General features: G+C 43.0%; 47 protein-coding genes (1 of these 47 running past the window's edge). 22 read left to right on the forward strand and 25 right to left on the reverse strand.

The window, feature by feature from the left end; genetic code table 11:
- A partial coding sequence (locus tag HGG78_RS12235; RefSeq protein WP_172533033.1) for a retention module-containing protein occupies positions 1–2,198 on the reverse strand: 2,198 nt, incomplete at its 3' end.
- 381 nt (positions 2,199–2,579) lie between these two features.
- Between HGG78_RS12235 and HGG78_RS12240 the strand changes: the two genes are divergently transcribed.
- On the forward strand, positions 2,580–4,175 hold the full coding sequence (locus HGG78_RS12240; protein ID WP_254068210.1) for an EAL domain-containing protein: 1,596 nt from the start codon (positions 2,580–2,582) through the stop codon (positions 4,173–4,175).
- A gap of 99 nt (positions 4,176–4,274) precedes the next feature.
- Here the strand turns inward: HGG78_RS12240 and HGG78_RS12245 are convergent, their stop codons facing one another.
- Positions 4,275–5,183, reverse strand: coding sequence for an aldo/keto reductase (locus HGG78_RS12245; protein ID WP_172533034.1), 909 nt, complete (start codon positions 5,181–5,183; stop codon positions 4,275–4,277).
- Between the two features lie 97 nt (positions 5,184–5,280).
- Between HGG78_RS12245 and HGG78_RS12250 the strand changes: the two genes are divergently transcribed.
- Positions 5,281–5,694 carry an XRE family transcriptional regulator gene (locus HGG78_RS12250; protein ID WP_172533035.1) on the forward strand — a complete coding sequence of 138 codons (414 nt, stop codon included), beginning with the start codon at positions 5,281–5,283 and terminating at the stop codon, positions 5,692–5,694.
- Here the strand turns inward: HGG78_RS12250 and HGG78_RS12255 are convergent.
- Positions 5,669–6,211 carry a hypothetical protein gene (locus tag HGG78_RS12255; protein WP_172533036.1) on the reverse strand — a complete coding sequence of 181 codons (543 nt, stop codon included), beginning with the start codon at positions 6,209–6,211 and terminating at the stop codon, positions 5,669–5,671. The genes HGG78_RS12250 and HGG78_RS12255 overlap by 26 nt on opposite strands.
- Positions 6,212–6,455: 244 nt before the next feature.
- Between HGG78_RS12255 and HGG78_RS12260 the strand changes: the two genes are divergently transcribed.
- The 3 genes from HGG78_RS12260 (at position 6,456) to HGG78_RS12270 (ending at position 12,503) form a co-directional block, all read left to right on the forward strand.
- A complete protein-coding gene (locus HGG78_RS12260) occupies positions 6,456–8,507 on the forward strand; it encodes an alpha-amylase (protein ID WP_172533037.1) in 2,052 nt (683 codons plus the stop codon).
- Positions 8,508–8,862: 355 nt separating this feature from the next.
- Positions 8,863–10,104, forward strand: a complete 1,242-nt coding sequence (locus HGG78_RS12265; RefSeq protein ID WP_053311723.1) for an outer membrane protein transport protein — start codon at positions 8,863–8,865, stop codon at positions 10,102–10,104.
- A 14-nt stretch (positions 10,105–10,118) separates the two neighbouring features.
- Positions 10,119–12,503: a VolA/Pla-1 family phospholipase gene (locus HGG78_RS12270; RefSeq protein WP_172533038.1), complete on the forward strand. Its 2,385-nt coding sequence runs from the start codon at positions 10,119–10,121 to the stop codon at positions 12,501–12,503.
- A gap of 115 nt (positions 12,504–12,618) precedes the next feature.
- On the opposite strand, the gene HGG78_RS12275 is transcribed toward HGG78_RS12270, so the two are convergent.
- Positions 12,619–13,518 (reverse strand): DMT family transporter, encoded by a 900-nt coding sequence (locus tag HGG78_RS12275; protein WP_172533039.1) that lies wholly within the window; start codon positions 13,516–13,518, stop codon positions 12,619–12,621.
- A gap of 97 nt (positions 13,519–13,615) precedes the next feature.
- Between HGG78_RS12275 and HGG78_RS12280 the strand changes: the two genes are divergently transcribed.
- Positions 13,616–15,031, forward strand: coding sequence for an aminotransferase-like domain-containing protein (locus HGG78_RS12280; RefSeq protein ID WP_172533040.1), 1,416 nt, complete (start codon positions 13,616–13,618; stop codon positions 15,029–15,031).
- Here the strand turns inward: HGG78_RS12280 and HGG78_RS12285 are convergent.
- A complete protein-coding gene (locus tag HGG78_RS12285; protein WP_172533041.1) occupies positions 15,028–15,168 on the reverse strand; it encodes a hypothetical protein in 141 nt (46 codons plus the stop codon). The genes HGG78_RS12280 and HGG78_RS12285 overlap by 4 nt on opposite strands.
- Before the next feature lie 185 nt (positions 15,169–15,353).
- Here HGG78_RS12285 and HGG78_RS12290 point away from each other — a divergent pair, with 185 nt between their 5' ends.
- The 3 genes from HGG78_RS12290 (at position 15,354) to HGG78_RS12300 (ending at position 18,340) form a co-directional block, all read left to right on the forward strand.
- Positions 15,354–17,390: a methyl-accepting chemotaxis protein gene (locus HGG78_RS12290; protein ID WP_172533042.1), complete on the forward strand. Its 2,037-nt coding sequence runs from the start codon at positions 15,354–15,356 to the stop codon at positions 17,388–17,390.
- 167 nt (positions 17,391–17,557) lie between these two features.
- Positions 17,558–18,079, forward strand: coding sequence for a spermidine N1-acetyltransferase (speG, locus tag HGG78_RS12295; RefSeq protein WP_172533043.1), 522 nt, complete (start codon positions 17,558–17,560; stop codon positions 18,077–18,079).
- A gap of 15 nt (positions 18,080–18,094) precedes the next feature.
- Positions 18,095–18,340, forward strand: coding sequence for a Rho-binding antiterminator (locus HGG78_RS12300; protein ID WP_172533044.1), 246 nt, complete (start codon positions 18,095–18,097; stop codon positions 18,338–18,340).
- 74 nt (positions 18,341–18,414) lie between these two features.
- Here HGG78_RS12300 and HGG78_RS12305 read toward each other — a convergent pair whose 3' ends face one another.
- On the reverse strand, positions 18,415–19,023 hold the full coding sequence (locus HGG78_RS12305; protein WP_053311742.1) for a 2OG-Fe(II) oxygenase: 609 nt from the start codon (positions 19,021–19,023) through the stop codon (positions 18,415–18,417).
- A gap of 231 nt (positions 19,024–19,254) precedes the next feature.
- On the opposite strand from HGG78_RS12305, the gene HGG78_RS12310 reads away from it, so the two are divergent.
- Positions 19,255–21,255: an alkyl/aryl-sulfatase gene (locus HGG78_RS12310; protein WP_172533045.1), complete on the forward strand. Its 2,001-nt coding sequence runs from the start codon at positions 19,255–19,257 to the stop codon at positions 21,253–21,255.
- Positions 21,256–21,304: 49 nt separating this feature from the next.
- Here the strand turns inward: HGG78_RS12310 and HGG78_RS12315 are convergent, their stop codons facing one another.
- Positions 21,305–22,210, reverse strand: a complete 906-nt coding sequence (locus HGG78_RS12315) for a LysR family transcriptional regulator (protein ID WP_171981533.1) — start codon at positions 22,208–22,210, stop codon at positions 21,305–21,307.
- A 116-nt stretch (positions 22,211–22,326) separates the two neighbouring features.
- Between HGG78_RS12315 and HGG78_RS12320 the strand changes: the two genes are divergently transcribed.
- Positions 22,327–22,647: a heavy metal-binding domain-containing protein gene (locus tag HGG78_RS12320; protein ID WP_168524459.1), complete on the forward strand. Its 321-nt coding sequence runs from the start codon at positions 22,327–22,329 to the stop codon at positions 22,645–22,647.
- Positions 22,648–22,727: 80 nt separating this feature from the next.
- Here HGG78_RS12320 and HGG78_RS12325 read toward each other — a convergent pair whose 3' ends face one another.
- Positions 22,728–24,563, reverse strand: coding sequence for a M4 family metallopeptidase (locus HGG78_RS12325; RefSeq protein WP_172533046.1), 1,836 nt, complete (start codon positions 24,561–24,563; stop codon positions 22,728–22,730).
- Between the two features lie 543 nt (positions 24,564–25,106).
- On the opposite strand from HGG78_RS12325, the gene HGG78_RS12330 reads away from it, so the two are divergent.
- The 5 genes from HGG78_RS12330 to HGG78_RS12350 all read left to right on the forward strand — a co-directional run bounded on the left by HGG78_RS12330 (position 25,107) and on the right by HGG78_RS12350 (position 31,579).
- The gene (locus tag HGG78_RS12330) at positions 25,107–25,454 is read left to right on the forward strand and encodes a DUF3316 domain-containing protein (protein ID WP_053311715.1); all 348 of its coding nucleotides are present in this window, start codon (positions 25,107–25,109) and stop codon (positions 25,452–25,454) included.
- Between the two features lie 467 nt (positions 25,455–25,921).
- On the forward strand, positions 25,922–26,818 hold the full coding sequence (locus HGG78_RS12335) for a PKD domain-containing protein (protein ID WP_172533047.1): 897 nt from the start codon (positions 25,922–25,924) through the stop codon (positions 26,816–26,818).
- Positions 26,819–27,362: 544 nt separating this feature from the next.
- Positions 27,363–28,736: a glycerol-3-phosphate transporter gene (glpT, locus tag HGG78_RS12340; protein WP_172533048.1), complete on the forward strand. Its 1,374-nt coding sequence runs from the start codon at positions 27,363–27,365 to the stop codon at positions 28,734–28,736.
- 106 nt (positions 28,737–28,842) lie between these two features.
- Entirely contained in the window at positions 28,843–29,901 is a 1,059-nt protein-coding gene (glpQ, locus tag HGG78_RS12345) for a glycerophosphodiester phosphodiesterase (protein WP_172533049.1), read from the forward strand.
- Positions 29,902–30,115: 214 nt separating this feature from the next.
- Positions 30,116–31,579, forward strand: coding sequence for a T3SS effector OspC family protein (locus tag HGG78_RS12350; RefSeq protein ID WP_216835568.1), 1,464 nt, complete (start codon positions 30,116–30,118; stop codon positions 31,577–31,579).
- Positions 31,580–31,634: 55 nt separating this feature from the next.
- Here the strand turns inward: HGG78_RS12350 and HGG78_RS12355 are convergent, their stop codons facing one another.
- Positions 31,635–32,534, reverse strand: coding sequence for a LysR family transcriptional regulator (locus tag HGG78_RS12355; RefSeq protein WP_172533050.1), 900 nt, complete (start codon positions 32,532–32,534; stop codon positions 31,635–31,637).
- A 211-nt stretch (positions 32,535–32,745) separates the two neighbouring features.
- On the opposite strand from HGG78_RS12355, the gene HGG78_RS12360 reads away from it, so the two are divergent.
- From HGG78_RS12360 to HGG78_RS12370, 3 genes are all read left to right on the forward strand, one after another.
- On the forward strand, positions 32,746–34,440 hold the full coding sequence (locus HGG78_RS12360; RefSeq protein ID WP_053311709.1) for an L-lactate permease: 1,695 nt from the start codon (positions 32,746–32,748) through the stop codon (positions 34,438–34,440).
- A gap of 74 nt (positions 34,441–34,514) precedes the next feature.
- Entirely contained in the window at positions 34,515–35,651 is a 1,137-nt protein-coding gene (gene lldD / locus HGG78_RS12365; RefSeq protein ID WP_172533051.1) for an FMN-dependent L-lactate dehydrogenase LldD, read from the forward strand.
- A gap of 36 nt (positions 35,652–35,687) precedes the next feature.
- Entirely contained in the window at positions 35,688–38,519 is a 2,832-nt protein-coding gene (locus HGG78_RS12370; RefSeq protein WP_172533052.1) for an FAD-binding and (Fe-S)-binding domain-containing protein, read from the forward strand.
- Positions 38,520–38,608: 89 nt separating this feature from the next.
- Here HGG78_RS12370 and HGG78_RS12375 read toward each other — a convergent pair whose 3' ends face one another.
- From HGG78_RS12375 to HGG78_RS12390, 4 genes are all read right to left on the reverse strand, one after another.
- Positions 38,609–39,178, reverse strand: a complete 570-nt coding sequence (locus HGG78_RS12375; protein ID WP_172533053.1) for a hypothetical protein — start codon at positions 39,176–39,178, stop codon at positions 38,609–38,611.
- Positions 39,179–39,471: 293 nt separating this feature from the next.
- Positions 39,472–39,762: an amino acid kinase family protein gene (locus HGG78_RS12380; protein WP_176244804.1), complete on the reverse strand. Its 291-nt coding sequence runs from the start codon at positions 39,760–39,762 to the stop codon at positions 39,472–39,474.
- A gap of 213 nt (positions 39,763–39,975) precedes the next feature.
- The gene (locus HGG78_RS12385) at positions 39,976–40,833 is read right to left on the reverse strand and encodes a hypothetical protein (protein WP_172533054.1); all 858 of its coding nucleotides are present in this window, start codon (positions 40,831–40,833) and stop codon (positions 39,976–39,978) included.
- A 186-nt stretch (positions 40,834–41,019) separates the two neighbouring features.
- Entirely contained in the window at positions 41,020–41,283 is a 264-nt protein-coding gene (locus HGG78_RS12390; protein ID WP_176244805.1) for a type 2 periplasmic-binding domain-containing protein, read from the reverse strand.
- A gap of 306 nt (positions 41,284–41,589) precedes the next feature.
- Between HGG78_RS12390 and HGG78_RS12395 the strand changes: the two genes are divergently transcribed.
- Positions 41,590–42,483 carry a hypothetical protein gene (locus HGG78_RS12395; protein ID WP_172533055.1) on the forward strand — a complete coding sequence of 298 codons (894 nt, stop codon included), beginning with the start codon at positions 41,590–41,592 and terminating at the stop codon, positions 42,481–42,483.
- Between the two features lie 89 nt (positions 42,484–42,572).
- Here HGG78_RS12395 and HGG78_RS12400 read toward each other — a convergent pair whose 3' ends face one another.
- Positions 42,573–43,094, reverse strand: a complete 522-nt coding sequence (locus HGG78_RS12400; RefSeq protein ID WP_053311701.1) for a DUF2058 domain-containing protein — start codon at positions 43,092–43,094, stop codon at positions 42,573–42,575.
- A 71-nt stretch (positions 43,095–43,165) separates the two neighbouring features.
- Positions 43,166–44,296, reverse strand: a complete 1,131-nt coding sequence (locus HGG78_RS12405) for a multidrug effflux MFS transporter (RefSeq protein WP_172533056.1) — start codon at positions 44,294–44,296, stop codon at positions 43,166–43,168.
- Positions 44,297–44,394: 98 nt separating this feature from the next.
- On the opposite strand from HGG78_RS12405, the gene HGG78_RS12410 reads away from it, so the two are divergent.
- The gene (locus HGG78_RS12410; protein WP_172533057.1) at positions 44,395–45,177 is read left to right on the forward strand and encodes an AraC family transcriptional regulator; all 783 of its coding nucleotides are present in this window, start codon (positions 44,395–44,397) and stop codon (positions 45,175–45,177) included.
- A 33-nt stretch (positions 45,178–45,210) separates the two neighbouring features.
- Here HGG78_RS12410 and HGG78_RS12415 read toward each other — a convergent pair whose 3' ends face one another.
- Together HGG78_RS12415 and HGG78_RS12420 are read right to left on the reverse strand one after the other, a co-directional pair.
- Positions 45,211–46,182, reverse strand: a complete 972-nt coding sequence (locus HGG78_RS12415; protein ID WP_053311698.1) for a hypothetical protein — start codon at positions 46,180–46,182, stop codon at positions 45,211–45,213.
- Positions 46,183–47,517 (reverse strand): sphingomyelin phosphodiesterase, encoded by a 1,335-nt coding sequence (locus HGG78_RS12420; protein ID WP_172533058.1) that lies wholly within the window; start codon positions 47,515–47,517, stop codon positions 46,183–46,185.
- 352 nt (positions 47,518–47,869) lie between these two features.
- Between HGG78_RS12420 and HGG78_RS12425 the strand changes: the two genes are divergently transcribed.
- Positions 47,870–48,382 (forward strand): RNA methyltransferase, encoded by a 513-nt coding sequence (locus tag HGG78_RS12425; protein WP_338326138.1) that lies wholly within the window; start codon positions 47,870–47,872, stop codon positions 48,380–48,382.
- On the opposite strand, the gene HGG78_RS12430 is transcribed toward HGG78_RS12425, so the two are convergent.
- The 8 genes from HGG78_RS12430 to HGG78_RS12465 all read right to left on the reverse strand — a co-directional run.
- The gene (locus tag HGG78_RS12430) at positions 48,379–48,930 is read right to left on the reverse strand and encodes a hypothetical protein (protein WP_053311696.1); all 552 of its coding nucleotides are present in this window, start codon (positions 48,928–48,930) and stop codon (positions 48,379–48,381) included. The two genes, HGG78_RS12425 and HGG78_RS12430, sit on opposite strands and share 4 nt — an antisense overlap.
- Before the next feature lie 37 nt (positions 48,931–48,967).
- On the reverse strand, positions 48,968–50,044 hold the full coding sequence (locus HGG78_RS12435) for a threonine aldolase family protein (protein ID WP_168786370.1): 1,077 nt from the start codon (positions 50,042–50,044) through the stop codon (positions 48,968–48,970).
- A 119-nt stretch (positions 50,045–50,163) separates the two neighbouring features.
- A complete protein-coding gene (locus HGG78_RS12440; protein WP_172533070.1) occupies positions 50,164–51,180 on the reverse strand; it encodes a substrate-binding domain-containing protein in 1,017 nt (338 codons plus the stop codon).
- A 56-nt stretch (positions 51,181–51,236) separates the two neighbouring features.
- Entirely contained in the window at positions 51,237–53,822 is a 2,586-nt protein-coding gene (locus tag HGG78_RS12445; RefSeq protein ID WP_216835572.1) for a glycoside hydrolase family 3 protein, read from the reverse strand.
- Between the two features lie 14 nt (positions 53,823–53,836).
- Positions 53,837–54,931 carry an ABC transporter ATP-binding protein gene (locus tag HGG78_RS12450; protein WP_053311692.1) on the reverse strand — a complete coding sequence of 365 codons (1,095 nt, stop codon included), beginning with the start codon at positions 54,929–54,931 and terminating at the stop codon, positions 53,837–53,839.
- Between the two features lie 78 nt (positions 54,932–55,009).
- The gene (locus HGG78_RS12455) at positions 55,010–55,876 is read right to left on the reverse strand and encodes a carbohydrate ABC transporter permease (RefSeq protein WP_053311691.1); all 867 of its coding nucleotides are present in this window, start codon (positions 55,874–55,876) and stop codon (positions 55,010–55,012) included.
- Between the two features lie 4 nt (positions 55,877–55,880).
- Complete coding sequence (locus HGG78_RS12460; protein ID WP_172533060.1) at positions 55,881–56,867, reverse strand: carbohydrate ABC transporter permease; 987 nt, start codon at positions 56,865–56,867, stop codon at positions 55,881–55,883.
- A 101-nt stretch (positions 56,868–56,968) separates the two neighbouring features.
- Positions 56,969–57,671: the 3' portion of an ABC transporter substrate-binding protein gene (locus HGG78_RS12465; protein WP_053311689.1), read on the reverse strand. Its footprint extends 542 nt past the window's final position; 703 of the gene's 1,245 nt are visible here — the last part of the coding sequence; its start codon lies off the right edge, out of view — the gene reads right to left on this strand; it ends in the stop codon at positions 56,969–56,971.

The raw sequence follows: 57,671 nt of genomic DNA on the forward strand, positions 1-57,671 counted from the left end.
GAGCCATTGAGCGTGATCCTAAAGACCGCCTCATTGCTGCCTTGGATCTGCGCTTCATATACTGTGATGCCATTGAGGTTAGACACTTCAACCATCACTAAATTCTGGCCGCCAGATTGCAAACCGGCTACTGGCGTCACTAAGTCGGTCAATTGATAGCTAACAATGCCATCCGCCCCATCCACAACGTCAAAATTACCACTCAGCGTCGTACTGCCTGAGCCATCCGAGCCCATACCCGACAAATCATCTTCATCAACGGTTTGTTGGCTACCCGTGCGAATACCTTGAATGCTCGGCTTGTCATCATAGATGGTCACTGGCAAGGCAATGCTTGAACTATCACCATCGAAGTCGGTCGCCACCACGCTAAACTTCATCAATAACTCATCGGCACTGGCCGCATGGTCAATCGGTCCTTCGAGGGTAAAGCTGTAGCTGCCGTTGGCATTGAGCACTAAGGTAAATACCGCCGCGCCACTGCTCGTGGTCGCTTGATAAGTGTACGCGCCATTGGATAATGTTGGCGTGCCTAGGCTCACCGATTCCCCTTGCGAGGTTAAGCCCGCAATCGGGTTAGTCGAGGTATCCAACTGATAACTCACCACTCGGTCCGCCCCTTCAATGGTGGTGAAGGTGCCGCTGGCCGTCAGTGGCTCTTTGCTGCTGTCAGAGCCGGTGACCAGATCGTCTTCATGAATATCGAGTGGAACCGAATCAACAATCACAGGTTTATCATCGACGATGTTGATCGGTAAAAGTGCAACCTGAGAAGTATCACCATCATAATCAGTGGCAAAAATAGGTAACTCAAGCAATAGCTCATCGCTATCGACTGGATGATCGATTACCCCTTGCAAAGTAAACTGATAATTGCCATCAGGGTTCAGTATCAATTCAAAAATTGGAGTCCCATTCGCCGAAGCTTGATAAGTGTATACACCATTAATAATGCTTGGATCCGCAAACTCGACGGCAACACCTTGCGAGGTTAAACCAGACAATGGATTTACACTTAAGTCGACTTGGTAAGTTTCGACAACATCAGAGCCTAATTGAGTATCAAACAGCCCGGAGATCGTAACGTTAAGTGACCCACTGGAATCAGAACCAACATTGGCTAAATTATCTTCAAAAACCGACCCTATTGGCTCGTCAACCATGACTGGATTATCACCATCACCAATAACTACTGACACTGAAATTGGTGACTGGATGGGGTTTCCTCCAGAATCTACACCTGTCATTTCAAACTGAATGGAAATTTGGTCATTAGCGAACGAGACTACCCCACCACCGACTTCAGGAGTGTGGTCTATTGGCAATGTGATGGTTGTAATGACCTCTAAATTGACATCTTTACCGACCGATGTAGCGATCATATTAATAGTGAGCACTTCATTACCATTCTGCTCACCGATAATGCTATTTGTTGTTGCATCATAACGGAAATCAACAGGTCGACCTGAAGAGGTAATGTCTGCGGCTAATTCGCTGAGAAGAGCATTCAGTGAAAGTGGTGTAGGAACAAAAGACGCGCTATCCAATGGCAGATCTCCAGCGGCAATAAGTACGCTTGAAGTTACTGACTGTGGATAAGAACCTTGAGAGAGTGAGCCTTCAACCAAAGCTTCTGAAAGTAAATTACCACCAGCACTGAAACGCAATTGACCCAGTTCGTCATCGGTAGATTGTTCTTCAACAGTAGAGCCTTGAGTTTCAAAAAATGTACGCGCCAAGACTTCCGTAAAATTGTAATCAATACTAATAAAGCCAGCATTCGCCGAGCCCTGACCACCAGCACCAGCAGCCGTTGCTTCTAAGATTTGGGTTGGATCTTGCCCGTCTAAAATAGCTTGCTGAATCGCGGCAATATTGTCAGCATCAAAGTTAGTATTTTCAATTAATGAAAGATCAGCATTGATCGCACCTTCAATCGGAAATGAAGTTAATGCAGATGAAGGGTCAGCGCCTTGCGGTGGTTCTCCAAGACAGGCGACACAGTTTTGATCGATCACTTTAAGTTCGCCGAAAACCATAACAGCCACGGAGGAGTGGTTAATCGTAATTAAAATTTCGCCTTTGTTTAAATAATCTCCGTCATTTAACAGACGAGCATTACCTTTACTATCGACAGCGATAACCTCACCAACAACTTCCGTCACCGACACAGGTTGATTAATCACTTGAAAATCCATAAAAACCCCCAGATACATCTCATCAAGCATGCGCAAACTGCACAATAAACCATCAATTGTTACTTTTATTTTAGTTGTTCTTCGTGTTTTAGGCTTAATTTGTCTCTAGAACTTTTGTAGTAAAAAATAACGATAGCCATCACAAACACAACGCAAAATACCTCAATTAGCAACATGTCGCCATAGCGGTATAGAGTATAGTATACGTCCGTAATACAGCGTTAGTTAAGGCTGGTAAGTGATTGTGCTTATTTTGGAGTACATAAATGCATGATCTTCCCACCAGATTTCTTAAAAATAAGACAAAGTAATAGGTTACGTTGATAGATTAATTACTTATAGTGCACAACAGAACAATCATCCGTTAATTGGCGAAATTTTATGAGTACTGTCTTTGTGTCTAGTTATGACAGTCCAATGAATTGCATTCGAGCTATCAAAGCAAAACTTTCTGCGCGCATAAACACCTTTATCCCGATCTTGTTGATTTTTTTGTTGGTGTTTATTTTTGCTGTTATTCAAAACTTCTACGACACAAACCATCAAGCGGCATATTTTGGAGAGCAAGCTATACAGCGGCTCGAAAATTATATCAATCAGACATCGAGTGAACTGAATCAGCTCGGAACTTCAGTTTCACCCCATTGCCATCGAGAAGACGTACTCGCCTTACGAAGTTATACGTTTCGTTCAAAATTGATAAAAGAAGTGGGCATGTACAGTGCACAAGGCACTATTTTTTGTACAAGCCAAGAAGGGCCTTCAACCATACATTTCTATAAAAACATTACAGACAGGCTCAAAGAGTCACCGAGTAATACTACGATTTCTTTGGCTCAGTCGCGTAATAAAGAGCTCACTTTTTTCGTTTATGCCTCTCAACCAGATATGAGCGGTATCAATGCGCTAATGCCTCCCGAACAGTTTATGGACTTAGTGGCCCCCGATTTGGCAGCGCAGCATTACGGCTATCAAGTTGAAGTGTTAAGCCAAAGTATACATAGCGAGCAAGGTTCGATGAATTCGGCTCTACGCATTTTCCTGTTTCAATCAGAATACTATCCTCTTTCCATTCAAATTCATCTTAACACTGGTTCATACTTATACCATTTCACCCAGCGTTTATGGCTTGTTTTACTCGTCTCGAGTGTGCTCTCTTTACTTTATCTTGGTTGGTACAATTATTACCTCAGTAGAAATACCTTGGCAGTCTCTCTGAAAGAGGCTATATCCAACCATCAATTAGAGCTGTACCTGCAACCTATCGTAGATATATCTGAAAATAAAATTGTTGGCTGCGAGGCTTTAATGCGTTGGAATGAACCTTCACAAGGCTATATTTCACCAACCATTTTTATTCCTTTAGCTGAGCGTATCGGGGTCATCCATCAAATTACCTACCGTGTACTAGACTTGGTCACTGAGTTTGTTGAACAGCACTCAAGCTATCTTCATGCACAATATATTAGTATCAATATCAGTCGACTATTGATAGTGGATATAGACTTCATTGAACACATGGTTGGATACGCAGAGAAACACGCAAATATTGTTCCTCAACTTTTGCTTGAGATAACAGAAGATAATAATTTCAGCGCAGAAGAATTAGAACAAGCGATCGATAATTTGGCCCTATTAAAACAACTTGGTTTTAAAATCGCTGTTGATGACTTTGGTACTGGTTATTCTGGCTTAAACTTTATCCATCAACATGCTTTCGACACCATCAAAATTGATCAAGTTTTTATTAAAAGCCTGCACCAGAATTCAGCGATTACTCCCGTACTGGTGTCGATGATTAAGCTAGCAAAACATCTCAATATGCGCCTTATCGCAGAGGGCGTCGAAAATCAAAAGCAAGCGCTCGCACTCGAACAACTCGGTGTCCGTTATATCCAAGGCTTTCACTACTCAGAGCCTATTCCTGCGCAGTCCTTTGCCAAATTTCAACTTGCCCCTGCGATGATCCATGGCTAGGCCTTGCAAACACAGACATCAATAAAAAAAGAGCCAGTTTTCATGCTGGCTCTTCCATTTAGATATTTCTCTTTTTAGCAATAGAGACTAGCCGCCACTCTATGGCACACCATGACCTTTTGAGGCTACCCAGACTCGATACCATTGCTCACGAGTTAATTCAAACTCCAGTGCTGCAATCGCCGCTTGTACGCGTTCTATTTTGCCTGAACCGATAATTGGTAACGGCTTTGAAGGTAAACGACGCACCCAAGCAAAAATCACTTGGTCGATACTTTGAGCGCCAATTTCTAGTCGAATCGCTTCTAATTCTTCGCGTACACGTTTTGCTTGTTCAGTATCACCACTGAATATGCTACCACCGCCAAGACATGACCACGCCATTGGTCGAGTGCGGTTCATTTGCAGTTGATCCAAAGTGCCATCATGCGCCACTTCAAAATTCAATGGGTTAATTTCCACTTGGTTGGTCACCAGTGGTTTACCTAGGCGAGACTGAAGCAATTCAAACTGGCGAGGACTAAAGTTTGAGACACCAAAGTGTTTCACTTTACCCACTTTGTGCAGTTCAGAAAATGCTTCGGCGACTTCATCAGCCTCCATCAAAACATCAGGACGATGAATCAGTAGCACGTCAATTTCACTGACACCTAAACGCTCAAGCGAGTTATTCACTGACTGATAGATATGCGCAGAGCTAGTATCGTAATGATTGATCTTACGTTGTGGAGTTCTGTCTCCACATAAGTTGATGTCACACTTGGTGACGATCTGCATCTGTTCACGCAATGAAGGCTCAAGAGCCAAGGCTTCACCAAACAATGTTTCACATTGGTAGCTACCATAAATATCCGCGTGGTCAACGGTGGTAATCCCTAGCTCTAAATGCTGTTTTAAGAACGTCAAACGCTGCTGTGGCGTCATGCCCCATTCACCTAAACGCCAATACCCTTGAACGAGCTCGGAAAAATCTGGCCCTTGAGGCGCAATTGTTACTTTAGCAACCATTGGTTGTCTCCTTTTCTCTCAACTGACATCATCCTAAGCTTGTTTGTTGTATGGCTCAACGGATAGACTACAGAAGTTCGAACTGGAGTACGAAGTTGTGAGTTTTTCTACACGTTTACAAGAATTAATTGGCGAAGAAAGCATCAGTGGCTTTGCTCGCCGCGTTGAATTATCAGAAGGGTTAATTCGAAAATACCTTAAAGGCAGTGAACCAAGCTTATCCAAAGCGAATCAAATTGCGATGCGAGCCAACTGCTCACTTGAATGGCTCGCCACTGGCTGCGGGTATTTATATCGTCAAGCTGAAGTCGTAGATATGGACGCCTTTATCCTAGCGTATCAAACCATTACAGGACATCAATTAAGCCAAGAAGAGCAAGAAAGACAGCGTAAAATCATCTCGGGTTATCAATATTTACGTAGCCACAAAAAGGCAGATGGCTTTTTAGATCACGCCGCTATGGTGACATTTTTAAACCGCCAGCCTAAAGAGTTGACTCCGAATGAGTAAAAACAAGGCTGATGGCTTGCCCATCTGTCACCAATTGTGCAATGTTGTTTCCCTTCTGCCACTGCTGCTGTTGAGGAAAAATCGTCGGCGTTTGATTCAAAAATAAAACTAACGCTTTATCAACCTCTGGCACTGAATGTTTTGTTAACTGTTCTTGCACTGAAAAATATTGATCACCGATCATAACTTGCGTCAGTTGAAAACCATCGCGTCTTAAGTTCAGTTGTAAATCACTGTAGGCCATACGGCTAAAATCAATATGCATCCGCACCGAGCTAACTTCGCTGTTAGTGATCTCAAGCTCTGCCCACGCGGAAGTTTTGTAGTACTCAACTACATCACTGCAATAAATTGGCGCTCTATGCTCATCACCACATTCAACCATATCATTGCGCTGAGTCAGCTCTGACTGGGTCAATGGATGTGTATTTTGCTCAACAAAGGGGAGGATAAAATCAGGTACATTAGCCGATACCCAACATGACCAGATCACGCACAGCAGCACGATAACGCGCATGTAAACTCTCCTTATCTTATTGATAGTCATCAGTTTCACTTGAGTTTAAAGCAAAAGCAACAACCGAACGTCTACGCCCCCAATCAGTGAATTGTGATCGATAGCAAACTCTTGGGGCTTAGGCTGAAGAATGATGTCATCGCCATATCCAGGCTTTATCCTCAAGGTCGAGTAACCTCGCCCTACAGCGATTCAAAAAATAAAAACAACTGAACATCAACGAGTACAAGACCAAGGATAGAGCATGAAACTCACCACTTTAGCCCTAGCGTTATGCGCAGCTGCGCCTGCCGTTTTTGCCTCACCCAATCTGACCATATCTACCACCACCAACAGCCGTGATTTTCCACTCGACGCCCAACAGCCATTAGTTATTCCACTGACCAAAGACAGTTACACACTCAAAATAACCGGCCTTGAGGGTAATTGCGTTGCGCCGAATGATCAAAAGATCAAATTCAATACTCCCGTTGCCTTAAATTGTGGCTCCCCCACTGAATTACCGCTAAAAATTCGCTTCACGGGGGATTACGCCTTTAACTACGACCAAGCACAACATACGCTGACTTTTGTTCGCCAAGCGAAAAAATCGACCAAAAAAGAGTTTAAAAGACCCATTCCGGCGGTAACTTGCGAGCAATACCAAGGTGGTGAAGTCACGCTAGAACTCGGAAAAACCTTCGCCGATGGTACTGAATTAAAAGAGAGCTTCACTAACCAAAAAGTTGTGGTTAAAGATGGCAAGGTGACACTTTTACCTTCACAAAACAGTGGTGGCTTGGTGCTACTAGAGCCAATCAATCGCTCTGATGAAGCGCAGCCGTTCACCTATCGCAACGCAAATATTTATTTCGTTATGGTAGATAGGTTCAACAATGCCGATACCAGCAACGACAATAGTTATGGGCGAAAAAAAGACGGTAACGATGAAGTAGGAACCTTTCACGGTGGCGATTTAAAAGGTGTCATTGAAAAACTCGACTACATAAAAAGCTTAGGAACCGATGCCATTTGGCTTTCGCCTATCGTCGAGCAAGTACACGGTTTTGTCGGTGGGGGCGATAGTGGCTCCTTTCCATTTTATGCCTACCACGGTTACTGGACTCGTGATTTCACCAAAATTGATCAGAACTTCGGCCAAGATGAAGATCTAAAAACACTCGTCACCGAAGCACATAAACGCGGCATAAAAATCTTAATCGATGCCGTCATCAACCATTCTGGTTACGCTACACTCGCCGACCTGCAATTCGATAGCATTGATGTCGTTAATAGCCAAGATTTACCAAAAAAATGGGCAGATTGGGCACCTCAATCTGGTCAAAACTGGCACAGTTATAATCAGTCTATCGACTATCAAAGCCAAAACTGGTCACAATGGTGGGGAGCGGACTGGGTCCGTGCCGGCTTGCCTGGTTATTCAAAACCAGGCTCTAGTGATATTACTATGACGTTAGCTGGTTTACCTGATTTCAAAACCGAATCAACTACCGCAGTCACACCGCCCCAATGGTTGCTGCGTAACCCAGGAACGCGAGTTGTCGCACGCGATAACTACAGCGTGGCAGATTATTTAATTGAGTGGCAAACCGACTGGGTTAAGCGTTTTGGTATTGATGGCTACCGGGTGGATACGGTAAAGCACGTTGAAGGAGAGGTCTGGCAACGCTTAAAGAAAGAAGCATCGCGTAGCCTAGAGCAATGGCGAGAGGCTAATGGGAAATCAGGGCAACCTTTCTGGATGATGGGTGAAGTATGGGGGCATTCAGCCTACCGTAGCCCTTACTTTGACGATGGATTTGATGCACTGATCAACTTCGATATGCAGAAAAAGCTGGATAAAGGGGCTGCATGCTTTAGTCAAATGGAGATGGTATACCGCGACTACGCAAAAACACTGACTCTGCATCCGGACTTTAACCCCGTCAGTTACATGTCTTCCCATGATACTGAGCTGTTTTTTGGTCGCTTCAAATCATTTGAAATGCAACGTAATGCTGCTAACGCATTACTACTTTCACCCGGTGCAGTACAAATTTATTATGGTGATGAAGTCGCAAGACAAGTGGGCCCTTACGCTGATGACTTTCATCAAGGAACACGTTCCGACATGATGTGGCAGTTGGATACTCAGCGACAATCGTTGTTAAACCATTGGCAAACAGTGGGCCAATTCCGCCAAGCCCACCCTGCTATTGGTGCCGGTTTGCATAAAGAAATTAAACAACCAGGCGCCTACGTGTTTTCAAGAACGTTAAATAACGACAAAGTCGTTGTTGCTTTTGTTGGTCGATAATCACTCAGTTAAGGTAGCCTGGGCAAGCTTCAGGCTACCTCCATTCCCGCTCTTTGCCTAACTCACTAAATCAAAACCTCAACATCACCAACTTCAATAATTTCAATCAATTACTGACAGAATATTTATATTAGCCTCATCTAATCCCCTTGTTCAACCTACCCAACAAAACCATACTGGTCATACCATGAATGGTTAAATTTACCTTGAATTACAATTAGTTAGAAACTAACATTCGATCCTTTTGGCATTTAAATCACTATTTTCTTTGACATTTATATAACACAAATTTAACATCGAATTGTGCAATATAAATACAACGAAATAATTATAAAAAGGCCTTAGGAGGTCGAGAATGATCATCAAACCCCGCTCTCTACTCGCGCTGTCAATCTTGACGGCGTTTAATGTACATTCGGCTGGATTTCAAGTTGCGGAACACTCAGCATCTGGCCTTGGCAGAGCTTTTTCTGGTGAAGCCGCTGTCGCTGACAATGCATCTGTCATTGCGCGAAACCCTTCTGCTATGACCCTTTTTGATCGTGCGCAATTTTCAGGAGCAGTGACCCTTGTAGATCCAAACGTTGATGTCTGGGATACCACTAATGGTGAACAAGCCACTGACGTAGCACCGATGCAAGTTGTACCTGCGGCTTATTATCTCAGCCCGATCAACGATAAGTGGTCATGGGGAATTGGTATGTTTACAACGTATGGCGTCGCGACCGATTATCCAGATGATATTCAAGCTGGTGACTTAGCCGGGGATACCTCATTAGTGACAGTCAACTTGAACCCTGCGGTGGCATATCGCATTAACGATCAGTTTAGTATTGGGGCGGGGTTGAACTTGGTCTATGCACAAGCGGAACTGACTCGTCATAAAGGTGCATTGGCTCCATTTTTAGGTGGGAGCATTACAGACAAATTAATTTCGTTAGAAGGCGATACCTTTGGTTTTGGTTGGAATATCGGCGCGATGTATGAAATAAATCAAGACCATCGATTTGGTTTTGGTTATCGCTCAAAAGTTGATCTCGATTTCGACGATGGTGAATTTAAAAGTTACGACAGTGGAATAACCAGCAGCTCTATGGTCACTGGGCGTCTTGAAATCAGTTTACCTGCCATTTGGGAATTATCTGGTTTCCACCAAATCACCGAAGCCTTTGCATTACACTACAGCTACCAACGCACCGACTGGAGCACATTCTCCGAACTAAAAGCGACTTCTCCCGATTGCAACGACGGAGTAGTAAACCAATGTTTTTATAAACAAGAACACTATGAAGACAATGGACGTTGGTCAATCGGCGGTACTTATCAGTTCTCTACCAGTTTAATTGGTCGCGTTGGTTTTGCTTACGACGAGCAGGCAGGTAAAGCGACACTGAGTATTCCAGATAGTGACCGTAACTGGTACTCCCTCGGTCTAACCTATCTCTTTAATCCCGACCTTTCTCTTGATGCTGGCTTTGCCTACGTACAAAGTAAAGATGGCTCCTTTGAAGAAACTAATGCTCTGAGCGAAACCTTGAAGTTCAATTCGCAAGGTAACGCCTACATTAGTTCTGTCCAAATTAACTACACCTTCTAAGCGCGGAGCACATTATGAAACACGGAATCGCTTTATCTGTCCTTTGCAGCGCCCTGCTACTTGCTGGCTGTGGTGATGATTCATCGAGCACAACCCATGAAACCCAATACGAGTCATACATTCAAGACGCATTAGCGCGTGATACCAAAATAAAATTTACCTTACAGGGCTCAAACGCCAGCGTACCAGTGCCTTCCTTTGCGTTAATGAACGCCAGTGACGGTACGCTTGAAATCCCAACTGGTGGTAATGATGCCTTAACCAACCCTATCGCTGCGATGGGTACTATGGATGGATGGTCAACATCAATGCCACTGATTATGAATTTTGAGGGAACCGGTTTGACCGATGGTATTGTCACGTCTGGAGTCTATCTCATTGAGCTATCCGACAGCATGACTGGCTCTCCAACACCAAAAACCATTTTGACTAATGGAACTCATTTTACGGTCTATTCGAGCGCTCAAACAGATACGTTGAGCATTGTGATGAAGAGTGACTTAAACCCAAGCTCGGAATACATTCTCGCGATTACGGAAGCGGTCAGCGATGAAAATGGAGACCCAGTCGGTACCTCAAGCAGTTATGCAGCGCTGAAATCATCGAAAAAAATCTATACCGAAGGCAGCTTAGCAACGGTTCAAAAAGTCACACAAGGGGTTGAAGCCTTGTTCCAAGCTACCGGAGTCGACAGCACTAAAATTATCTATTCGACCTGGTTTACCACTCAATCAGTCGGGGACACCTTATTTGCGGTAAAAGGGGCAACAGCTTCTGCTTTACCTGCTGCAATAGCTAATCAGAACCTTGATATTGGGCAAGTATGGAAAGGCAGTGCCAACCCAAATAATATTGACCTGTCATCAGCTTATACTATGGTCATGAATAGCCCAAGCACCTACACCGATGCTTTGAACGCCGACACCAATTTCACCACTTATTTTGATTCTAGTGGCGTAATCAAAACACTACTAAATAGCAAATTCGGCGCGAGTGGAGTCTATGTTAGTAAAGGGACAGTACAGTTGCCTTATTATTTAGAAAAAGGGACTACCTGGAACAGTCAACCCTTTGAATCGGCAATGCCAAGCTTAGCTTTGATTTCACAAGCCCTGTCTGATGATACCGAAAAAACAACCATTGCCTCGCAATTAATTGCAGCTGGAATTGACACCAGTGTTTTAGCATCAAGCACAACAGAGCAATTGAAACTAGTAGGAATGGATCTTACTAAGTCTGATGGTTCGGCATTAGATCCAAATCGATACATCACGCGTTACAATCCAATACCGAAAATTAAGTCGTTAGAATCGGTTAATCTCCTGCTATTTACCCCATCAAATGCGGCAGCTGATTGGCCAGTGGTTATTTACCAACATGGCATTACGTCAGCCAAAGAAAATGCCTATTTCTTTGCGGCCAATTTAGCAGCCAATGGCATCGCTGTTCTTGCGATTGATTTGCCTTTGCACGGTTCACGCAGCCTAGACAGCACGCGCTCTGCCAATGCAGATGTCACCGCCTATCTCAACTTAAGTAACCTAGCCGTTGCGCGCGATAATGTTCGTCAAAGTGAACTCGACATTATGAGCCTGACTTTTGCGCTGAATTATTCGCGTGAAATTAAGGAATCATTAAAAAATAGCATGCTAGAAAGTACAGATGCCATAGCTAATCCACCACGTTTTCTTGGTCATTCTTTGGGTGGTGTTGTTGGTGTACCAGCAGTCGCTGCCGCTAATAGGACGCTTGATGGTGGTATGGCCGATGCCGTTTACGCGTATTCTTCATTGAGCACGGCCAATTCTGGTGGTCAAATCGCCAACTTATTGCTGGGCTCAGAGGCGTTTGGTCCGTTGATCAAGCACAACATTGCCAGCTCTGCGAGCCTTGATTACCGTAATTTTGCTGCACTTCAATGCGCCTCTCTTTCTGATGAACAGTGCTATAACTTGTTTGACTCACTCGCGACCGCCGACCAAAAAGTCACTGTCAATGCTGGTTTCAGTCAATTTGCCTACGCAGCACAAACGCTGTTAGATACTGTCGATCCATTCACTAACGCAAGTTTTATTAACTCGAGTTTGCCTACCTACGCTTTGCAAGTGAATGGTGATTCAACCGTTCCAAACATGGTCGCAAATGCACCGTTTGCAGGCAGTGAACCGCTGGCAACCAAGCTAGGTTTAACAACGATTAACAGTTCAAACTCTGGCAGCATCACGAATACAAAAGATTTCATCAACTTTTCATCGGTTGGGGTACATAGCACCTTTATTTTCCCGCAAGATACTGGAGGTTCAGATACCGCAATTCATACTGAGATGATAAGTGATATTGTGGACTTTATGGCTGACAATAGTTTAGCGGGCATTAGTAACACGGCTGTACTTGAGTAAACTGAAAATAGACCTTATGTAGGCTATACAAACTAAGCTCCCGCGAGGGAGCTTTTTCGTTTTCACTACACATCCATCTGAATCATCACTTAACTCCAAATATGACGATGTTCAATTAAGGTTCCAATGCGGTTTTAAAACGTTTGATAGCTATATTAGGCTTTTTAACCACTAAATATATAGCAATAGCCGCGAGGCAAAAACCAGCCACACCCAGCCAATCAAATGACTCTCCAAAAGCAAGCCACGCCTGAATGGCAGTTGTTGGCGGCACAAGATAAAAAACCGATGCCACGCTAGAAGCAGCACCGTGCTCAACCATATACAGCAATAATAAAATCGAGATACACGACAACACAACCACAAGCCAGGCAAGGGTCATGATGAAGGTTGAAGTCCATTGAACTTGCATAGTTTCAAAGCTCAATGCCCAAGGAAGAAACAGGAACAGAGCTGCCAAGTATTGCACCGTAGCACTGCCAACCATATCAATGCCCTGGCAAAACTTTTTCTGGTACAAAGTGCCAAGTGTAATACCCAACAATGACAACAAACATAAACTAATCGCGAACCATTTATAGTGTTCTGACTGCCATTCTATATTACCCATCAAGACTAAACTGATACCTGTAAAACCCAAAGCCAACCCTAGCCACTGAGCAATATTAAAACGCTCGGAGCTCATCACCACTAGTAATAAAGCAGTTAAAATTGGCTGTATTCCCACCAATAGCGAGCTTAAACCGGCAGGCATTCCCCAAAAAATAGCCTGATAAGTTCCACCGAGATAACAGCCATGAATCAACACGCCACTCACACACGAATGCCAGAAATGGCGACCTTGTGGAATACGACGCTTGAGCAGCACAACTAACCCCCAAAATAGCGCAACGTTTGCAACCATTCGCAGAGTAAGTAACGTGGCAGGCTCGGCATAAGCGAGACCAAATCGAGCCCCCACAAATCCAGATGCCCATAACACAACGAATAGAAACGGGATTAACCTTATTAACATGACAAATCTCCTAGCCATAAGCGACTCAATACTGCTACTTTATTTAGGTACAGGATGACAAGAAAGGCACAGACTTTGATGTTTTTATGGGTACAGAATGAAAGTTGAATACAAATACGATGGCGTAGAGCGATATCTCAGACAAGTCATTGAAGATGGGCTATTTCAAGCGCACGATAAATTACCGTCCATTCGGCAACTTTCGCAACAATTATCGGTCAGCAAAAATACGGTGATTCGAGCCTATCAAGCATTAGAGGCCATTGGTTTACTCTATTCACAGCCTCGTTCTGGATATCGTGTACAGCAAACTAGCACCACTGTTGAAAGCAATCTATCGCAACCTAATAGTGTGGATTTGTTATCCATGTCAAAGTCAATTTTGGTACAACCAACGGTTAAACATAGAATGCCCGCAGGGTCCGCGCACCCTAATACCCAAGGAACAGCAATTCGCAGTCTGTATGCAGAAATTGGTCGCCATAGTCGCATGCAAACTCATATTCCTAGCCATTACCAACTCCCACCAGGTAACAGTGAGCTAATAAAACAACTGCTAAAGATCTCGCAAGATTTAGGCATTAATGTCAAATCACAAGAAATTGCGGTTACTCATGGAGGACAGCAAGCGATCAGTCTTGCGTTTCGCGCTTTGACTCAATCTGGTGACATTGTCGCGGTAGAATCACCTTGCTACTTTGGCACCTTGCTATTACTCGAGTCTTTAGGATTAAAGGTGATTGAAATTCCGAGCCATAATGCACTAGGTATAGATATCGATGCCCTTGAGCTGGCTTTATCTCAATGGCCAATAAAAGCAATTCTAGTCACCCCGAATTTTAATAATCCAACGGGTTCTTTAATGCCTATCGAAGCTCGTAAACAGCTGCTAGCAGTGAGTGACGGCGTACCGATAATTGAAGATGATGTCTTTGGTAGCCTGTACTTTGGCGTCCCCCTGCCCAGCCTAAAAATGCTTGATGATCAAGATCGCGTTATTTATATCAACTCACTCTCAAAAACATTAGATTCTCGGCTAAGAATCGGTTGGATTATTGCGGGGAAATATCAGGTTCAAATAGAAAAATCACTGCTGAGCGAAAACATGGGCAGCTTGAACTTGATGCAATCGGCAGTTGCGGAGTTTCTGTCTAGTGGCAAATACCGTCAACACTTGAACAAAATGCGCAGAACTTATCAGCAAAACCAACAACGCTTTGCGAAATTACTGACAAACGAGTTAAATAAATATCCTTCTCTACAAGATCAGTTTCATTTAAGTCGCCCTGAAGGCTCATTTTTATGCTGGCTCACACTACCCCACTCTATCGACAGCTTTCAGCTTTATCAGCAGTGTATTAAACAAAAAATCAGCCTCCTGCCAGGCAATCTATTTGCAACACAGGGACAATATCAACACTGCGTACGCTTCAGTACCGCCAATTTTGAAGACACTGTAGAATGGCGGGAAAGTATAATAAAACTGGCTCAGCTCATCATAAAGTTACATTAGTTCAACGTTAAACCGAGGATGACTTTACTCACCAACTCCGCTTGATTACACGTTGCTGTTTTTCCCAAACAGGCTTTGAACGCCGATGGTGGTTTAAGTGATATTGGTGGCAGTGCCAGCATGACAATATCTGACACTGAACTTTCCTTCTCCGGCTCAAGTCAACCCCCATACATCTCATTCACCCCGCCAATAATTAAATTAAAAATCATTAACTCAAATCAACACCACATCGCTAACTTATTTGTTAGAGTAATGACCGAATTTTGTGAACAACACAACCATACGTACAATAATAAAAGCTCCTAATACAGGTAACCACATGATTAATCGCTACAAAAATAGCAGTGTCGGCTTTCAACTAAAGTTAGTTATCACGCTTTGCTTGCTTATCGCTTTCTCCAGTATCGCTGCATTGGTGTATCGCAATGCCTCCCAGTTACTGCTTGAATCGACGTTAAAAGAGCACCAATCGAAAGTGGAAGCAATAGCAAAAACCATTGCCGGACAATTTGACGCTTACTTAGAAACCACCAAAATTCTTGAATCTACTTTTCAAAATGGTTACTTAGCTGGCCTTTACGTTGAAGACTACACCGTAGAATTTGCTGGTCGACAAATTCGTAACATCACTCAGTACGGTGACAGCCTAGTTAATGACACAAAATTGGTGGATAGCTTCACGCGTGATACCGGAGCTGTTGCAACCATATTTGCACCTGCGGGCAATGAATGGGTGCGTATATCAACCTCTTTGAAAGATCCAAATGGAAACCGCGCAGTTGGTACCGCATTGGGCAATAACCACCCTGGGTATCAAAAATTAATGAGTGGTCAGCCTTATTACGATCAAGTGACTTTATTTGGTAAGAAATACATTACCTATTACGCGCCAGTTAAAGACAAAGCTGGCAAAACCAATGCGATCTCATTTATCGGCTTACCAGTTGAAGATGCCACTCATGATCTGTTTGATAGCTTAAAGCAAGTGACATGGGGTGATAGCGGCTACACCATAGTGGTCGATAACCGAGAAGATAATCTAGGTAAGTATTTACTCCATCCAACCAATAACGAAAATAGCCCATCAATCATTGAAGTACCGGACTATGAAGGGAACAAACCTTTCACGGCTATTTTTGAACAACAAAGTGGCTTGATTCGTTACCCGTACAAATATAATGATACCGTAGGTGAAAAATACTTGGTATTTACTGAAGTTCCGGGTTGGAATTGGAAGTTACTTGGTGGCACATTCATTAGCGAAGTGACAAAGGCCAGTAATGATCTGCTCCAATTGATTGTGATTATTTCACTATTGGTTGGTGGCGCTACTTTCCTTATTGTGACCCTATTCTTAAACAAAACTATCCAGCCATTAACAACGCTAACAGGTTATATGGAGCGTTTGGGCAAAGGTGAAGTCAGCCTGAAAATTGCCGCTGGCGATACTCAATCACACAACGAAATTACACGCTTAAATAACGGTGTTGCACACATGGCACAGCAACTTAATAAACTGGTCGGTGAAATACGCTCAACCAGTGATAACGTGAGTGCTCAATCCAATAATGTCTCTCAAGATGCTAACAATAACTTGGCACAAGCCGACGTTCAGCAACAGCAAGTTGAGCATGTTGTTACCGCTATAGAAGAGATGGCAACCTCTGCCAAAGCAGTCGCAGAACAGGTTGAGTCGATTGCCGAAAATGTTCGCCATGCGAATCAAGACACTCAATCAGGTCTGAATGTTGTGGAGACGGTTTGTATTGATGTTGCACAGCTTAATGATCAGCTCGAACGTTCAGCTCAAGCGATTGAACAGGTCAACAAAGACAGTGAGAGCATTCAAACCGTCACGCGGATGATTGATGAAATTGCAGAGCAAACCAACTTATTAGCACTAAATGCCGCCATTGAAGCAGCGCGTGCAGGTGAACAAGGGCGTGGTTTTGCTGTCGTGGCAGACGAAGTGCGAACGCTGGCACATCGTACTCAAACATCCGTTAAAGATGTGGTAGCGATCATTGAAAAGCTTAAAAATTCTACAGGTAATGCTGTGAACCTGATGAGCCAAAGCCAAGCCAATGCAAATAGCGTCTTAGATAGCGCACAAGACGCTGGAACGGCATTGGAATCGATCGCCGATCAAGTCCGTGAAATCGCATCACAGGCAGATACGATTGCAGCAACGGCCGAAGAACAAGCGCAAGTGTCACAAGAAGTCGCCGCAAGTGCGACAGAAATTAGTGAGCTAAACGCCCAAAGTCGTAATACCAGCGCGCAAACCTCTCAAAGCGCAACGCAATTACAACAACAAGCAGCCGCCTTAAAGCAGCAAGTCGACTTCTTCCATTAATCGATTTAGGCCAGGCATTCTTGCTTGGCCTTTTTTAACATCATTCTTTTCACATCAATGAAAAACAACAAGTTAAAAACGATAAGTGTTAAAAATTTCACTTACAGTACTTGTATTGCAATACACGAAGAATAAGATGAAGACCTTAGCTCAATGTAAGGTCTGTTATGAATACTCAATTATTTTTAAGAGCGTTGGAACGCGGTGACTTACGTTTTATCCATAATCTCAACAACAACCGCAATATCATGTCTTATTGGTTTGAAGAGCCGTATGAATCTTTTGATGAGCTGGAAGAGCTGTACAACAAACATATTCACGATAATGCCGAGCGTCGATTTGTAGTTGAAAATGAAAGCCGAGAATTGATTGGTCTAGTCGAATTAATTGAAATTGATTACATTCATCGTAGCGGCGAGTTTCAGATCATCATCACCCCAGAGCACCAAGGCAAAGGGTTTGCTGAAACCTTAATTAACAAAGCACTCGACTACTCTTTCACTATTTTAAACCTGCACAAAATTTATCTGCACGTTGCCACCGAGAATGAAAAAGCAATTCATCTTTATGAAAAAGCAGGTTTTATTGAAGAAGGACATTTAGTACAAGAGTTCTTTATCAATGGTCAGTACCGAGATGTAAAACGCATGTACATTTTGCAAAATGAGTATCTCAATCGAACGGTCTAACATTAGGAGTATACGATGATTGCTTGCAGTCAATACGACTATATTGAACTTGCATGCTTGTTCCATTTGCCTGTAAAGCTCACTCTAAAAAGTGGGGTAACGTATTCCGGCATCGCCGTGGACACCTTACGTAACGAGCACAAACAAGAATGTATTCAACTGAAAAATGCACAAGGTGAATATCTGTTAGCAACAGATAGCTTGCTGATGATGGAAGCGCTGAGTGAGCATCCTCACTTTACGATTGTTGAATTTACCTGAACCAAATCCGCCTAAATTTTAGAGGTTGCCCGGTACTGCATAACTTCAATAAAGCCACGCAGTATCTGGCAATTCTAAATTGCAATATCTAACTTGTTATCGGTCACACCATTGACTCGAAACCACCCAGCAATACTGACACGTTCGGCTTTGGTTGGTAGCACTTCATGTGGAAAACGTTCCGATAAAAACACCAGTAAACGACCAGATAGCGGAGCAAGCGTTGCAAGGTGGGTATCGTTGAGATCATACATCGCCAACTCACCGGCATCTTCTTCGCTCCAATGCTCATTCATGTAAAACACGGTCGTCAATTTGCGGCTTTCATTACCTTGAAAGGCATCTAAATGCTTTTGGTAGAACGCCCCTTGCTCATATTTGGCAAAATGAGCTTCATACTCAAACAGACCGAGAAAAAAATGACGATTCACCTCTCGGCGAATTTGCTCCATACGCTCTAAATAATCTTGCACTGGCTGGCCCATACCCTCTTCCAGCCATTGAATTTTATCACTACGAATCTCTACTTCACGCTGTAAAGCTTCGTGTCGACCAATACGCGCCCCTTGCCATGACTGTGGCATACAACTACGCAGGTTTTGTACTTGCTCTGGGTTTAAAAAGTCATCCCATACATACCAACCTTGGTCAGCAATGGCGTCCATCAAATTATCTAACGACATGTTTTCTCTACACACAGCAAAAGTGCTGTGGTTATAACGGCCACCAGCCATAACGACAAATCTAGCTTTCGATGCTTAAGACAAAGCAAATTTGTGGAAGCCTCGTACCACAACCGATATTTACAAAATAAATATTAGATAGCGATATATCTATAATGATTTAATACCTAACTCTTCACTATGATGCTCAGCACCTACATTGTATTGAATCTAGACCATAGTGAGGCAACCATGAACCTACGACTCCTTCCCTTATCTTTTGCTGTCATCAGCACACTAGCCGTTGCGGGCACAAGCTCACATTCAGCCAGTACATTAGTGATACCGAGCCCTAGCGTGAAACCAGCCAGCGAATTTACCATCGAAAAAAATGATCAAGTGGCGAGTTATTTAGACTTTGCCAATACCAAGGATTTTAATGATGCGACTCGCGGTTTTATCGCCACATGGCCAGAAAGTACGATTAAAGACAAAAACGGCAATGTTGTATGGGATTTTACTAAGTTCGATTTTGTAAATACCGACCACAACATTGATACCATTAACCCTTCTTTACAACGCATGGCTAAACTCAATAATCAGCATGGTTTATTCAAGGTTAAAGAGGATATATACCAAATCCGTGGCTTCGATTTGTCTGTGATGACCTTTGTCCGCGGTGAGCACGGTTGGATAGTAATAGACCCTCTGCTGTCGGAAGAAACCGCTAAAGCGGGGATTGACCTGTTACGTCAACACGTTGAAGATGCACCAGTTTCAGCGGTAGTATTTACTCATTCTCATATAGACCACTTTGGCGGTATTTGGGGAGTCACGAATAAGAAAGATATTGAAAGCGGTAAGATTCCCGTTATTGCTCCAAAAGATTTCTTTGAACATTCAATTTCAGAAAACGTACTAGCGGGTAATGCCATGAGTCGTCGTGCTAGCTATATGTATGGCAACATGGTCGACGCAGGTCCTACTGGTAAAGTGGATGGGGGTTTGGGTAAAACAACGTCGACTGGTAAACCAGGCATTGTAGAGCAGACTATGGAAGTTTTGGATACGGGTGAAATTCATCAAATTGATGGTGTTGAGGTCGAATTCCAAATGGCAAATGGTTCTGAAGCGCCTTCAGAGTTTATCTTCTACTTCCCTAAATACCGAGTCTTAATGGCATCGGAAGTGATGACTCATACCATTCATAACATCTCCACATTACGCGGTGCACGAACTCGTGATGCCAATGCATGGGCGGCTTATGTAGATGAATCACTGGAAATGTTTGCAGCTAAGTCTGATGTGATGATTGGTTCTCACCACTGGCCGACCTGGGGAACGAACAACATCACCGAGCAGCTTGAAAAAACACGTGATATGTACAAATTTGTTCACGACCAAACGCTACGTTTAGCCAACCAAGGTTACACACCTAACGAAATTTCAGCATCCATCACGCTGCCAGAATCACTTGATAAAGCTTGGTATAACCGTGGTTACTACGGCACAGTGTCGCACAACGCTCGTGCCACTTATGACTTTTATTTCGGCGCATGGTGGGACGGCAACCCAGCCAACTTAAACCCACTCACACCATCGGAGCAAGGAGCAAAATACGTTGAAGCCATTGGTGGTGAAGATAAGGTTATCGAAATCGCCAAACAAGCGATTAAAAATGGTGAGTACCGCTGGGCTGCCACCTTGCTGAACAACGTGACATTTTCAAACCCAGAGAATATGGACGCTCGCTACTTAGAAGCTGATGCTATGGAACAACTGGGCTACCAAGCCGAATCTGGCCCTTGGCGTAATTACTACCTGATCGGCGCTAAAGAACTACGCCACGGCTTCACACCAGCGGCGACCCCAGATACAACAGCGATTGTTGCCAATATGCCAGTATATTCTGTATTAGAATCATTAGCGGTGAGGGTAAAACCAGACCTTGCTAGTGACATGAATATGACGGTTAACATCAAAGTGAAAGGTGATGATCAAACGACAAATGGTCAATATGCATTGAAGCTATCAAACGCGGTATTAAAAACTTATCAAAATCGTCAATTTGACCAAGCTGATATTACGTTAAGCTTCTCACATGAGACCTTTGTTCAGCTTCTGGCAGGCAAAACGTCGTTACCAGACGCGGTAAAAGGCGGTAAATTCACTGTCTCAGACCAGACGAAGTTTGACAAATTTATTAGTATCCTTGACACGTTCGACAGCAATTTCGGCATTGTAACACCTTGATTTAAATTACGCTTAATATGATAAAGCAGCCTAATCTCGGCTGCTTTTTTTATTGTGATAGTGCGGAAATTAAATGCCTCAACCACTGGTTAGCTGGATTCAAATTCATTTTACTCAACCAAACCATATGTGAGTGAAGAAGTTGGTCTTCAAAGGGAAACGGAAGAATATTTAATTGAAAAACGTGCTGGTACTGCTGTGCAAACGTCACCGGCACAACCGCAACTGCATCACTATAAGAGACAGCCGCTAACATACCAATTAACGACGAATGTTGACTGTACACCTGCCGCACAGGCACCACTTCTTTCACAAACCAATCAATAAAAGGAAGTTGTGAGCGGCGCATTTTCAGCAGCACATGTTCTTCTTGTAAGTATTCCGCTTTACTTAGGCCTTGGTTCGCTAACCTAGGATGAGCCTGACGCACCACGCAGCATAAGTTGTCTTCTTTTAGAAGTTTAGAACGAAAAACTTTGCTTTGCGGCGCTTCCACATCAATCACTAAATCGACTTTTTCTAACTGTAATTCTTCATACAGGCGGTCTTCATTAGACGGTGGCTCCATCAACACCACATCAATGTTTAAATCAGCCAATGCTTGATCTAACCCTTGCCGCAATGCATGGATCTGCGCTTCATGGCAATACACTAAAAATCGGCGAGTCGATATTTTAGGATCAAACTGATTGACCCCTTCCAGCATCGATTCAATATCCATCAACGGAGATTGGATACTTTGATACAGATCTTGAGCAAAACGCGTCGGCTTGATTCCACGCCCTGTTCGCACAAAGAGATCGCTCCCAACGTGCTCTTTTAGACGCGCCAAAGCATTACTCACCGCTGATTGAGTTAAATCTAATTGCTCTGCAGCTTTGGTTACCGATTCGGTCTGATAGGCCGAAATAAAGACCCTTAATAAGTTAAGATCAAACTTTCGTTGCGCTTTCATCACACCAACATTGTGTTATGAATGTAGCCGTTAATAGTAATCTCTGAATTTTAGATTGGAAATAGTCAATCATTCATGGTGTGATATCAGCAGCCACACCCCTACAAGGATTTCCCATGAACATCACGACAACTCCAACCATTGAAGGCAAACGCATTGTCCGCTACTGCGGTGTGATTGCAGGAGAAGCAATTCTCGGTGCTAACATCTTTAAAGACCTTTTCGCAGGCATTCGCGATATTGTCGGTGGTCGCTCAGCCACATACGAACAAGAGCTGCAAAAAGCGCGGATGATTGCCCTAGAAGAATTAAAACAAAGAGCAAAAGAGCTAGGAGCCAATGCCGTAGTCGGCGTGGATCTTGATTACGAAACGTTTGGTAAAACCAATGGCATGTTAATGGTTTCAGTGAGTGGTACAGCTGTAGTTGTTGAGTAGCAGGGGCTTTCCTGTCGATCTGTTGAGACAAAAATAGAGGGGCACAATTGATGCCCCTATTTATGTATGGCCAAGAACGATCAATCTAATCTTAACGTTACGCCACTATAGCTGCTGTAACCTTTAAGCATCACGTGATATGTGATACCTGGCTCAGCAGAGATAGTACACTGCTCATTATTACCCGCTTTATATGGACGACAATCCCATGACGATGTTGTTGGCTTACTACCAATTTTTACATAGAGATCGGCATCACCTGTACCAGAACTGGTAGAGACTTTCACATTAGATGAACTTACCACTGTAAAGTTGTAGTAAACTTCAGAGCCTTTGGCCCCTTGCAAAGCCGACACTGGCTGACCTTTTTCCAACACATTATCGGTTGGAGGCAAAGCACCGCAGTTTGCATTCACACCAACTTGATTAAATGCATCAACCACGTCAACTACGGTATAGCCTAAGTCTTGCGCGGCTTTTGCCACACCACAGCCACCTTGGTCAAAGGTGCTGTTAGCTGTCCAATACAATTGGTTAGCAACCGTAAATACTTCAAAACCTTTGCGTACCGACCAATTGGCTTTATTGGCTAACAGATAATATGCCCGGTTAAACACACCGCTTGAATTATGCACATTTAGACCGTTGTAGTATCGAGAAGCATGATCAATAGAACGACCATCTTTCGATGGTTGGTCGAAATAACGCAGACCTCCAGAGGACTTAAAAATGTCACTGCCTACTACCCAATCGACACTGCCTTTCATATAGAATTCTGCGGCTTCACCAGCGATATCAGAGAACGCTTCATTGATACCACCAGACATATTCGCATAAACCAGGCCAGAATTTTGCTCGGTAAAACCGTGACTGACTTCGTGAGCACTAACGTTAATATCAACCAGTGGATAAAACGTATTCTGGCCATCACCAAACGTCATCGATGAACCATTCCAAAACGCATTTTCATAGTTACTATCGTAATGCACACGCATGGTTAGCTGGAAAGTCAGTGGTGAAGTGTTCATCCAATCTTTATACATATCAAACACCACTTTACCAAAGTAGTGCGCATCATTCAGTGGAGAATAAGCCCCATTGATCGACTTGTGATCGTTGTAATTGCTCGCGTCTGTACATGAATAGCTGAACGTTGAACCGCCCGATGTGGCGTTTTTCATATCGACCGTTTTCACCGCACTATTCACCATGCTACAAGTGCTACCGACCTTATCGACGATAAAATTTGGATAATCCATCCCGTACTGATACAAACCCGTTTTTTGATTCCCACCAGGGCCAGAAGCGGCCGCTTCAACGTGATTCAAGCCTTCCCAAGTTTGCAATACTTCACCGCTCATCGCATCAATAAAGAAAAATGGGCGTGACGGTTCACTGGTCGCCACGAAGAAATCAACCAGATACACCACATGAGCGATTTGATTTTCATCTAAGCGAACCATGAGTTTAGCGTTTTCATTTTCTGTCTTAAGATCTTGCGTAACCAACGATGGGGCTTGCTGCTGATAATAGGCCAACGCGATATTGATAGCTTGTTGCTGTTCAACTTGTGGCGAGGTACTAGCAACATCAGCATCAATTTGTTGAGCCATCACGCCATAAACTTGCCCGATTCCTTTGCCTGTTTGTGTTGCCACGACGGAAGTATTAAAAACAGGCAAACCTTTATATATCTGCTGATAACGCACTTTAACTTTACCATTTGGTAATGTGACACTTTTCACAGGTTGAAAGCCATGTTGTGTAGCAACAATACTACGAGCCTGAAGTGATAGTGCTTGCTCAAGCACATTAGGGTCATCAACTGACACCATTTGTGCTGCAGATACTGGGAGTGCCGCAGCTATTGAACTAGCAAGGAATAACCACTTTATTTGACGTTGTTTGTTTTTCATTTCTCAATCCTAGAGAGTTGTTATAAGCATCCGTTTACGATTTACTTCCTATCAACCATAAACAGTGTGACTGCGAATAATTCGCACATTCAAATTGGATCAAGAAAATCAGCTTCGCCAGCAATACGCAAAAAAAGGAAAAATCTTACGTAAAATAATATGGTCACAAAAAAAACAATAGCAAAAGTAAAGCTACGAATTATTGATAATTTATGTTTATATATTAGATTGATAGCAATTAATGATAATTTAATGTTCATTAATTGGTACATAAAACTATCAGTTTATATTTACTTGAAATTAAAAAATCGCTTTCACTTTTTTATAAGTGATGCTCATAGTCATCACTTTGAAGATTTATTTGCTATTCAATGGGTAAAATCTGACACAATTGGCCAAAACCTGTAATAACAACTCTTTGTCAGAAAACCACACCAGAAATTATCACCACCTTTACATTGCCTGACGGACTCTTTACACCGAAATTGTTACTATTTCTCCATCAAATCGTTGATACCGTTTCACAATGAAAGGAGCAATCCAATGAAAAAAGTCATGATTCTTGCAGCAGCATTAACTATAAGTACAACCGCTTTTGCCGGTATTAGAACTTCAAACTCTGAAACATCGTTTAAAACTGAAGCTTTTGCTACCGAACAACAAGCTTATAACGCAGGGTTTGACTTGATCGAGCAATTCCAGAACATGTCTCCGAACCAATTAGCGCATAAGCTGCCAATACATGAGACATCACTAAAGGGCCAAAGTGTAAAAGTAAACGATATGGAAGTGCATGTAGAACAGTTTGCCAAAAATCCTGGCCAAATTCAGTACCGCGCTATCGTTGATGTCGACTATCAATTCCAATACAGGGAAAACAAAAGAAGCTGATTATTCCAGCCCTTATCTCATTGATGATAAGGGCTCTTTTATTTCAAACCTTTTAAAATATAAATACTTTTATAGGTACAACCCTACTGACGATAAAAGACATTGAACTTAGGTTATCTCCTTTTATCTTCATTTCATTAACCTATATATTAATTTCATCTATTCATTTGAAATTATACGGTTCCATATCCATAAAACTAGACATTTTCCCTGCGAATATCCAAACATATAATTTTCACAAAAATAAAATACATCATTGAGATAAATCATGACTATTTATCTCATCCATCACTCACTCCGAAAAACAATGACACAGACAGACCATACTTGAAAATATCATATTCAACTTTTCACCACTCTTTTCACTTACCTTTATTTTTCAAGTCATTAGCATAATTTTCATCAACAGTTTTCTAAATCTTCTGTTGACAAATAATCTATTGATTCTATTTAATTAAGGTATAAATATGAAAAAAACATTACTTTGCCTATCTATGATTATGGCGAGCTCAGCAGCGATGGCCTCACAAGGTAACATTGCTGGTTTTGATTACCAAGGCTACAATTTCGACAACCACGAATTTTCGCTTTCATTCGATAAAACAAAAATGCGAAGTGGAGCAGAAATTCAAAGTTATGATTGGGAATTAACCACAGTATCTGACAACGCAAATATGTCAGACGTAGACATTAGAAATGAAAATAAGGCCGATACAACATTTACTTTTAACGGAGTTGTCGATGAGCCTGTCGTTCTAACGTTTAAATTAACTGTCACACAAGACAACGGCGCAACAACCTCAGATGAGACAAACTACTATCTTTACAAAACGCCAGAGCAGGTAAAAAGCGGTAATGGGAAAAAAGCCTATACCTTTGGTAAGTACTATAAAGTCGGCGATATAGTTATATATAACAAGAAGAAGTTTCAATGTGTTCGTGGCCTAAGTGCTGGACCAGCTAGCGGCAGTGGACTAGGTGCGCCTTCACAATTTGTTATGGGTGAACCTTGTACTTTCGGTACTTTTATGTCTAATGGTGAGCCTAATGGCTGGCAACCTGATGGCGGCAATAGTAGTGCATACTCTGTTTGGAGACCTATCGGTGTCACGAAGGCATATAAGGTTAAACCCTATGAATTTAAAAACATATCTGATATTAAAGCGGGCCTTATAACACCATACCGATTAGGTGATCGCGTGACATATGAGGGTAAAACTTACCAATGCGGCGGCCATCATTGGGGAAGTGGATCGGCTACGTACTGCAGCCTAAATATACACCGTCCAAATTCACATTATTCAAATCAGTATAAAACTTGGGTAGATGTAGATGTTCTAGGTGATAACAGGATTTCCAAATAATAGCCGGTTAGCATATAAACCACCCCTTATCGCACATATCGAACAATTTAGTGAGCGATGAGACATTAATTTTACCCTTAAGTATTTATGTTTAAGGGTATTTACATATTGAACTGATGATTTTGTCCGCATTATTGATTGTTCTAACTTCGACAATGCGCTATTTCACCGCCCACAACGCAGTATCAATAGTATGATGCGTGTTCGTCACCACATGTCTATTTTAGAACATTATGTTTGTCTAACTCCTTCCGCTTCCGGCTCCCCATCTCCCGGAACACTCTGCACCGATAAAAATCGAGCATTAAACAAACAATAACAAACAACACCCAAAACAAAATGCAATCGATTTCATTTATAAACCTGGCATTAACCCCTTAAAACTAGAAACTAATTATTTGTTTTTATGCGTAAATTAATTCACTTGTAACATTTATCACAGAAATGCGTTTGTTTGCGCACGACAATGCCAACTTCTTTCGAACGAAGTTAAAATTTAGCGTTCGAACTTTAAAACCATCGCAAAATAATAATGAGGTCAACTATGTTTGGTATCTTCAAACCCCAAGCGCATATAGATCGACTCGCCTCCGAGCGGGTTGACAGTGCGTACAGCCGCTTACGCTGGCAGCTATTTCTCAGCATCTTTGTTGGTTATGCTGGCTACTACCTTGTTCGTAAGAACTTTAGTTTAGCCATGCCCTACCTCATTGAACAAGGTTTTAGCCGCGGTGACTTAGGGGTAGCTCTTGCCGCTGTGTCTATCGCTTATGGTCTCTCTAAATTCTTAATGGGTAGCGTGTCAGACCGTTCTAATCCCCGCTATTTCTTAAGTGCCGGTTTGTTGATGTCGGCGGCAGTCATGTTCTGTTTTGGCTTTATGCCATGGGCGACAAGCAGTATTACCGCAATGTTCATTTTGCTGTTTTTAAATGGTTGGTTCCAAGGTATGGGGTGGCCGGCATGTGGACGCACAATGGTGCACTGGTGGTCACGCAAAGAACGTGGGGAAATTGTTTCAGTTTGGAACGTAGCCCATAACGTTGGCGGTGGCTTAATTGGACCTCTTTTCTTATTCGGCCTTTGGGCATTCAACGATGACTGGCGTGCTGCTTTTTATGTCCCAGCCTTTTTCGCCACTTTAGTTGCTATTTTCATTTGGATGACGCTTCGTGATACCCCTCAATCTTGTGGTCTACCACCAATTGAAGAGTACAAAAACGATTACCCGGATGATTACGACAAATCTCACGAAAACGAGATGACCGCGAAAGAAATATTTTTCAAATATGTCTTCTCGAACAAATTGTTATGGTCTATTGCGATTGCGAACGCATTCGTCTACCTAATTCGCTACGGTGTACTTGATTGGGCACCTGTGTATTTAAAAGAAGCCAAAGACTTTACCGTAGACAAATCGTCTTGGGCCTACTTCTTCTATGAATGGGCGGGTATTCCAGGCACATTATTATGTGGTTGGATATCCGATAAAGTGTTCAAGGGTCGCCGTGCTCCCGCTGGCATCCTGTTTATGGTATTGGTTACCGTTGCGGTATTGGTTTACTGGTTCAACCCTGCAGGTAACCCAGTGGTCGATATGGCTGCCTTGGTTGCGATCGGTTTCTTGATTTACGGCCCGGTAATGTTGATTGGTCTCTATGCTCTTGAACTCGCACCGAAAAAAGCAGCGGGTACGGCGGCAGGCTTAACCGGTTTGTTTGGTTATCTCGGTGGTGCTGTAGCCGCTAATGCGATTCTCGGTTACACCGTTGACCACTTCGGTTGGGATGGTGGTTTTATGATCCTCGTTGCCTCATGTGGTATTTCTATTCTTTGCCTACTGTATGCATTCGTTGGTGAGCGTGCGCATCATAAAGAAAAAGACAGACTCGAGGCCGCCAAAGCATCGACGTTGTAATCGAACTGACTCCGAGATGTGTTTGATTGTATGACATCACACTTCTCGTCACCTAGAACAAAGCACTCCCCCTGCATCGACAGGGGGCGTTTTTAAGGATAGAAACATGAAATTGAAACCACTTGCACTTTCACTACTTGCTTTAGCCGGTTCAACGTGGGGTCACGCCGACCCACTAGTTATTGCTCACCGCGGCGCTTCTGGATACTTACCAGAACACACATTAGAAGCCAAAGCACTCGCTTATGGCATGAAGCCTGATTATATCGAGCAAGATGTGGTGATGACCAAAGACAATCAGCTGGTTGTGTTACATGACCATTACCTTGATCGCGTCACAGATGTTGCCGAACGCTTTCCTGATCGCGCTCGCAGCGATGGCCGCTACTATGCGATTGATTTTACCTTATCCGAAATCAAAAGCTTGCGCGTGACCGAAGGCTTTAATATCGATGACAAAGGCAATAAAGTAGCAGGGTTCCCCGACCGCTTTCCGCTGTGGAAATCTAACTTTACTGTCCCAACTTTCGCTGAAGAAATCGAGCTAATCCAAGGGCTCAATAAAACACTGGGGTATGACATTGGCATTTACCCTGAAATCAAAGCCCCTTGGTTCCACAAACACCAAGGCAAAGACATCAGTAAAGCCGTATTAACGACCTTAAAAGAATACGGTTATACGAATAAAGAAGACAAAGTCTACCTACAATGCTTTGATCCAATAGAACTCAAGCGCATTAATGACGAACTGCTACCTGCCATGAAAATGGATTTAAAACTGGTTCAGCTCATGGCGTATACCGACTGGAATGAAACCATGGTTTATGACGGCGACCAAGCCCAACCATACAGCTATGACTGGATGTTCGAAGCCAATGGAATGAAGCAAGTCGCGACCTACGCCGATGGTATTGGTCCATGGAAACCAATGTTAATTGATGACGCATCGACCAAGGACAACATCATCATTAAGCCTTTGATGAAAGAAGCAAAAGCACAAGGTCTAGCGGTTCACCCCTACACATTCCGCGCAGAAAAAGATCGCATCGCTCCGTATGCAGACAGCTTTGAAGATATGCTTGATGTGTTCTACAACAAAGTAAAAGTCGATGGCTTGTTTACCGATTTTCCTGATAAAGCGGCGACTTTCTTGCATCACAAATAAATATTGCTTTACTACTGATTAGAAGACGCCATTACTTTCCCCCAAGTAATGGCGTCAATTTGTTGGTGTAAGCTGCAACAGCTAAAGGCCAATTCGAAAGCTCATGTCATATACATCACGCAGGAATAACTCAGAATTTTCACAAAAAATCTTATGACGTTACGATATCGATAATAAATAATATCTGCTGCAAATTTTATATTAGGTAGCACCAATGGATACGATACTATTACAATTCTCATCTGCAATTATAAAATCAAACAGCTGTGTGAGCCCAGAAACCATTCAAAGTAAGGTCAAAGCTGTTAAATACGCTTATTCCGCCGATGGTTCAAAAATTCCATATTATAGAGGAAACGAAGAAGGAGCCATTAAGTCTTCAGATTGTATTAAACGTTTCCTTAGAAAAGTTTTGGCGGCTCAGAGCTCTAGAAAGATGCTATCTGAAGGAAAAGTATTTAAACAATTAAATATTGACTTACCTCCACTACAACCAGGGCGCAAAGCTTCATTTGCAACACTCGAACACGTTGATAACGTATCTCGCAATTATCTAGCACAGATAAAGTACGAAACTCCAAATCTAACCACTCAGGAACGGGAATTACTCAAAAGGGTGCTAGATACAGAATTATGGTTTAGGCATCAGAGCAACTCAAATTTTGCTACACAGACAATTATGTCTTTCGATATGTTGAAATCAATTGGTATAGTTACTGGAAAGAACACATATTCAATGGATGAGGAAAAGTTAGGAAATCAAGACTTTGTTTTTTTTGGCGTTGAGTTTTCCGATGATGAATCTCAACTTCCACTCAATACGGCACATACACAGTTCGACTTTGGTGCTAATGCCTATATAACAAAACAACCTTTCACACACGGATATCTCACATTAACCGATCATTTCCATAACAAAGTTCCACCCGCACGTCGGCATGAACATCAAGCATTTATCCAACAATTTGGGGTAGTGAGAAACGAAGTAGAGCGAACAATACATGGTACAAAAGGCCAAAATGATGTGCCTATGTATAACACTAGAGATATGAAGCTTGCTTTAGGACTGCACCTTATTAATTTCTTGAGAAATAGCAAAGACGACAAGTTTAAACGATTTGTACTGAATGAGAATCTAGACAGTAGAGGATTAGACCGAGTCATCAATTTTGTATTTCAGCCAGAATTCCATGCTCCACGGATGGTTAATATAGGAAAATTCAGAAAAGTTAATTTACGAAAAATGGAGCTGAAAGAGGCTATAAGAGCATCCAATATTAAAGAAATGGCTATTTATATAAAAAGCAAAGATGATGCATGTAAAGCGATGAGGATTGCTATAGTAAACTCCAAACCAGATATTGTTGAATATTTATTTTCAAAATTCAACTTTACTAAAGCCGATGTCAGTAAAATGACTATTTTATCTGAGGATATAGAATATTTACTAAGCAAGGATTCTGCTAGCCATAAAATACTGGAAATATTTTTAGAACGTGGATTAGTCGATCCTAACCGTAAATTCAAACAACTAAACTATGGCATGACTATGTTAGATAACGCGATACAAAACTCAAATAAAGAGATGATAAAAATATTAAGAAAGTATGGTGCGAAGCCAGGGAAATTAAAATCCCCCTGGTATTCACTGGTTATTGTTAACGCTTTCAAGTTATAAATAGATTTGCTAATTATTCTTGAAGTTTCGCTTCCAAGATCTTCATGTCACACACTCAAAAATAATGAGAAATAGTCAGATAACGCGTGCGGATATGTTCAATCAATAATCTGACTTTATTCGGAGGCTGGCGTGTAAACGGATAAACCGCGTAAATGCCTAGTTTTTTGCCAACCTGTTCAGGGAAAATATCAACCAACTGACCGTTGCGAAAATCGTGATAGACCAAACAACGCGGGACATAAGCGATACCGTGACCACCTAAGGCGGCTTTTCTTAGTGCGGTCGCATTATCGGTTGAAAAGCTCCCGGCTACTCTGACGATATAATTCCCTTTATGACCTTTAAACTCCCATTCGCTTGCGCCCGTGGTTTGATAAGCGTATTGCAAACAATTGTGGCTCGTTAAGTCTTCCGGTTTTAATGGTTTACCATTTTTAGCGATGTAAGACGGAGAGGCACAAACGACCCATTGTGAGTCTAAAATATGGCGCGCTATCAGGCTTGAATCTTCCAAGTAACCTGTGCGGATCACTAAGTCAAAACCGCCTTCAACCAAATCGACAAAACGGTTGTCGAGCGACATATCGACCGTCAACCCAGGGTGAGAATTACAAAATTCCGCCACCGCATCAGCCAAAATCAGATCACCTGATATCGTAGGTACTGACATTTTTATATGACCACTGACGTTTTCACCAAATCCGGCCACCGCATCCATAGCTTCTTGAGTGGCGAGCTTCACATTTTTCGCACCATGTAATAGTGCTTTGCCCGCTTCGGTCAGAGTTAATTTACGCGTCGTTCGATATAATAACTGTACGCCTAACTCTTCTTCCAAACGAGCAATTCTTTTACTAACCACTGAATTTGTAAGACTATTTTGTTCTGCAACCTTACTAAAACTCCCTAGTTCCATCACTTGTGAAAATAAGATTAAGTCATCTGCTCGCATTCTATTATGCCAATTTTGGAATTAATTATTTTCATTATTTCCCTATATCCAAAAAAAAGAAAGGAGTAAATTCACGCCAAATTAACAAAAAAATCACAAATATAATAATTCAGCTACCCGTTATTGATGGATAAGTAGCACCAAACCCTACAGGACACCTGCTCTTCTATTAGCACATAACACTAAGAGCAAACTTTACGAGGAAGTATCCATGAGTGAAACAGTACTAGCCTTAATTGCCTTTTCCCCCATTGTGGTGGCGGCAATTCTATTAGTTGGCCTTAACTGGCCAGCTAAAAAAGCCATGCCGGTGGCCTTTGGCTTAACCGTTGTTATTGCCCTAACAAGTTGGGATATGTCAGCCAACCGAGTTCTGGCATCGATTTTTCAAGGGTTCGGTATCACCGTTTCCGTGCTCTGGATTGTGTTTGGCGCGATCTTCTTACTCAACACTTTGAAACACACCGGAGCCATCACCACCATTCGTAACGGTTTTACCGATGTCTCGGCGGATCGCCGTGTGCAAGCTATTATTATTGCCTGGTGTTTCGGCTCTTTCATTGAGGGCGCATCCGGTTTTGGTACACCAGCAGCAATTGCTGCGCCACTTTTAGTTGCGATTGGCTTTCCTGCCCTGGCAGCAGTTTTGATGGGTATGATGATCCAATCCACTCCCGTTTCTTTTGGTGCGGTTGGAACACCGATTATCGTCGGAGTAAACAAAGGGTTAGATACGCACAATATCAGCGAAGCATTACTCGCTAACGGTTCGAACTGGGATGCCTATTTGCAACAGATAACCTCCAGTGTGGCGTTAATACACGCAGGCGTCGGCACACTGATGCCAGTGTTAATGGCGATGATGTTGACGCGCTTTTTCGGTAAAAACAAAAGCTGGACTGAGGGGTTAGATATTCTGCCATTTGCCATTTTCTCTGGTTTGGCTTTTACCGTTCCTTACGCACTCACGGGTGTATTTCTTGGTCCAGAATTCCCATCGCTCATTGGTGGGTTAGTCGGCCTGTCTTTGGTCGTCACCGCAGCCAAAAAAGGCTTCCTCGTGCCTAAGTCACAGTGGGATTTTCCTGAAGAAAAATCATGGCCAGCAGAATGGTTAGGCTCTCTTAAAATCGATGTAGAAGAGATAAAAAACAAACCGATGAGCTTAGCACTGGCGTGGGCACCGTATGTATTACTGGCTGTCGTGTTGGTTGCCAGCCGAGTCAGTACTGAATTTAAATCGTTCCTCACTGGCATTAGCCTTTCCTTTGCGAACATTTTGGGTGAAACAGGCATCAGCACTGCAATTCAACCACTGTATTTACCTGGTGGGATATTAGTCTTTGTCGCATTGCTGGCGGTTATTTTGCAATCTCGCAACGCGATGCCTTTAGTCAAAGCTTTCGGTGAATCAAGTAAAACCTTAATTGGCGCAGGCTTTGTATTGGTGTTCACTATCCCTATGGTGCGTATTTTTATTAACTCTGGCGTCAATGGTTCCGACCTCGCAAGTATGCCTGTCACCACGGCTAATTTTGCGGCAGGCTTGGTGGGCGAAGCTTTCCCTGCATTGAGTGCGACTGTTGGTGCACTTGGTGCATTTATCGCAGGTTCAAATACGGTTTCCAATATGATGTTCAGCCAATTCCAATTTGAAGTAGCACAAACGCTCTCTATATCTAGTGTTGTGGTTGTCGCGTTACAAGCGGTTGGAGCTGCGGCAGGTAACATGATTGCGATCCACAACGTAGTCGCCGCTTCTGCCACCGTCGGTTTGCTTGGGCGTGAAGGTGCAACACTGCGCAAAACCATTATCCCGACTTTCTACTATCTTGTGATGACGGGCGTGATCGGTTTAGTGGTGATTTACGGTTTTAACATGACCGATGTGTTAATGACCAAGTAAGTATCAACTTCATCACTTATAAAAAATGCAGAGCAGACCTCAGTGTCTGCCCTGCTTAAATTAGGATTCGATTTATGATCATTTCAGCCTCTACTGATTATCGCGCTGCCGCCCAAGCAAAGCTGCCTCCTTTTCTATTTCACTATATCGATGGTGGTTCTTACGGTGAGCACACACTAACACGCAACACAGCCGATTTAGCGGAGATCGCACTTCGTCAGCGTGTACTCAACGATATGTCGGAGCTCAGTTTAGACACCGAGCTATTTGGTGAACCACTAGCGATGCCGATCGCCCTTGCTCCTGTTGGCTTAACCGGCATGTATGCTCGCCGTGGTGAAGTGCAAGCAGCGCGTGCAGCGGAAAATAAAGGTATCCCATTTACCCTTTCTACGGTTTCTGTTTGTCCGATAGAAGAAGTCTCTGATGCTCTTGCACGCCCTATTTGGTTTCAGTTATATGTACTCAAAGATCGCGGTTTTATGAAGAACGTCCTAGAACGCGCCAAAGCTGCTGGGGTTAAAAACTTGGTATTTACCGTTGATATGCCAGTTCCCGGTGCGCGTTACCGTGATATGCATTCAGGCATGAGTGGCCAAAATGCGGCAATGCGCCGTATGTTTCAAGCGATGAAGCACCCAAGCTGGGGGTGGGATGTTGGTCTGATGGGGAAACCGCACGATTTAGGTAACATCTCGACTTATCGCGGCACGCCAACTAAATTGGAAGACTATATTGGTTGGCTAGGGGACAATTTTGACCCGTCAATTTCATGGAAAGATTTAGAATGGATCCGTGATTTCTGGGAGGGTCCAATGATCATCAAAGGTATTTTAGATACAGAAGATGCCAAAGATGCGGTGCGTTTTGGCGCAGACGGTATCATCGTCTCGAACCATGGCGGACGTCAGTTAGATGGCGTACTTTCCACCGCCAAAGCCCTGCCTTCTATCGCTGATGCCGTAAAGGGAGACCTTAAAATTCTCGTTGATTCTGGTATTCGTTCCGGGCTTGATGTGGTGCGTATGCTCGCCCTCGGCGCGGACTGCACGCTACTTGGTCGCTCGTTCGTTTACGCATTAGCGGCGCAAGGCCAGCAAGGGGTAGAGAACTTACTTGATTTGTATGAGAAAGAGATGCGCGTTGCGATGACCTTAACTGGGGCAAAAACCATCGCTGATTTATCACGTGACTCCCTCGTTAAGCTTTAGGCTCATTCATCGAATACCACAAAAAAGGAAGCAGTTATGGCGCAATCGTATTCCAACTATCAGCAACTCGAAAAGAGGCTCGCGACTATGATCGAGCCAGAGCGTATCATCACTCAGCAGGCTAAGCGCCTTGCTTATGGCACTGACGCCAGTTTCTATCGTCTGATACCGAAGATTGTGTTGCGTTTAAAAAATCTCGATGAAGTGATTTTTGCCATTCAAAGCTGCCGAGAATTGGCCATCCATTGCACCTTTCGCGCTGCGGGTACTAGTTTATCTGGCCAAGCAGTATCGGATTCAGTGTTGATTACTCTCACTGACGATTGGCGCGCTCATTACATCCATGACGATGGTAAAAAAATCACGCTACAACCTGGAGTCATTGGCGCTGATGCCAACAAATATCTCGCCCCTTTTCAGCGTAAAATAGGCCCTGATCCTGCCTCCATCAACACCTGTAAAATCGGCGGTATTGCTGCCAATAACGCCAGTGGCATGTGCTGCGGCACCGCGCAAAATTCTTACCGCACCGTCGATAGCATGAAAATCGTATTCGCGGATGGTGTAGTGCTCGATACAGCAAGCCCTGAGAGCATAGCCGCATTTAAAACAGCCAAACCCGAATTAATTGAAGGCATTGCACAACTTCATGCTCAAACGGCACAAAACCCTGAACTATCACAGCGTATTCGGCACAAATACCGTCTTAAGAACACCACGGGCTACGCACTCAATGCCTTAGTGGATTACTCAGACCCCATTGAAGTAATTGAACATTTGATGATTGGTTCTGAAGGAACTCTCGGCTTTATTGCCGAAATCACCTACCACACCGTGGTTGAACACGCATATAAAGCTTCGGCTTTGTTGGTGTTTTCCGACATTGAACAGGCCAGTCAAGCGGTCACCACCCTTTCTAAAACACCTGTGGCAGCAGTGGAAATGATGGATGGCCGTGCCATGCGCTCAGTGGCCGACAAAGCTGGCATGCCTGCATTCATTGCAACATTAGATGTGGAAGCTGCCTCACTGTTGATTGAGTCTCACGCCAGCGATGAAAACACACTTCACAGGCAATGTGACGCAGTAATGGCGGCGCTGAGTGACTATAAAATCATCGAATCGGTGCCTTTTACCTCCGAAGCAAAAACCGTTGCTACCCTGTGGGGAATTCGCAAAGGCATGTTCCCAGCCGTTGGCGCTGTTCGCGAAGTAGGTACGACAGTGATCATTGAAGATGTTGCCTTTCCCGTTGAAAACCTAGCCAATGGTGTGCGTGATTTACAAGCCTTGTTTGATCAATACCACTACAAAGAAGCGATCATTTTTGGCCATGCATTAGAAGGCAATTTGCATTTTGTTTTCACGCAAGGTTTCGATAGCCAAAGTGAAATCGACCGTTATGGCGCATTTATGGATGATGTTGCCGAATTAGTCGCGGTGAAATATCAGGGCTCGCTCAAAGCAGAACACGGTACTGGTCGTAATATGGCACCTTATGTGGAATTAGAATGGGGCAAAGATGGTTATGCTCTGATGCAACAAATTAAAACACTGTTTGACCCACAAGGGCTACTCAACCCTGGCGTGATCATTAACGACGACCCGCATTCTCATTTATCTAACCTCAAACCGATGCCAGCAGCGGATGAGCTCATTGATCGCTGTATAGAGTGTGGATTTTGTGAACCAGTGTGCCCTTCGCGCACGCTGACTCTTTCACCTCGTCAACGCATTGTCTTATATCGAGAACTACAGCGCCGCCACGCACAAGGTGAAACAGTGGAAGCATCTGAGCTTGAGAAAACCTTTGAATACCAAGGGCTTGATACATGCGCCGCAACCGGTTTATGTGCAGAGCGCTGCCCGGTGGGTATCAACACGGGTGACTTGGTGAAAAAGCTGCGCAGTGCAAAATATCAAAAATTTGTCCCAATTGCCAAATGGACAGCGGAACATTTTGCCACCACCACAGCGCTCACAAAAGCGGGTTTGAAGGCCAACCAAGTGGCGACAAAAATGCTGGGGAAAAACATTGTTGGTGGCGCGACCAATGGCTTACGCACATTGACCAAAGGAAAAACTCCGATTTGGTATCCAGAGCTACCACAAGCGAACACACAACAGCTTGATATTGCGGTCGAAAACCTGCCACGCCGCGAGAAAAAAGTGGTCTACATGCCTTCATGCGCTAGCCGAAATATGGGCCAACAAACCAGTGCTGGCGATCAACGACCACTAACCGAAGTCACGTTATCGTTGCTCAACAAAGCGGGTTATGAGGTCATTCTACCAAGCGAGCTCAGTAGCCAATGTTGTGGCATGCCCTATGACAGTAAAGGGATGAATGAACTCGCACAATCAAAAGCAGAGCAATTAGAAGCAGTATTGTGGCAAGCCAGTCAGCAAGGACAATACCCAATATTGATGGACACGAGCCCGTGTGCAAAACGCAGTATTGAACACTTTACTAAGCCACTTGAGGTATTAGAACCAACTGGATTCGCTAGTAAATATCTGTTGCAACACCTCGCCATTACGCCAAGAGAAGAGACAGTTATGCTGCATGTTACTTGCAGCTCGCGGCGTATGGGCTTAGAGGCCGCGATGCTGACACTAACCAAGGCGTGCGTCAGTGAGGTTCTTGTGCCAGAACATATTCAGTGCTGCGGCTGGGCGGGCGATAAAGGCTTTACCACACCAGAGCTTAACGCCGCTGCCGTTCACCCATTGAAAGAACAAGTTCCCCCTCATTGCCAACGTGGATTTAGCAACAGTCGAACCTGCGAAATTGGGCTTTCCCACCATAGCGGCATTCCGTATCAATCTATTTTATATTTGCTGGATGAGGTAGCAAGGCCACGCTGAATATGAAATATAATGATATTAAAATAACAGGGAGATAATATTCACCCTGTTATTAATATATTAACCAAAATATTTCTATTGTCTAATAGCTAAAAATCATCAATTGTATTTTTCTTACCATTGATAATAAAAGAGCGATCTTTACTTACCCTTTCCTTGTCGTATGGTGGTAAACAGATAAACTCAGTTCTAACAATTGGAGCATCTTGTTCAACATCTATAGTCCAGTATTTATAAGCGAGCTGTGGCCTTATCGTTAGAATATTGTCAGTGGCTGGCACAGAAAGTATATCCACGACTCCAGAAATAGTGAACTCTTCTCCAGGTTGTACAACTTCTGGTGTGATCTCAAGCGATGAATACGGAGAATGTGCGCTATTTTGAGCATTGTCTCTGTTAGTCCAGACTTGTGGATATCCAAGCACCCAAGTATTTGAAGATAAATTTTGAAACGTCACTGACATGACCAACATGGGATCTGATGAAAAATCAAATTTATCTGTAGTATATGCCGAATATCTACCATTTCCCGAAGGATATGAATAAACCATTTCAGTTGGGCAACCCTGCAAGAGTAGTTCTTGTTCTAAAGCAGAAGAGTAAACGACACTTGAAAAAAGGGCTAATACAGGCAGCACGAGTAACATACTTTTAATCATTGGATATTCCTTGTTATATTGTTATTTTGCGAAGAGACTTCACAACGAGCCGCATTAAATATCAACCAAATGGCATATGCAACTGATACGCTGCCATGTTAAATAAATAAGTATGTTTTAAATTTTCAATTTGCGATCCCCTGTGTCACTAAATATTTTAAGAATGGCAATAATTAAGCTTTCTATACCCAAACAACTTGAAGTAAGAAGAAAAAGAATAAGGTCTCAATGAGAGGAAATAACCGAATCTGCCGACTAATTTCGACACAGTAGCCAATAACCCAAAGATGCCACTAAAATAGATACCGGGCTCGCCCCCCCCCCCAAGGTTTTGGCACTTTGTTTGCTACTTCTTCGCTCATAAAAGAACCAATCGGCTTATTGGGTTTCTGAAAAGCTGCATCTTGTCTGTCAACGCGAGTTTGCGCCACCAATGAAATTACTGGGCGTGAAATCTCACGGCGTAGCAGTTCATTGGCTAACGTCTTTTGAAGCATGTAACCGATCGCACCCTGAGTATCACCTACTGCATAATCAACCGGTACAGGATCCACTTCATGCTCAGCCAATTCTGAACGACGCAAGAGGACGTGTTAACAACAAAAAAAGTGAGAAAATTAACTCTGATAAATCAATTTTTTTGATGAATCATCAACATGACCTATACAGCATCACACTTCCACTATTAAAGACTACTAATAACAAGCCCCTTTTCGGGGCTTGTTAGATTGTGGCTCAATTGTTGATTATACTTGGCTAGAAGCTCGCCCCTCATTACTTTAAGGCTAGCACAAGCATTACTTAGATTTTAAGAATTGTTTACGATACTCGGCTAGAAGATCGTTCCTCATTACTTTAAGGTTAGCACAAGCCGTAATTAGTTCTTTTTTTTCTGAGGCTGGTAGTTCGTGGTAACTTAATAGTTTTTCCATTTCGAGAACCAAATCTCTCGTTGCATAGAAATTTCTAGTTACATTATTATCCATTGCTTTGTGGCTCTTCTTCATACCTTCAAGGTTGCGCTGCTGCCTAGCTCTTTGAGCCTTCAAATCTACGAGACGTACTTTCGAATTACCTAGCGCCACCTTGGACCCAGAATCCTCCTGACCTTGCAACTGAGCAATATTTTTTTCTGTTGATAAGATTGTCTTGTCTAGTGACTTGATTTCACTGCATTGATTTGCTATTTCGTCTTTTAGATCAAACAACTCCGGCGAACTATATGCTAGCCCCGGCGCTTTATCTTTATATTTTTCATTACCCATGTGCCAAAGTATATAGTTTTCAGCCTTAGTTCTCAATGCTTGAGAGTTAGCTTCTAATTTTAATGCGCGTTTATTCAAATTATTAGGTGCATTAGTAGATTCGAATTTTCTCTGATTATTATTGATATCCTGTGTTTTTGCTTTTTCTGACCATTTATTATAATCACCCTTAACTGCTTGTGTTAATGCCATTTTATTTTTATTAGATCCGCAATAAACAAAATTCTTTATTTTCCTAAGTTTTTCTGATTCATTGCTTTTTTCTAAATTACGAAATTGATCAACAGTTTTCACCTTGCTTAGTAGTTTACTTGCTTCCCGCAGCTCTTTTGTTGATACACTACCAGTTGATCCACTACAAGTTTTAAATAAAGCAGACAAAACGTTCATTATTATACTCCTCAAAGAAAATGTAACCAACAAGATTATCACTAATGTTTTCAGTTTGATCATCTGATTTTTCATGAAAAAACAGATACGCGGACATGTTAATTATTCTTTAATGTTTAGTGACGTTAGAAGAAAACGTTAAAAAAACCAACTATGTGAGACTATAAAAATTGACGTGCATTGTGCTTACCATGCATAAAATAATTGTGTGGGCTGCTTATGCTCAACCATGGCTTTTTTAATTAATAGACCTTGGTCTAAATGGCCTTTAATACGGTGATGAGGAATATAGCCAATACCATGTTTGATCATATTAATGGCTGTGGTTAGCTCTGGCGCGTAAATCACTTTTTGCCCCGTTAATGACAAAGTGTCTTGCGGGGAAATATGCTGTGACGTATCGCGCACTACAACCACCGGGTAACTGCGCAGCGCTTCGGTGGTCAACATACCTACATGGCTTTGTCCAACCACGAAATCCCAGGCAAAACTGCCTGAATTAGCAATAATATGAATGATATTTAGGAGTTATTTTGATAAAGACATAATCAATATAAGGTTAAAAATTATAAATAATAGTTTAACTCAATCATGGAACGTTTGTTGAGTAATTTTACATTAGTCAATCCAACCTACCCAATAAATATGCAACAATACCAAAAATGTGGAGTAACAATATTTCATATAAATTCTAGTGACATACCTTTCGACTTTAAACGAAAATAATAAGATTAATATTGATCATGGGTGATATTTATGTGTCCATCTGCTATTTCTTCAATAAGCAATAGTATCAATCCAACTATAGGCAATGACCATCTCAGACCTCCAGCTGGCGGTAAAAATCATTTACCAAAAAAGATACGGCATATAAAAACTGTTCAGGAAAAATCTGAAATCAATGCCAACAAAATTATAAATAAAATACTTACCAAAGCAAAAGAGGAAAAATTAGATCCTGACCTTTATATAGAAAAAAAACTAAAATCGGAATTAAATCCAGAAATTAAACAATTATTACAACAACTATATACAGAACTGGATAAGCAGGATGAATATCAGTCAAAATTGGTCAAGCTAACGACATCACATCCTAATTTAAAAAGAAACATACAACCTGTTAGAATTAGATGTCAGAAACCGGATAGTGTGGCCGAGAATAATAGCTCTATCGGTTCGAAAACTGAACCATCAATGATTGAAATTCAGGTTGCTAATGATGGACTCTGTTTTTTTAGAGCCATTCTTGTTGATAAAACTCAGTGTCCGGATTACGCCAATGCGCAAAAAACTGATGTTCAGGAGATAGAAGGCTTAATCAAAGGCTCTCTTAATACTGAGCTAGAAACCGCGCTAAAAACAGCGTTGTCTAGTTCAACCTCAATCAGACCATCGCTAATACACTCTAAGAGTGATGAAGAAGTCATCACTTTATTAAATAATAATCTGGCAAAATGGTATTCAGGAACAGCCCTAGCTCTGTTATTTGATCAATCAGCCAATGAAAACGATTTTAACGAGTTTAATGTTTTTTCAGACGCCATCTTTACGTGTTTAAATACTCAATTCGATACCAATAACTTAGTTCATCATAGCGGGAATCACTATAACGTAAAGATTCGTAAGCCTATTGAAAACGCAGTACTGTAGTTGTATTAAGCAGGAGATAAATGGTGTACGTGTAGCGTTTTTTACTTATACCCAAACCACTTGAAGTGGTATACACGTACACCAATGGTTTACCACATCAAATCATCAGGAACGACGAAATCAGCATATGGGTCATCTTCTTCAGGAAGGGATTCATCCGCGGTTTTATTTTCGATGATACTGTCTTCATCTCGCATAAAGATTTTGTCTGCCACCACTCCAGGAATAACTGCGTAACTCTCTTCATAGCGTGCAATAGCCAGAATGCCTTTACTTAGTTGGTCACGAACTAATGAGTCAACATACAGTGACTTAACCAACTTACCATCAACAAAGTTGTATTTGATCTCACCATTTTTAAGATCCAACTTGTTCATTTCAATCAGCTGTTTTACTTGTGCTTGAATTTCTTTGCTCAATAGCTGTTCTTTCTGCTGTTTGTTGAGCACTTTGTCGCGCTGTTGCTGTTCAATTTTTTTCGCTTCAACCGCTGCTTTCACTTCACGTGCTTGCACGCGAGATTTTTTAGAGCTCTTTTTTGCCTTACTGAGTTTTTTGGCGTTTACCAAACCCGCTTTTAGCATTTGCTCTTGTAGAGATAAAGTTGCCATGATCAATCCAAGTCAATTATTTACCCGTCAGTTTAACGTTTCATGCGTTGCGAATAAAGCAGTCGATGTATCTAAGTCTGTGGCTTCATAGTCCAACTGATAATAACGACAAACAATGCGCAAACCACCAGTGTTGCTCCTAGATGCTGAGCAGCACCTACCAGCGCCAAGCCTAAACCGATAAGAAGGTAATACAACAGACCAAACCACGCACCAGCCGAACCTACTTGCGCTTTGTAGTTCTTTAAAGCTTGGCTAAGTATATTAGGAATACCAATACCAAACCCCATTACGATCAACATCATAGGCAATAAAAACAGAAGGCTGTCGTCCAGCAGGCAAACACCTATCGCCCCACACAATGACATGCTTGCCGCTATTTGTAGCAATATTGGTTGAGAGGCATCCATATCAAGTAGTTTCTTATTGAGTAGGCTACCTAATAATGTCCCTAACGCTAATATCGCACCACTGTAACCAAATATTTGTGGCCCAAAGCCTAACTTTTCAAACAGAAAAGGCCCCTGCAGATAGTATGAGAACAAGAGGATATTAAAACCAGCAACCAGCAGCGCATTACGCCAAATCTTAGTATCAAAAAACATGACTGTTACTAATGCTAAAACTTTGGGTTTGCGAGTATTCTTTGGTTGAGTTTCAGCTAAAGCCACTAAACACGTTAACCATAAAATAACAGCCAACATACTAAGCACCATAAAAACGGCTTGGTAGCCACCCCACTCAGCTAATAAACCACCAGCAGCCATACCCAAAACTGGACTAATCGATAACCCAATACCCATATAGGAGAAGACTTTTGCCAGTGATGCCCCTTCGAAACAGTCACGCAGCATAGTTTGTGTCACCACTGAACCAACTGCGATGCCAAAAGCACTGATGGCGCGCAGTACCATTAGGTACTCAAATTGTTGCGTTTGCATCGCGCCAAAAGCTGCCAGAGCATAAATCGCAATACCTAACATCATGGTTGTTCGACGACCAAGATGATCCGATACGATTCCCCAAGTCACAACCCCTAGCGCAAAAGCAGTAAAGTAGACGGATAAGGTTTGGCTGGCGACTGCAATCGGCACACTAAAGCCACGAGCAATATCAGGCAGCGCAGGGCTATAGATTGTTTCAACAATCTGCGGGAACATCATTAGAATGACCATCAGGCCAATGGAAGGCGACGTTTTCATTTTTGTTTTTCTCGTTTTAATCAAAGTTGGGCAGAGTTTACGCAGCTTTGTTATAGTCCCAATAACATAACTAAGACAAAAAACAGTAGGATTCAGACATGGCACTGATTAATGAGTCGACTCATTTCGATGCCGACTCCTTAGCGACGGATGTGGTTGGTATCGCAGCACGCATTGGTAAACACGATTCTGGTATGCATAAACACCAAAAGGCGCAATTACTTTATGCTCCAATAGGGTGTATGAACATTGTGCTGGATGGACAGCTTTGTGTGTTGCCTCCCACACGCGCCGCGTGGATCCCTTCAGGTGTGACGCATTGTGCAAAAATGAATAATGTGGTCGAGTATCGGTCACTCTATTTTGATGAATTAAAAACTCCACGACTGAGCGACAGAGTAAAAATCATTGCCGTCACACCACTGTTGCAAGCACTGATTGAGCGCATGTCAATGTGGCCATGGGATAAACCGAGCGGTGAAATGAAAAACACATGTGCTCTATTTTTTGAAGAGTTAGCAGCGGCACAAGAAGAGCATTTATCGCTGCCAACGCCACTTGACAGCAGGTTAAGCCGCTGGCTAAACATTTTTGTTAAAGGTGAGAGCGTTGCGCCAAGTTTGAATGAACTCAGCCAACATATCGGTGCCAGCAGTAAAACCATTACACGAATTTTCCTTAAAGATACCGGCATGCCATATCAAGACTGGCGTCAGCAATGGCGACTGTTGAAAGCCATTGAGCTACTTGCTCAAGGCCTTCAAGTTAATGATGTCGCCCACCAATTGGAGTTTTCTAGCGATAGCGCGTTTATTGCCTTTTTCAAAAAACAAACCGGCCGCACTCCGCTAAAATACTTAACTGCCAGTACTTGTTGCTAACCTTATTGATCACCGTTTCGCTATTGGCAATATTTAGCGATTAGCAAAAAAGCTTTGTCTGAATTCATAGCGCTTCTGAGCGACATGCTGCGACCATTGCTCTGCTGTAAGAGAGGAAAATTGCGTTTTTCTTTGTTCTGACAATGTGTCATTTAACTGCACCAAAGCTTGCTGGTAGCTTTCTATCTGCTGCGCCTGCACCTTTTCTTCAACTTGACGTTGTACGATTTCACCTCTTTCTTGTTCATTTAAATAAAACTCGGCAAGGCGCTGTTGCAGCTCCCCACGTTGCTCTAACGAAAAATGCTCAGGGATCAGTCGCAGCGCTTGTTCATAACGAGCATTGTTAGTGGAAAGTGAGAAACTATCCCACTGATTTTCATACTGCGTCAGTCGCTGAGTGATATGCTGTGATGCTTCTTCAACAGAAGAATACCCTACGCTTTCATCTTGCAGTTGAGCTAAGTCGTAATAGGCGTATTGATCGGCAAACAGAATGTCAGCTTGTTGTCCCCACACTTGTTGATCAATCGCTTTCACATTAGCAATTTTTTCACCTAACTCTTTATTTTGACTCATAAAGCCCTCGCCAAAAAGAGCATCACGTTGCGTTTGTTTTTGCCAATAGGTTGCAACTAATTCAAACCGTTCTGGCGATAAATTTCCCTGAAGTTGATTCAATTGCAACTCGCAGTTTTGCTGATGACGACATCGTTGCCAAAACTGCTCTATATTCTGCCTCAGCACCCTTCCCTGCGCGGTTTTCAGGTATTCCTCTAGCTGACTCACAGGGTCAGAAGCGTCATTGCCACCTTTGGACAATAGTAATGCTTCATCTTGGTTTTGTGAGGATAGAGCCTTCGTCAAAGACGCTTTGGTTTCACTTAACTGCACTTGAGAAACCACTGCTCGAACTGGCACAACCACAGAATGCTCCGGCTTTATCCACCAGTAACTTGCGCTACCCACTAGGGCAACGCAAGTCAATAACCATGCATGACGCATTTAACGAATCTCCGCTTGCACAGGGAAGTGATCCGACAAGTTATAGTGCTGCCACAAACGTTTATCTGTCGTTCTTGGCACTAAGACTGTATTGAGGTTCTGCTCACTCGGTTGGGCAAATTCTTTACTAACAACAACATAATCGAGATATTCCACATTACCATCACCTGATGATGGCTTGCCTGCAAAATCATTAATGCGAGGATCAAAGGTTGATTCAGTGTACCCTGCATAGCTTGGCTCGGTAACCGCAAGATTAGTCAGCATACTTTGGTAGTCATCTGCAAATTTTCGTTTGTTGACATTGAAGTCACCACCATAAATAACCGTATCGCTAGGCGGAATAGCAAGAGATTGGGCAAAACTTCGCATCTGCTTAAATTGACGCTGACGATAATGACGAGCAGTATCCGTATCAAAAGCGGCAGTATGAGTGGCAAATAAGTGATAAGCCTTACCATTTTTTATGATCTCAGCATAGTTAACACCTTTGTCGGCAAAGCAATCGGTTCCTGAGCAATCTGGAAACGCATATTGCCCTTGATTGACGATCGGGTAACGGCTGACGATGGTCACACCACCGTCATAAATATTCACACCGGGTTTATTCAGCATTTTAGTTTGGTATGGATACTCTTTCGCAAGGTCACGTAAAAATGCGTCTCGCCCTGAGGCAAAGACCTCTTGTAACATTATCGCATCATACCCTTTGACATACTCAGGAATAACGGAAAAACGGTCAGAGATGTGCGATGCAACAACGGGTAACGCCCATACGTTGTAAGTCATCACTTTGAGTGCATTAGCATCTGCATCAGGTTTTTCATCAATTTTAGTCGGCGTTATGGTGTAGTAAATATCATCATATCTTGCTGTACGCGCTGATTTAAAGGCAAGCTCAGCTGACTGGGTAGTCAATTCCTCCGTTTGGTAACGATGAATATTGCGGTCATCTTGCCAGTGCAACGAAACGTCTTGTGCTTGCACACCATATTCCATTGACGAGTTATACCAATGGCCTTTGACCTTCTGCTGTAATGAAAAGACTTGACCTTGTGGTAGAGTTACCTTGGTCTCAAATTGATAGGTTTTTCCAGAGCGAACCCCTTTCCAGCGGTTAAAACTGAGCACCATTTTCGTTTCCCACGGTGCAAGAGTTTCAATGTGCTGTTGCCATTCGCGACCAAGCTGTAATTTGTCTGTCCCTGTATGTTTGACATGAATTGACATTGGCATATCAGAGTTATTGGTTAAATAGACATCCGTATCCGCAAAAGAAACTTGAGAGACAAGAACTAACCCAACCAACAACAGCGTACGATTTATTATTTTCATGCGACCATCCTTTGTTTGATTAAAATACAAATGTAACCATCAGCATGTTAAACATTCATTGAATTAATACGATATTTTATGTAATTAGATGGATATCACCTAAAAATTCGAAAATAATGATATGTCACTAATTACAGCTACACCGCCATTATTTGATGAAGAAGGACTGATTAATTTTAAAATGCGATTGGAGTGAGCAATGAATCGGGGAAAAATAGGGAAGCTCACCTGATATCGATATGGCTAACCTTCTGTGTTCATCATCTTTAATCAACAAAACGAGTTTCTCCCTTATCAATTCTCATTTTCTCGGTATACTGCCCATCCAAAATATTTAAGGGATCAGTTTGTGGTGAGTGAGATGTCTGTGATCATTGGTTTATGTAACCCGAAAAGCCCGACCAATGTGGGTGGAGTAATGCGAGCAGCAGGGTGTTACCAAGCCTGCGCGGTACGTTATAGCGGCGAACGCTATGATCGCGCGGTGAAGTTTCAAACCGATACTAAAAATGTCAAAAACAGATTACCGCTCACGGCAATGGAAGACATCACGCTAGATTTACCCAGTGACATGAAAATCGTGTGTGTCGAGCTGGCCGAAGGAGCAACGCCCTTACCTGAATTTATTCATCCAGATAAAGCTATTTATGTCTTCGGCCCAGAAGATGGCTCTATTTCGCAAGCCATCGTCAACAAAGCCAGTGATGTGGTTTATGTGCCGACGATCGGTTGCATGAATTTAGCCGCAAGCGTTAACGTATTGCTTTATGACCGATTAGCCAAAGCCAATCTCGATATTGACCATAGCGAACGTATCATTAAGAGCAGAGATGTGAAGAACCGCTTGAAATTTCAACGCGATTAATCTCTCGCCCATTCGTGACGAACCCCATTGTTTTGTTTATCGAAATAGTGGGGGTTAAGTTGCATAAATTGGTCTTTTATTAGCATTGCCGTATCCCAACTGGCGATATCAGCATGCAGTTCAAAGTTATCAACCGTTAAGGTGAATGTCGGCGGTTTTTTCCATACCTGCCTATACAGTTGCGTTTTGCCATCGCCACTGCACACAAATGCGATAGAGTGAGTCGGCCCATTTTTCTCGGTTAAGTGGGCGGGTTGTGATGCATTTGGCTGGCATTCTTGCTCACGAATAACCACGACTTCAAATTTGTTATCGATCGTCGTATGAGCAAACACGGCGACTTTTTGGCTGATATCTACTCGACGTAAAAGCAATTGGTTGGTGTCATGCGTACGAGCAATTTGTGCACCAAAACCTGCGGGGCTAAAGTGATACCAACTCCAATCGATGTCCATATTCAAATAATGGAGATCACGATATGCTGAGTACCCAATATAAGCGGCACTCGTAAATACCAATGTCACCATCACCGCTAGCAGCTTGTTCATACAGCGTCTTATTACTGAAAACCAAATTGGTGCTATTCTACCTCATATGATTGCTCAGCCAATCTAAAATCTCGGTCAATTTTTCATCTGGCATATTCAGTAGATGGTCACCAACATACCACTCAATCATACTTTGCTGTGGCAACGCGGTGATTTGTGGGTTGCCAATCCATACACCTTGTTCGCTCGCCAGTTTATCACGCATCGCGACTGCGTTTTCATAACTAACCGGTAGATAAATATGGAACATATTGGCTTGCGGTTGCGTGGGATTAAGCACAAATTGAGGGTAGCGGCTTAAGATTTGATAAACTTGTTGGGTTCGCTCAAACAACTGCGGCATAGCTGCTATTCGCCGTTCAAACTGCATTGCTGCAGAAACAATATACGGGGTGCGATGATAAACATTACCACCTTGGCGTTTCATCCACATACTGGCGCAATCAAGCAATGGTTTATTTCCTAGCAGCATAGAGCCACCTAACCCATTGATGCCTTTATATAAAGAGACATAGACAGAATCAAAGCCTTGCGCTATTTCTTGGTAAGACTTTTGGTAATAAGCAGCGGCTTCCCACAAACGCGCGCCATCCATATGCAAATGTATTTTCTGCTCGTGGCAGTACTCTTTGATTTCCTGTAATTGCTGCCAAGTCGGTAATTGTCCACCAATTTCACGCATTGGCAACTCGTATAGCACAGCGGCAATATCATCTGGCCACTGTTTAAGATCTTTTAAGGTCCATGGACGAAACATGTCGCCAATCGTCAAAATATTAAAACGATTTTGCAGTTGGTAACCCTGTCTTTCATGACGAAAGATATGACTAGACTCATGCATAGCAACAAGAGAATTATTTTTCTGGTCGCACACTAACTGCAACACAGTGGGCTGAGTCATGGTACCGGAGATAACAAACAGCCCCGCTTCAAAACCCAATAATTGGGCAAGTTGTTGCTCGAACTGCTGAATCAATAGGCCTTCACCATACACATCATGCTCAATGTCATTTTCCAAGCACCAAGTCGACATATTTGCAAACAGCTCTGCTGGGCTGGGCTCTCGGTTGCCAGCAATGAAAGTGTGACACTGTTGACGTAATTCTTGGGCCATCTTATTTCCTTATTCTTTTGATATAAATATGGTTAACCACAATAACATCGACGATAGTGAACGCAACCTACACCGCAACCAGTCCCATTGCGGAGTATTTTACCGATAAAAATTTTTCATTATCGATAGATAGACTTTGTTGATTCTCGAACAATTAAATCAATCGGGGGCAGCCGCGCATCATGCTTTTCCCCACTGAGTAAGTTAAGTATGGAATGCGCGCACACAGCGCCGATTTCCTCTATAGGTTGACGTAACGTCGTTAGTGCTGGGGTAAAGTATTGCGATACCGGTAAATCGTCAAATCCTATCACCGAAACATCTTCAGGCACTCTCAAACCGTGATCAGTCAAGGCTTTAATGGCTCCATAAGCCGTTTGATCGTTGGCGGCAAAAATGGCGGAAAAATGTATTTTCGATTGCAGTAATTCAGCGGTTTTTTCATAGCCAGTTTCTGAACTAAAATCACCTTGCTTAACCAGCTTGGGCATCGGTTTAATACCCGCTTCTCGCAGTGCTTTTTTATACCCGTCGAAGCGAGCGGTCGAGTCAGGTTGATTCGACAACCCTTTAATATGCGCAATATTGACGTGCCCTTGCTGCAATAAGTGCAACGTTGCTATATAGCCACCGAGCACATTGTCGACATTGATACAGCGAACGTTATTACCAACAATATGGTGCCCAACCGCAATAATAGGAATGGATTCTGAATATTTTAGTATTTGCTCACTTTTCAAACTGCCAGTGACAATGATCATGCCATCAACATGGCTTCGAGTGAGGTATTCAATTGCATGAACTTCTAATTTTTTTTGCCACTGTCCCGTTGCTATCAACATTGAGTAACCCTTCGCCATCAACACTTTTTCCATATCGTTCAAAATACGGCTGGTATGGGGGCTTTCTGCATGCTGCACTAAAACACCGATGGTCATCGAACGTTTATTTTTATGTCGCTGAATGGAGTAATTGGGTTTATACCCCAGCGCCTTTATCGCCTGCTCAATATTCTGACTTTTCTCGTCTGATACATAAGTGGTGCGATTTAAATAACGAGAAACGGAGCTGGCAGACACACTGGCAAGTTTAGCAACATCATAAACGGTCGGTGCTTTTTTAGATTTGGTCATGATAATAAGCTCTAAAGGGTAATTCCTTCTCGTCAACGAGAAGGAATTAATAGTTCTATCTATAGCGTATCCCAACAGATGTTGGCGAGCACGAACTTACACTCTCCATGTGTGAATAATGAGAAGGGCGTGTCGAGATGGCTAAAACTTAGCCCTTGTTGTGAAAAATGCGTACATGGAATACGGACATGGACAAAGGTTTCACTTTCGACTGTGAAATATTCACTGACATCCACTTTTAGCAGATTGTCAATGTCACCCATACGCCCTGGAACAGCCGAACGTTGCACAGCCAGATACATAGGCTCACTCGCCGCGTTCAGCACCTTAATTTCAAAACTGATCACGCCTTGCTCATTATCATAATGGCTGAAATCTTCGGCATGCCCTAATCCAGTTTGCGCGTAGACCATAGATCCACCGCCCATCATGTCTATCTCAACCGCATCTTGTTGCTGTTGGTAGTTGTATGGTCTGGTGTTTAATGTGCTGAGTTTCATTACATTATTGCGCGAAACATCGGTACCCATCCAATGATCGGCATCTGAAACCTTAAGCTGATAATCACCAATGGTTGCCATGATGCCATAGAGATGCTCGGCATGCGTTGCTCGCGTTTTAGCTTCGGTTGGGTCGATATCCAGATCAAGGTTATCCAGATCGCGAGTCTGCTTTTTGTCACTGTAGTCAAGCCCATAACCATATCCAAATAACGGAGCGTGTTCTCCCAATGGCGACTGTTCGCACTCTGGCACTACATAATTGGGAATATGTCGAGGAATACGGTTTACGCACGCACTGCGCTTTTTATTTGGCCAACTGAACGATAACGTACCGGTAAAATCATAGTTCGCTTCACCGTCAGCATTCGCTATCAATACATCAGTAATACCCCGCCCTTCACTACCGGGTAGAAACGCAGCGACAAACGCTTCAGACAAGGCAATTTCTTCATTAACAAACAGCGGGCGACCACTAAAGAATATCGAGACGACTTTCACACCACGTTGATACAGCGCTTTAATTTTTTCACTGTCAGCGCGGTAGCTGCGTTTTAATGTCGAAAACTCTAACGATTGCCACGCTTTAATGTCACCCATCATTTCAGAATAGGGGTCCTCACCAAACACCACCAACGCGATATCTCCGGCTTGGTATTCACTGGTCAGTTCTGGATCGTAGCATACATTTTGCTGACCCAATTCCGCCTCTAACGCCATTTTCACCGTGGTTGCACCAGGAAAATCCGCTAAGCAGTTTTCATCACCCTGCCAAGTTAAATTCCATCCACCAGACTGTTTTTGTAAGTCATTAGCACCACTGCCCGTCAGGAATATTTTGCGACCACGTTTTAGTGGCAAAATAGATCCCTTATTTTTCAAAAGCACCATAGATTGACGTACTGCTTGACGCGCAATAGCGCGATGTTCTGCACTGCCAATGAGTGATTGATTTCCAGCTAAAGCACGCGCAGAGGGATGAGGTTTATGCCATAATCCAGCACGCATTTTTACCCGCAAAATGCGAGTAACAGCATCATCAATGCGGCTTATGCTAATCACACCGCTTTTAGCATCGCTTACCGCTTGATGATAAACCGACTGCCAGTGTTCGCGGATCGGAATCATCAAAATATCATTGCCCGCGTTGATCGCGTAAGTCGCATTGCCGTCGGTGCATTTGCTGATTTCAGAATGACCATGCCAGTCGGTCACTACCAATCCATCAAAGCCCATTTTGTCTTTAAGAACGTCTGTCAGTAAGTACTTACTGCCGTGGATCTTAAAATTGTAATCACTTTGTGTTTGCGGTGAGTGGTCGTAGTTCGCCGCATTGTCCCAAGTATTAAAAGAAGACATCACCACTTGCGCGCCCGCATTTAAGCCACTGAAGTAGCCCATAGCGTGAATATTACACAATAAATCTTCACTGTAGATATTAGTCCCACGGTCAACACCGTTGATTGTGCCGCCGTCACCAACCCAATGTTTCACATTCGAGATCACATGATGCTCACCTTGCAGATCAACTGCATCACCTTGTAAACCGACCACCATTTCACTGGCGTAAGCATAGGTAACTTCAGGGTCTTCCGAATACCCTTCATATACGCGGCCCCAACGTAAATCACGTGGCGTTGCAACCGTTGGAGCGAACGTCCAATCGATGCCCGTTGCTGCAATTTCTATCGCGGTAATACGACCGATTTTACGAATAAGAGCGGTATCGCGCGCGCAACCAAGGCCGATATTATGCGGAAATACAGTGGCACCATACACGTTATTATGACCGTGAACCGCATCCGTTCCCCACATAAAGGGAATATTGAATGGACGTCCTGCAAACGCTTTTTGCGCAGCAAACCAATATTCATCGGCTTTAGCAACCCACTCACTAGCAGGTGCATGTTTGTTATTATTCGGCCATGAGCCACCGCCATTCAATACCGTGCCTATTTTGTATTGAATGATCTCTTGAGCAGTGATATCGCGAATTTCTGGCTGAATCATTTGGCCGATTTTTTCTTCCAGGGTCATTAAACTGACAATTCTTGCGACTTCTTGCTCGATGGCAGGGTTGCTTTTAATCGCCGATTCAATTTTTGGCCAAGTATCAAAATAAGGAGCTTTGCTGATTGTTGTCATCGCCTTTACCTCTATTAAAAACTAGCCAATGAGTTTTCACTCAAGGCATCAAAGAGGTGAATTGCATCCAAATCGAGGTAAAGCGTAACATCACTCACATCCAGTTCCGCCGCCTGAGTTTCAACCATCAAAGGTTGGTCTGCAATTTGTGTTTTTAGCAAAATGCTCGCACCCAGTAGCTCTTTATCTTTAATTTTGACCGGAATTGGCAACACGCGATCGTGATTCACTTGCTCGGCTCGTAGATGAATATCAGTTGGACGAACGCCAAAATGCAGTGCAAGGTTTTTTGATGCATGCGCTTTGAAACGCTCTGGCAACGGGATCAGCGTTTCACCAAGTTTGATCAACCACTCGCCATCTTGTTGAACTAATTGCGCATCCAACATGTTCATTGAAGGGTTGCCGATAAACTGCGCAACAAATTTATTCGCAGGGCGTTGAAATACTTCGGTCGGTGTACCAACTTGCGCGACATAGCCATCTTTAAGAATGACGATACGATCAGCTAATGTCATCGCTTCAATTTGGTCATGGGTAACATAAATCGTGGTGGTTTTGAGTTCGCGGTGCAATTGTTTGATCTCCTCACGCATCACCCCACGTAATTTCGCATCAAGGTTAGAAAGCGGCTCGTCAAACAGGAAGACTTTCGGTGTGCGGACCATGGCACGCCCCATCGCCACACGCTGACGCTGCCCACCAGAGAGCTCTTTTGGCTTACGATCAAGTAGTGGATCTAATTCCAACATTTTTGCCGCTTTACGCACTTCAGTATCAATATCTGCTTTTGACATGCCTTTTAGCTTCAGCGCGAACGCAATATTCTCATATACGCTCATGTGCGGGTATAGCGCGTAACTTTGAAACACCATTGCCAGGTCACGGTCTTTGGCATCTATTTTATTCATCAGCTTGTCGCCAACGTAAATATCACCCGATGTGATCGACTCTAAACCCGCCAACATACGTAGTGTGGTCGATTTGCCACAACCAGATGGACCAAGAAACACCACAAATTCGCCATCCTTAACCGTAAAATCAAAGTGCTTCACAACATCCACATTGCCAAATGATTTCTTAATATTCTTAAATTCTACTTTTGCCATGATTTGTTCTCCTTCGTGTGCTGCTCGTTCAGCGAGACTGCTCCAGCACACGCAATTAAATTGTCTATTAAAAGCCGATTAACCTTTTACTGCGCCGGATGTCAGACCGCTGATCATCTGTTTGGAAGCAAACAGATAAATGGTCACCAGTGGCAATATGGAAATGGTGGTGCCGAGCATTACAGCGCCCCATGGCGTATTCGGAATACCTTGCACACTACGTAGTGCTTGAGTAATGACGTAATTTTCTGGCGACGTCAGTACCACTAACGGGTTCATAAAACTGTTCCAAAAGAAAACAAATTGCACGATAGCCAAAGTGGCAAGTGCTGGTTTCATCAAGGGTAAAACCACACTCCAGTAAGTACGAAACTCTCCCGCGCCATCAAGTTTTGCCGCTTCCAACAACTCTTTAGGAATGGATGCCATCACGTGTTGACGCATTAAGAAAATCCCAAACGGAGTGGTCGTAAACGGAAGCCAAACCGCCATGTGGTTATCCATCAAACCCAAGAATTTGACGATCATAAAGTAAGGGATCAAGCTCAATACTGGTGGGATCATCATTGAAGCCACCAACATACCGAACAGGGCGTTTTTACCTTTGAATTTGAATACCGCGAACGCGTATCCTCCCATGCTACAAAATAGCAATGAGATGGTGGTTCCTAAAAATGCAATGTAGATAGAGTTAAACATCGCCTGCCAAAATGGCATGATCTCCAAAAGCTTCGCATAATTGATCGCTAAGCTATCCCCAATAGCAAAACTAATACCCGAACCAAAAATTTCGGTACGGTCGCGGGTAGAAAGCAGTGCCGACCATAGAAATGGGAAGACCGTAATTAACGCTGACACAATCAACACCACGGCCAGCATAGCCATCGCAATTTTGGTGATAATTTCGATACTGCGATCGCTTGGTTTTAAAGCGTGAATCGACATGGTATTACTCCCCTAACCCTTTCTTACCAAAGAAGAAAAATTGAACAGCGGTACACATAGCAATCAATGCAAATAACAACCATGAAATCGCTGAAGCTGTACCCATTTCTAACCATTCCCAACCCACTTTGTAGAGATACATTGAAATCGTTAAACCAGCTTGACCCACACCACCCGTACCACGGGTTAATACAAACGGTTCTTCAAACAGCTGTAAGTTACCGATAATGGTCATGGTGACGGCAAAGAATACAAATGGGCGAATCATAGGCAGGGAGATGTTCCAGAAACGGCGGAAGGCGTTGGCACCATCCATACGTGCCGCTTCTAAGATATCTTTAGGAATTGTCATCAAACCGGTAGTGTAAAGTACGATGTTGAAACCGGTATATTTCCAGAACACCATGATAGCAATAGAAGGTTTTATCATGGTTGCATCATCTAACCAGCGAATAGGTTGATAGTCATTGACCCATGAAAAGGCCCAACCAAGTAGCGAGCTATCGGCTAGTGCCATCAAGCTTTGGTTGATGATGCCAGAATTCGGCGAATACATATTGAAGAAAATGAGTGAAGCCGCCACCGTTGAGGTAATGAACGGTAAGAAATAGGCTGACGTTAACCAGTGACGCAGACGATCACCTAATGACACCAAAATATACGCCACAGGAATAGCCACTAAATGCTGCGCTACACCTGAGGTGATCGCAAGCCATAATGTATTGCTTAGTGAGCGCCATAACCAGGGGTCGGTTAATGCAATTTCATAGTTCTCAAACCCAACGTAACTCATGGCAGCAACCCCCTCGACAGGGTTCCATTCATGAAAAGACAAATACACCGAAAATAGAAGTGGAAACACTCCAAAAACAGAAAAAATAATCAAAAACGGCAATAGGAATCCATACGGTGTAAGCGCTTTCAAACTCAGGCGAGAAAAAAAACTGTGCGCAGATGATGTTTCCATGGCGTTGCTCGTAGCTTGATTCATAGTAACGACCTCTTACCTAGAGACATGAAATCATGTCTCTATTAACTTGCTTTGATGAACCACCAGTTTTACTGGTGGTTCTTTTAACTCACAATGAGTAATTACATATTACGTGTGCGACGCTTAATAAGACGCTCTGCATCTTTAAGCGCTGTTTTAATGTCTTTGCCTTCATCCAACACTTCCATCAGTGCGTTTTCTAAGATGATAGAACGAGCCACATGGTCACCTTTTGCGGGCGCAACAGGTTTGATGTTTTTCGCTACATCAGCAAACAATAGACGTGCTTTTTGCCCACCAAGGAATTCAATATCTTGGTTGAACATTGGGTCATCATAAGTCGTAATGTTTGATGGGAAAGCTGCAATAGTTTCAAACGCTTTTAGTTGAACATCACGCTGAGTTGTCATGTATTCAATCAACTTCCATGCTTCGTCTTGGTGCTTCGACTGAGTAGGAATAGAAAGAAATGAACCGCCCCAACTGCCGTAAATACCATCAGGTAAGTGTGAAACTGCCCATTTGCCCGATGTATCTGGAGCAATCCAATTTTTCAAATGACCAAGTAACCATGCACCGGAAAGTTGAGTCGCAAAAGTGCCGTTGCGGAAACCCTCATACCATTCGTTTGACCATGCCAAAATGCGCCCATCTAACCCTTTGTCACGAATCTCCTTGGCCACTTCAAAGGCATGAACGAAACGATCAGATGTGACTACAGAGTTACCGTCTTTATCAAAGTACAACCCCTCACCTTCTGGCACTGTGGTAAAGATGATTGCTTGTGCCACGTCAGCGGCTGAT

Source organism: Vibrio aestuarianus, assembly GCF_012395185.1.
GTDB classification, from domain to species: Bacteria; Pseudomonadota; Gammaproteobacteria; order Enterobacterales; family Vibrionaceae; genus Vibrio; species Vibrio aestuarianus.

What these genes read in the sequence shown, in the direction of transcription:
- HGG78_RS12240 (WP_254068210.1), top strand. Translation starts at nt 2,580, where the DNA reads ATGAGTACTGTCTTTGTGTCTAGTTATGACAGTCCAATGAATTGCATT.
- HGG78_RS12460 (WP_172533060.1), bottom strand. Translation starts at nt 56,867, where the DNA reads ATGAATCAAGCTACGAGCAACGCCATGGAAACATCATCTGCGCACAGT.
- HGG78_RS12335 (WP_172533047.1), top strand. Translation starts at nt 25,922, where the DNA reads ATGAAAAAAACATTACTTTGCCTATCTATGATTATGGCGAGCTCAGCA.
- HGG78_RS12410 (WP_172533057.1), top strand. Translation starts at nt 44,395, where the DNA reads ATGGCACTGATTAATGAGTCGACTCATTTCGATGCCGACTCCTTAGCG.
- HGG78_RS12420 (WP_172533058.1), bottom strand. Translation starts at nt 47,517, where the DNA reads ATGAAAATAATAAATCGTACGCTGTTGTTGGTTGGGTTAGTTCTTGTC.
- HGG78_RS12400 (WP_053311701.1), bottom strand. Translation starts at nt 43,094, where the DNA reads ATGGCAACTTTATCTCTACAAGAGCAAATGCTAAAAGCGGGTTTGGTA.
- HGG78_RS12390 (WP_176244805.1), bottom strand. Translation starts at nt 41,283, where the DNA reads ATGTTGACCACCGAAGCGCTGCGCAGTTACCCGGTGGTTGTAGTGCGC.
- HGG78_RS12455 (WP_053311691.1), bottom strand. Translation starts at nt 55,876, where the DNA reads ATGTCGATTCACGCTTTAAAACCAAGCGATCGCAGTATCGAAATTATC.
- HGG78_RS12330 (WP_053311715.1), top strand. Translation starts at nt 25,107, where the DNA reads ATGAAAAAAGTCATGATTCTTGCAGCAGCATTAACTATAAGTACAACC.
- HGG78_RS12395 (WP_172533055.1), top strand. Translation starts at nt 41,590, where the DNA reads ATGTGTCCATCTGCTATTTCTTCAATAAGCAATAGTATCAATCCAACT.
- HGG78_RS12370 (WP_172533052.1), top strand. Translation starts at nt 35,688, where the DNA reads ATGGCGCAATCGTATTCCAACTATCAGCAACTCGAAAAGAGGCTCGCG.
- HGG78_RS12405 (WP_172533056.1), bottom strand. Translation starts at nt 44,296, where the DNA reads ATGAAAACGTCGCCTTCCATTGGCCTGATGGTCATTCTAATGATGTTC.
- HGG78_RS12300 (WP_172533044.1), top strand. Translation starts at nt 18,095, where the DNA reads ATGATTGCTTGCAGTCAATACGACTATATTGAACTTGCATGCTTGTTC.
- HGG78_RS12325 (WP_172533046.1), bottom strand. Translation starts at nt 24,563, where the DNA reads ATGAAAAACAAACAACGTCAAATAAAGTGGTTATTCCTTGCTAGTTCA.
- HGG78_RS12375 (WP_172533053.1), bottom strand. Translation starts at nt 39,178, where the DNA reads ATGATTAAAAGTATGTTACTCGTGCTGCCTGTATTAGCCCTTTTTTCA.
- HGG78_RS12255 (WP_172533036.1), bottom strand. Translation starts at nt 6,211, where the DNA reads ATGCGCGTTATCGTGCTGCTGTGCGTGATCTGGTCATGTTGGGTATCG.
- HGG78_RS12385 (WP_172533054.1), bottom strand. Translation starts at nt 40,833, where the DNA reads ATGAACGTTTTGTCTGCTTTATTTAAAACTTGTAGTGGATCAACTGGT.
- HGG78_RS12275 (WP_172533039.1), bottom strand. Translation starts at nt 13,518, where the DNA reads ATGTTAATAAGGTTAATCCCGTTTCTATTCGTTGTGTTATGGGCATCT.
- HGG78_RS12260 (WP_172533037.1), top strand. Translation starts at nt 6,456, where the DNA reads ATGAAACTCACCACTTTAGCCCTAGCGTTATGCGCAGCTGCGCCTGCC.
- HGG78_RS12355 (WP_172533050.1), bottom strand. Translation starts at nt 32,534, where the DNA reads ATGCGAGCAGATGACTTAATCTTATTTTCACAAGTGATGGAACTAGGG.
- HGG78_RS12445 (WP_216835572.1), bottom strand. Translation starts at nt 53,822, where the DNA reads ATGACAACAATCAGCAAAGCTCCTTATTTTGATACTTGGCCAAAAATT.
- HGG78_RS12280 (WP_172533040.1), top strand. Translation starts at nt 13,616, where the DNA reads ATGAAAGTTGAATACAAATACGATGGCGTAGAGCGATATCTCAGACAA.
- lldD (WP_172533051.1), top strand. Translation starts at nt 34,515, where the DNA reads ATGATCATTTCAGCCTCTACTGATTATCGCGCTGCCGCCCAAGCAAAG.
- glpT (WP_172533048.1), top strand. Translation starts at nt 27,363, where the DNA reads ATGTTTGGTATCTTCAAACCCCAAGCGCATATAGATCGACTCGCCTCC.
- glpQ (WP_172533049.1), top strand. Translation starts at nt 28,843, where the DNA reads ATGAAATTGAAACCACTTGCACTTTCACTACTTGCTTTAGCCGGTTCA.
- HGG78_RS12350 (WP_216835568.1), top strand. Translation starts at nt 30,116, where the DNA reads ATGGATACGATACTATTACAATTCTCATCTGCAATTATAAAATCAAAC.
- speG (WP_172533043.1), top strand. Translation starts at nt 17,558, where the DNA reads ATGAATACTCAATTATTTTTAAGAGCGTTGGAACGCGGTGACTTACGT.
- HGG78_RS12320 (WP_168524459.1), top strand. Translation starts at nt 22,327, where the DNA reads ATGAACATCACGACAACTCCAACCATTGAAGGCAAACGCATTGTCCGC.
- HGG78_RS12265 (WP_053311723.1), top strand. Translation starts at nt 8,863, where the DNA reads ATGATCATCAAACCCCGCTCTCTACTCGCGCTGTCAATCTTGACGGCG.
- HGG78_RS12270 (WP_172533038.1), top strand. Translation starts at nt 10,119, where the DNA reads ATGAAACACGGAATCGCTTTATCTGTCCTTTGCAGCGCCCTGCTACTT.
- HGG78_RS12435 (WP_168786370.1), bottom strand. Translation starts at nt 50,044, where the DNA reads ATGGCCCAAGAATTACGTCAACAGTGTCACACTTTCATTGCTGGCAAC.
- HGG78_RS12310 (WP_172533045.1), top strand. Translation starts at nt 19,255, where the DNA reads ATGAACCTACGACTCCTTCCCTTATCTTTTGCTGTCATCAGCACACTA.
- HGG78_RS12360 (WP_053311709.1), top strand. Translation starts at nt 32,746, where the DNA reads ATGAGTGAAACAGTACTAGCCTTAATTGCCTTTTCCCCCATTGTGGTG.
- HGG78_RS12430 (WP_053311696.1), bottom strand. Translation starts at nt 48,930, where the DNA reads ATGAACAAGCTGCTAGCGGTGATGGTGACATTGGTATTTACGAGTGCC.
- HGG78_RS12315 (WP_171981533.1), bottom strand. Translation starts at nt 22,210, where the DNA reads ATGAAAGCGCAACGAAAGTTTGATCTTAACTTATTAAGGGTCTTTATT.
- HGG78_RS12245 (WP_172533034.1), bottom strand. Translation starts at nt 5,183, where the DNA reads ATGGTTGCTAAAGTAACAATTGCGCCTCAAGGGCCAGATTTTTCCGAG.
- HGG78_RS12450 (WP_053311692.1), bottom strand. Translation starts at nt 54,931, where the DNA reads ATGGCAAAAGTAGAATTTAAGAATATTAAGAAATCATTTGGCAATGTG.
- HGG78_RS12415 (WP_053311698.1), bottom strand. Translation starts at nt 46,182, where the DNA reads ATGCGTCATGCATGGTTATTGACTTGCGTTGCCCTAGTGGGTAGCGCA.
- HGG78_RS12290 (WP_172533042.1), top strand. Translation starts at nt 15,354, where the DNA reads ATGATTAATCGCTACAAAAATAGCAGTGTCGGCTTTCAACTAAAGTTA.
- HGG78_RS12305 (WP_053311742.1), bottom strand. Translation starts at nt 19,023, where the DNA reads ATGTCGTTAGATAATTTGATGGACGCCATTGCTGACCAAGGTTGGTAT.